This window comes from Streptomyces sp. DH24 (assembly GCF_029813775.1).
GTDB lineage: Bacteria > Actinomycetota > Actinomycetes > Streptomycetales > Streptomycetaceae > Streptomyces.
Genome location: NZ_JARVKW010000004.1, coordinates 1 through 57,671, shown reverse-complemented (window position 1 = coordinate 57,671; position 57,671 = coordinate 1). Strand labels below are relative to the sequence as shown.

Sequence of the window (57,671 nt, the reverse complement as noted above, 5' to 3'; positions counted from 1 at the left end):
CAACGACGCATGGGAGACGCTCTTCTTCGCCCTGTCTCCAGGGTCCAAAGCCCTCCTTGACGTCCCCGACGTCGACCTGCACATCCGCGAGGGCGCAACCCGAGAAGAAATCGACCGCGTCGCGCACCACCAGTACGCGACGTCGAAGCGCGTCTACCGGTCCTGGGCCTCGATGACCCGGCGCCTCGACCCGGCACCACACGACCGCCGCAAGCGACTGTCGCTCAGCGAGGCCAAGAAGATCCGACGGAAGTGGAATGCCCTCGCCAACCAGGAGACCGTGCGCAACCTGGAGGCCATCGCCCAGGATCTGATTCTCGCTCCGGTGATGGCTTCCTACCGGCGCGGCGACTTCGCTCGGTGGCCTGGCCACATCTCGGTCGACGACACTCCGGTTCCGGTCTGGGGCAAAGAGCCGGACTACCACCAGGACCGGGCCTCGCTTGAGATCACCGCCGGGATGTACGTGAAGGGAGGAACGCAGAAAAAGTCGGGGCCCAGCGGCAAAGCTGCGGCCTCCACGAACACTGGCACCCGGCGCGGCACGGCAAACAAGCCAGTGCCTCGCAAGACCAAGTCGGGACAGGAGAAGAAAGCCAAGGCGCCGGAGAAGAGAGAGTTCCGCTACGCCATGATGGCCGCGTTCCCGGGCCATGGCCATGGCGACCTCGCCGGCGCCTACCCCGCGGTCTGCCTCGGCATGATCCTTCACACCCCGGGCACCGAACCCGGCCCGGCCGCCCTGCGCGCCATCCAGCCGGCCTTCGAACGAGGCCTGGTCAAAGACCTGTTCTGCGCCGACCGGGGCATCACCCAGGCCAAGCCTCACAACCTGCATCTGCAGCTGCTCAAACTCGGCCTCAACGCGGTGAAGCACTACAACGACGACAAGGTCGACCGGCAGGGAGAGTTCCGCGGCATGCAGCTGGTCGGTGGCGAGTTCTACTGCCCGCTGATGCCCACCCCGCTCATCACTGCGGGCGCCACGTACATCGACAGCCGCACGGACGAGGACCGCGCCCACGCACTCAACCTGGTCCAGTCCCGGAAGGACTACCAGACCAAGATCAAGGAGTACGGGCCCGCAGGGGACCAGCGTCGGCAGTGCCCCGCCCTCGGGCCGCACGCCACGGTCACCTGCTATCGCCGGCCCCAGCCACGCCCGTCCACCGTCGTCGACCTCAACGCCCCCACCGTGCGTACCCCGGCAGCCCTGCCCACCATCCCCAAGCCCAAGCGGGACACCCCCGTCTACCCCGACATCTGCAGGGGGAAGAGCATTACCGTCCCGGGCACCGTGTTGGCCAAGTGGCGGCAGAAATACCCCCTGTTCACCCCTCTGTGGCAGGAAGCCTGGTCCGGACTGCGCAGTCAGAACGAGGGCGGCAACGGCAACCTGAAGAAGTCCGCCCTCGACAGCATCGACAATCCCCAGCTCCGCCTGCCGCACGGACGCGTCGCACAGACCCTGCTCAATGCCGTCATCATCTTCGTGGCGAACCTCAGAGCCATCCGACGGTTCCTCCGCAACCAGGGCATCCAGCCCCGCAAAGCCAGCACGCAGAGCGCCACAACCCAACCCAGTGAGCCTTCCGCCCCGCTCCAGGCGCGACCGCTTCCGGCCGAGCAGGTCGAGCCTCCGCCACGCGAGTGACACACCTCCGCCGCGCTCCGCCCCCTGAAAACCCCACATGCCTGCGTCACGGCTACCAGCCGTCACGCAGGCATGTCCTGTTTCCGCAGGTGAGAGGTGCAGTGCTTGGACCGCCACCGCCTCACCCCCTCATCGGGCCGATCACGAGGCTCGAGGCCCCAGAAACGACGAAATACCGGCGAGTAACATGACTCGACCGGTAATTCGTGAACGCTTCGGGACGATCTCGTGAACGTCCCAGTGAGTGTCCGAGGGGGGACTTGAACCCCCACGCCCGATAAAGGGCACTAGCACCTCAAGCTAGCGCGTCTGCCATTCCGCCACCCGGACAAGGTGTCTGCCGCTCGGCGGGGGCTTCTCCCCGCGGCGACGAGACAACAATACCAAGGTTTCGGAGTGCCTTTCACCTGCGTTTCCGCCCGCCGGGGCCCCTGCGGGCGCGCCGCCAGGCACCCTTCACCGATCGGCCCCGGTCAACCACTCTCCGTATATGCGTGCAAGGTCAGAGCGCCGCGGCCGGGCCTGGCACGGCATGAGGTGGCGGTCCGGGACGTTGCCCGGCAGCCGCTCCCCCGCCGGGCCCCGGGTGACGGCGCGGACGAGCAGCTCGCCACCGACGAACGCGCCGCGCCGGGACCCGCCGAAGCCGCCGATACATGAACCTCACCGACTTCCGCTGGGGCTGGTCTCGGTGGGGGTGTGCCTCGCCTCGGTGGTGGCGGTGGCGGGTTGGGTGAGAACAACTACGCCTCGGACTACGGTCTCGTCTACTCCTCGAAGCTCGTCTCCGGTCTGCTCGGGTCCGGCATGGGCGCCGTGGTCGTGGGCGCGTGGGACTACGCGGGGGCGTTCGTCCTGGCGGGTTCGATCTCGCTGTTCGCGGGCTTCATGGCACTGTTCCGGCATCCGCCGGGACGGCCCAGGCCCGGGCGCATGGCGCCCAATCCCCAGCCGCTCGGTGAGGAGGCGGTGTGAGGGCATGACGGTGGTGCCCGACGAGGAGGCCCTCCCCGGTTCGCGGGGAGGGCCTCCTCGGGTGTCCGCCTGGTGAGTGCCGGGGTGTCAGCAGTCCTCACGCAGGGAGTGCAGGTGCTCGCTTGAGCGGCGGGCGAAGGTGAGGGAGTCGGCCGGGTTGTCGTGTTCGGCCTGCCAGTGGTGGGCGAGGCGTTCGCCGCGCAGCCGGGTCACGCCGGAGATGAACCGCTGGTAGTCGATGTCGCCGTCACCGACGTCCGTCATGCGGTAGCCGTACGGGTTCGACGGGTCGCTCTCGCCGTCCTTGACGTGGAACAGCGGGAAGCGGTGCGGCTGCTTGAGGACGTAGTCGAGCGGCTCGAACGGCGCGGCCGTGCCGTCGGGGCGCTTGGAGAAGCGGAACTGGCCGACGTATGCCCAGTAGATGTCCATCTCCAGGTAGACGAGATCGGGGTCGGTCTCGGCGAGCAGGACGTCGTACAGCCGCACCTTGGGGTCGTCGGTGGCGAAGGAGAACTCCTCGGAGTGGTTGTGCTGGTAGAACTTCATGCCGCGTGCCTTCGCCGCCGCGCCGTAGGTGTTGAACTCCTCGGCGGCGCGCTTCCAGGCGTCCACGGTCGAGCCGTAGCGGAACGGGCCGGAGGCGGTGCCGATGTGCTTGAGTCCGAGGGCCTCGGCGTCGTCGAGGACCTTGGTGAGGTTCTGCGCGAAGGTGTACGCGTTCGGGTCGCTGGAGTAGTAGCCGACGTGGCTGCCGATCGGGTTCAGGCCGTGGTCCCTGGCCAGGCGCTTGAGCTGCGCGAGCGTGATGGGGCCCGCCGAGCCCTGGGTGTAGCCGGCGAACTCGACCTCGTCGTAGCCGTACCTGGCGAGTTCGGCGAAGACGGGTGCGAAGCCGAGGGTGGAGACCTTGTCGCGCAGGCTGTACAGCTGGATGCCGAGCCGTCCGGGCGGCAGGACGGGACGGCCGCGGCGGGCGGCGTCGGTGGCGGGGGCGGGGGCGGGGGCGGCGGTCGCGGGGGACGCGGCGCCGAGCAGGGCGGCGGCGGTGGCGCCCGCGGCCACGCCGAGCATGCCTCGTCTGCTGAGGCGGTGGGTGAGCTCGGGGTCGGTGTGGGACAAGCGGCTCATGCCTGGAACTCCTCGGACTCGATGGGCGTTGTCAGTGGCGAGTGCTTCACTTGTGACCAGTGGGGGACGGGTCGGTCGCCGGCCCGTCGGCGAGACCGGCGAAGTGAAGCAGCAGTGACTTCACGTCGGTGGCCGCGACGCGGTCGCCGACTGCATGGGGGGTGGAGCAGATGAGGAGCGGACCGTCGTCGTCGCTCTGCGGAAGGCGGCCGTGGCTGCCGCGAACAGGTGAGGGGTCCAGGGGCACGACCGCCATGCGGTAGCGCATGCCGAGCTTCTTGCGGAGCAGGGCGGTGGCCGCCTTGGCCTTCACATAGGGGTCGAGCGGGTCCATGAACAGCTCGACCGGGTCGTAGCCGGGTTTGCGGTGGATCTCCACGAGCTGCGCGAAGTCGGGCGCGCGGGCGTCGTCGAGCCAGTAGTAGTACGTGAACCAGGCGTCCGGCTCCGCCACGGCGACCAGTTCGCCGGAGCGCGGATGGTCGAGGTGGTGGGCCTCCTTGCCCTCGTCGTCGAGGAGCATGTCGATGCCGGGCAGGCCGTCGAGTGCGGCGCGGGTGGCCGCGAGGTCCTCGGGCCGGCGGACGTAGACGTGGGCGATCTGGTGGTCGGCGACGGCGAAGGCGCGGGACGCCATCGCGTCGAGATACTCCATGCCGTCCTGCGTGTGCACCTCCAGCAGTCCGGCGCGGCGCAGGGCCCGGTTGATGTCGACCGGGCGGCTGACGGGTGTGATGCCGTACTCGGACAGGGCGACGACGGTGCGGCCCTCGGCGCGGGCGTCGTCCAGGAGCGGGGCGAGCGCGGCGTCCAGGTCGGCGGCCGCCTTCAGGGAGCGCGGGTCGTCGGGGCCGAAGCGCTGCAGGTCGTAGTCGAGGTGCGGGAGGTAGCACAGAGTCAGGTCGGGGTGCCGGGTGGCCGTGATGTGGCGGGTGGCGTCGATGATCCACTGGCTGGAGACGAGGTCGGCGCCGGGGCCCCAGAAGTGGAACAGGGGGAACGTGCCGAATTTCTCGGTGAGTTCGTCGTGCAGGGCCGGGGGCCGGGTGTAGCAGTCGGGTTCCTTGCGGCCGTCGGCGTAGTAGACGGGACGGGGGGTGACGGTGATGTCGGTGTCGGCGCCCATGGCGTACCACCAGCAGATGTTGGCGACGGTGTAGCCGGGGTGGACGCGGCGGGCGGCGTCCCAGAGTTTGTCGCCGGCGACGAGTCCGTTGTGCTGGCGCCACAGCAGTACGTCGCCGAGTTCGCGGAAGTACCAGCCGTTGCCGACGATGCCGTGCTCGGCGGGGTGGGCTCCGGTGAGGAAGGTGGACTGGGCGGCGCAGGTGACGGCGGGCAGGACGGTGCCGAGCGGGGCGCGGGAGCCGGACTGGCCGAGCCGTTTGAGGTGGGGCATGTGGTCGAGGAGACGGGGGGTGAGGCCGACCACGTCGAGGACGAGAAGCGGGGTGGCGCCGGTGCTCATGGCAGCTCCTTGAGGCCGAGGTCGGTCAGCAGGTCGCGGGCCAGGGTGAGTTCGGCGGCGATGCCGTCGGCGAGCTGGGCCCGGCCGCGGGGCCGCAGCTCGGGCGGGAGGGCCTGCCAGGTGTAGGTCTCGACCTCCAGGTGGCGGGTGAGCGGGTGCGGGCCGCCGACGAGCCGGATCAGCGCGGCCTTCAGTACGGGGAGCGTGGAGGTGAGGGGCGCGGCGGGGGCCGCGTGCAGGGGGACGTGGAAGTGGGCGCGCCAGGGTCCCGCGTCGGGCAGGGCCTCGCCGGCGAGTGCCTCGTCGAGGTCGTCGGTGCCGCACAGGCCGGCGTTGCCCGTGGTGCGGGTCTGGTGCAGGAAGCGGGGTTCGGCGAAGGCGGCGAGCGCTTCGCGGACCTCCGGCAGGTGGGGCTGGTCGGCGTGCAGGGCGGCGGACAGCTGGGACTTGACGACGGGTACGCGGGCCGCGGAGAGGGCGTCGAGCGCGGTGTTCGGGTCTTCGAAGGAGGTGGCGAGGTGGCAGGTGTCGACGCAGATGCCGATGCGGTCGTGGCCGATCGCGGTGAGCGGGACGATGGCGTCGCCGGTGGTCTCGACGACGCAGCCCGGTTCGGGTTCCAGGCCGACGCGGACGGACCGGCCGGTGAGCTCCTGGAGTGCGTCGAGGCGTTCGGCGAGGGTGCGCAGGGCGGTGCGGGCGGCCTCGGTACGGTCGTCGCCGGCGGCGGTGCGCCAGGCGATCGGCAGGGTGGAGATGCTGCCCTCGGTGACGTCGTCGGGGAGCAGCCCGGCGAGGACCCGGGCGAGGGCGGTGGTGTGGTCGAGGCGTTCCGGGTCGGCCCAGTCGGGCTTGTACACGCGGTACTTGACCTCGTCGGCGCCGAACCCCTCATAGGGGAAGCCGTTGAGGGTGACGACCTCCAGGCCGCGCCGGTCGAGTTCGCAGCGCAGGCCGCGCAGCGCGGACGGGTCGGAGACGAGGGCGTGCGCGGCGTCGCGGGCCAGCCACAGGCCGATGCCGAGGCGGTCCCTGCCGAGGCGGCGGCGGACGGGCTCGCAGTGGTCGCGGAGCTGGGCGAGGACACCGTCGAGGGTTTCGGCGGGGTGCACGTTGGTGCAGTAGGCGAGCTGGACGGTGGAGCCGTCGGGGTGGCGGAAGCGCATGGCTCACTCCCCGCCGCGCAGGATGGAGTTGCCCTCGTGCAGCGCCTCCGGCTCCGGGACGTCGAGGCTCAGGCGCCCGCTGAGGCCGTAGAAGGCGACGGGGTTGCGCCACAGGACCCGGTCGACGTCGTCCTCGGTGAAGCCCTCGGCGAGCATCAGGTCGCCGACCTTGCGGGTCTTCAGCGGATCGCTTCGGCCCCAGTCGGCGGCGGAGTTCACCAGGACCTGGTCCAGGCCGTGGCTGCGGAGGATCCCGACCATGCGGGCCTCGTCCATCTTGGTGTCGGGATAGACGGAGAAGCCGAGCCAGGCGCCGCTGTCCTTGGCCTCCTTGACGGTGGTCTCGTTGAGGTGGTCGACCAGGACCCGGTCGGTGGGCAGCGCCGACTCGCGGACCACGTCGAGGGTGCGGCGCAGTCCGGCGAGCTTGTCGCGGTGCGGGGTGTGCACGAGAGCGGGCAGGCCGTGGTCGGCGGCGAGCTGGAGCTGCGCGGCCAGGGCGGTGTCCTCGGCGGGCGTCATCGAGTCGTAGCCGATCTCGCCGACGGCGACGACGCCGTCCTTCACGAGATACCGGGGCAGTTCGTCCAGGACGGGCCGGCAGCGCGGGTCGTTGGCCTCCTTCGGGTTGAGGGCGATCGTGCAGTGGTGGGCGATGCCGTACTGGGCCGCGCGGAAGGGTTCCCAGCCGAGGAGGGAGTCGAAGTAGTCGCGGAAGGAGGCGGGCGAGGTGCGGGGCTGGCCGAGCCAGAACGACGGTTCCACCACGGCGCGGACGCCCGCGGCGTACATGGCCTCGTAGTCGTCGGTGGTGCGGGACGTCATGTGGATGTGGGGGTCGAAGATGCGCATCAGGACTCCTTGCCGTGGGGGTCGTCCGTGCGGTGCGGCGGCTCGGTCGCGCACCCGGTCAGGGCCAGCACCCGGTACAGGTCCTCGGGGACGGTGCGGCCGGCGGCCTCGCGTTCGGCGGCGTAGTCGCCGAGCATCCGGGCGAGTTCGGCGTCCTGGTGGGCACGGCGCGGCAGGTCCGCGACGCCGGCCACGGGCACGCCGGTGAACAGGCACTTCAGTACGGCGTGCCGCCACTGGTGGGCGTCGAGGTGCCGGGCGGCGTACGGGCCGACGGCGGCGGCGAGGAGCCGGGTGTCGTTGGTGCGCAGGGCGTCCTCGACGAGCGGCAGGGCGTCGGGGCCGGGGACGAGGTGCGGCAGGGCGTGCAGCACGGCGCGGCGTTCGTCGGCGGTGCCCTGGGCGTACACGCGGCCGAGCGCCTCGGGGTCGGCGCGGGCCGCGAGGAGGATGAGGATGCGCGCGGCGTCGGCGTGCGCGGTGCCGCAGCGGCGGCCGGCCTCGGCGAGGCGGAGTTCCCACACGGAGATCGGCCCGCGGATGCCGGGATGGGTGGCGGCCTCGTCGAGGGCCTGGCCGAGCCAGGCGCGGGCGGACTCGTCGAGGTTCGCGTCGAGGAAGTGGTGCAGTTCGGCGACGGGGACGGGGGTGGCGGGTGTGGTGGTGCCGGGGGTGTCGCCGGGGCCTGTCGCCGGGATGCCCGGTGTGCCGGGGGTGGTGTGCGACCGGGTCATGGGGTGCTGCTCCCTTCGGGGGTGGCGGAGGGATCGCCGGGAGGCGGGCCCGCGGCTGGTGCGGGCGGCGTGGTGGCCGCGAGGTGTGCGGCGGCGCGGAGGAAGGGCAGGGAGCGGGTGGCGTGGTGCGGGCCGGCGTGGGAGTGCCGCGGGAGTTCGACGACCGTGAGGCCCTGGTAGCCGGCTGCGGAGAGGGCGGCGAGGACGGGCGGGAAGTCGATCTCGCCGTCGCCGAGCGGGAGATGGTCGTGGACGCCGCGCCGCATGTCCTCGATCTGGACGTGCCGCAGCCAGGGGGCGGCGGCGCGGACGCAGTCGGCGGGAGGGAGGGGTTCGAGGCACTGGCAGTGGCCGATGTCCAGGGTGAGTCCGAGGTTCTCGGGGTCGCCGAGGGCGCGGCGCAGGTGGTGGAAGTCGGCGAGTGTGGCGAGGAGGTGTCCGGGCTCCGGTTCGACGGCGAGGGGGACACCGGCGCTGTCGGCGGCGTTCAGCACGGGGGCGAGGGTTTCCGCGAGGCGTTTCCAGGCCGTGTCCTCGTCCGTGCCGTCGGGACGTGTGCCGCTGAAGCAGTGCACGGCGTGGGCACCGAGGTCGGCGGCGACCCGCACGGCGCGGACCAGCAGGTCGACTCGGCGGGCCCGGTCCTCGGGGTCGGGGTCCAGCAGGGACGGGCCGTGCTTGCGGCGCGGGTCCAGCACATAGCGGGCGCCCGTCTCCACGGTGACGCCGAGACCGAGCGCGTCGAGCCGGCGGGCGACCTGGCGGGTGCGGGCGGCGAGGTCCGGGGCGAGCGGGTCGAGGTGCATGTGGTCGAGGGTCAGGCCGACGCCGTCGTAGCCGAGGTCGGCGAGGAGGGCGAGGGCGTCGTCGAGGCGGAGGTCGGCCAGACCGTTGGTGCCGTAGCCGAAGCGGAGAGGGGCGGGGGCGGGTGGGGGGGCCCGCAGGGGTGTGGGAGCGGGGTCCGGCGCGGGCGCCGGGGCGCCGACCGCCGCGGGGGCCGGTGCGGGGGCCGGTGCGGGGTGGCCGTCGTCGGGTGTGGTGTGCGGGGATCGCCGTGGCTGCGGGCTCATGTGACGCTCACCTTCCTCGCGAACTTCCGTCCGGCCGGGGCCAGCGCGGCGACGAGCAGGGCGACGGCGCCCGCGCGGGAGCGGGCGGCGAGCGCGGCCTGGAGGGGGATCGTGGCGCGGATGCCCGCGCCGACGGCGCGCTGGGTGAGAGGGGGTGACGGGTTGAGGGCGGCGTGGAAGTAGGGACGCGCGGCCGTGACGGCGTAGGCGGCGCCGAGCGCGGTGGTGAGGCGGGGGAGGGCGGTGCCCGGCCCTGCGCCGGAGCCCGGCAGGCCGGGGGCGGCTGCTGCCCGTCGGCCTGCCGGGGGCTGGGGGGTGCGGCGGGTCACCAGATGGGCCAGGAGGCCGGTCGTGGCGAGGGCCACCAGCGGTGCCAGGGGCGAACCGTGCCGGGTCTCCTGGCGGGAGAGGGCCGTGACCGCGAGGGTGTGCGAGCCCAGGAGGGCGGCGGAGGGCAGCGCCGCGCCGGTGCGGCCGGTGGTGGCGGCCGCGCCGAGGAGCAGGTCGAGGCCGCGGGCCGCCGCCATGGCGAGGGGTCCGGCCGGGGTGCGCTTCAGGGCGAGGTCGTAGGACCAGACGGTGGCCGCGAGGGGTGCGGCGACCGCGAGGGCGGGGCGTCCGGCGCGGGCGGCGAGGGCCAGCCCGGCGCCGGTGAGGGCGCAGGCCGCGGTGAGGGCGGCGGCGGGCCGGACGCGGCCGGAGGGCAGCGGCCGGTGCGGGCGTTCGGCGGCGTCCTCGGCGCGGTCGGCCCAGTCGTTGAGGGCCATGCCGGCCTCGTACAGGCACAGGGAGGAACCGATGGCGAGCAGCAGGCGCGGGCCGGGGCGCGCACCGGCCGCGGCCGCACCGGCGAGGGCGTCGCCGGGGACGGTGAACAGGGCGGGCAGCCGCAGCAGTTCGGCCCAGGCCCGGCGGCGGTCGGCGGCGCTGGGCGGCTTGGTGGCGGCGGTGTCCGGGGCGCACGCCGCCGCCGGCCGGTGCGCCGTCGCCTCGTCCCGGCTCATCGGCTCTCCCCGGCGTCGTCCGCGCCGTGGGCGCCGCCCGCCGTGGGGCGCGGGCCCTCGGTGGCCGGGGCGCGCAGCCGTGCGGCCAGGCCCGTGAGCGCCGCGTACTGTTCCGACAGGCCCGCCGGGGACTCGCCCATCGGGTCCTTGAAGTAGAAGCCGAGTTCGCCGACGGGGCCGGACAGGCCGGCCTCGTGGGCGCGGGCCAGGATCCGGGCGAGGTCGAGGACCAGGGGGGCGGCCAGGGCGGAGTCGCAGCCCTGCCAGATGGTCTGGAGGATCATGCGCGCGCCGAGGAAGCCGTCGAAGGCGATGTGGTCCCAGGCGGTCTTCCAGTCGCCGAGCGCGGGGACGTCGTCGATGTGCACCTCGCCCTCGGGGACGGTGCCGAGGGTGTCGGCGAGGACGCGTTCCTTGCCGGCGTTCTTCGCGGCCGCGGCGGCCGGGTCGGCGAGGGCGGCGCCGTCGCCGCCGCCGAGCAGGTTCGTCCCGGACCAGGCGCGGACGGCCAGGGCCCGCTGGGTGAACATCGGTCCGAGGACCGCGCGCAGCAGCGTCTGCCCGGTCTTGCCGTCGCGGCCCGCGTACGGCAGCCCGGACGACTGCGCCGCCGGGGCGAGCGCCGGGTGGTGCAGGCCCGTGGAGGGGGTGAAGTTGACGTAGGGGCAGCCGGCGCGCAGGGCGGCGGCCGCGTAGAGGGAGCTGGCCGGGAGGCCGGGGCCGGTCGGGGCGGGTTCCGTCGAGGCGACGTTCACCACGACCGCGCGGGCGAGCCGGTTCCGTCGTACGAAGTCGTGGATGTCCGCGGCGAACGCGGAGACCAGTTCGTCGGTGTCGCGGGAGTCGCCGGGCAGGGGGCCGCCGGGGCGGATCTCCCCGTCGGCGGCGGCCAGTTCGGTCTCCACGGCCGCGGGCAGGCCGGGCGGGAGCACGCCCTGGGCGGCGAGTGTCTCGGCGCGTTTGGGCAGGGGGCAGTCGACGGTGTCGTGGCCGCCGAAGACGAGGGCGGACAGGGCGGGCAGGCCGCTGCCGGCGAACAAGGGCGTCTCGGTCACCAGCCCGGTCGGCGGGTGCAGCCCCGCGGTCAGTGCGGCACAGCCCGCCACGACGGTCGTGGCGACGGAGCCGCGGGCCCCGATCAGCCAGACGCCGACACGGGCTTCGGAACGGGACGCGGACATGGGCAGCCTCCTTGTCGTACGCGAACCCTGAAGGGGGCCCGGGGTGCGCTCGGACGCGCGCACCCCGGGCACGGGGTCGAGACGGCGGGCGGGAGTCCGGCGTCTTCCGCCCGCCGCCGCTCAGTCGCCCTGTGCGGGCAGTTCCTTGATCCGGACGTCCCGGAAGGACACCTGGTCGTCGGCTCCGTGGTTCTGGATGCCGATGTGGCCGTCGGTCAGGGAGCGGACCGGATCGGTGTTGGTGAAATCGTTGATCTTCACGCCGTTGAGCCAGATGCGGAGGCGTTCGCCCTCCACGCGGATCTCGTACGTGTTCCACTCCCCCGGCGGGTTCAGCGCGCGGTCGCGCTTCTTGAGGTCGGCGGAGCGGAAGCCGTAGACGGACCCGGTCGTCTTCTCGGGCACGTCGCTGGCGTCGATCTGGATCTCGTATCCGTTGTTCACGGCCGACCACGGGTCGTCGGAGGGCGGGAAGCCCACGAAGACACCGGAGTTGTCGTCGCCGGCCATCTTCCAGTCGAGCTTCAGCGAGTACGAGCCGAAGCTCTCGGCGGCGTACCAGAGCATGCCCATGCCGCCGGTGGTGGTGAGGGTGCCGTCGTCGGCCAGGTCGAAGGAGCCCGGCCCGGCCTGCCGCCAGCCGTCGAGGGAGGTGCCGTCGAACAGTGGACGGTATCCGTTCTCCGGTCGGCAGTCGGCCTGTACATCGCCGATCGCATACCGGATGCCGCCGAGCAGGTGCTGACGGAATTCCGGTTCGGCGTAGGACTCCTTGGTGTGGCCGCCGCCGGTGTAGAAGGCCCGGCCGCCCCGGTACTCCTGGCACCAGGCGATCGGATGGTCGCCGTGCATGGTGCCGCCGGTGTACGACGCCTCGTCGAGGGAGGCCAGGACGTGGGCCCTCTCGCGCGGGTTGGAGCGGTAGTTGTACCACTCGTCGGTGCGGTTCCAGGCCTTCTCCAGCCCGGACGTCGCCGGGTGGGCCCGGTCCTCGACGTCCACGGTTGCGGGCTGGATCGCCGGGTGCGACTGGAAGTAGGCGCCGGCGAGACCGCCGTAGAACTCCCAGTCGTACTCGGTGTCGGCGGCCGCGTGGACGCCGACGTAGCCGCCGCCCTGGCGGACGTAGCCCTCGAAGGCGCTCTGCTGGGCGGCGTCGAGGACGTCGCCCGTGGTCGACAGGAAGACGACCGCGTCGTAGCGCCGCAGGTTGGCCGCGGTGAAGGCGCCGGCGTCCTCGGTGGCGTCGACCGTGAAGCCGCCCGTCGCGCCGAGCTGTTTCACCGTCGCGACGCCCTCGGGGATGGAGTCGTGCCGGAAACCGGCCGTCTTGGAGAAGACCAGCACCCGCTTGTCCGCCTTGGCCTCGCCGGCGGTGCCGGCGGCGGCGCGGTCCGGCTGTGAGGCGGCCGGTCCGGAGACACAGCCCAGCAGGAGGGCGGCGCCCAGGACGGCGGTCGTCGTTCGTACGCGTACACGCATGGTGTGTGTCCTCCCCTCAGCCGGTCGTGAACGTGAAGTCGTCCACGTCGTACAGGGTTCCGGTGCCGCTCCCCTTGAACACCAGGTAGAGCGTGGTCGTGCCGCGCGGGGCGCGGGACAGGTCGGCCTGGACGTCCTGGAAGGTCTCCCAGCCGCCGGTGACGGGCACGGTCGCGGTGCCGAGCAGGGTGCCCGTGGCGGAGCCCGCGCGGATTTCGAGGGTGCCGCCGCTGCCGCCGGACGAGACGCGGGCGGTGATCTTCGTGGCGTCGCTCAGCGCGTACGGCTTGAAGGAGATCCAGTCGCCGTCGTGGATCTCGCCGACGGTCCGGCCGCCGTGCGCGGTGTCCCTGCTGAGGACGGAGATGCCGGACGCGTCGCCGTGGTGCTCGGCCTGCCGGTGCCTGGGCTGGGTGACGTTCTGGTCGTGGGTGGTCAGCGGGGCCTGGCCGCCGCCTCCGCCGTCGGTGTACTCGGCGTCGAAGACCCCGAAGATGTTGGCGTCGTCGTCGTGTCCGCCGTCGGCGCTGGTCTGGATGGTGCCGGAGCAGCCGTTGGCGGAGGTCAGCGGGTGGCCGTGGGTGTCGTGGCCGAGGATGAAGCTGACCTTGACCTTGGAGCAGTCGACCGCCGTGCCGTCCTCGGGGTCGGTGACCTTCACCTTGAACGGGACCGCGTCGCCGAAGCTGAACAGCTGCCCGTCCTGCGGCAGTTCGAGCGTCACCTTGGGCGCGGTGTTGCCGACGACCACCTGGACACTGGCGCTTCCGGTGCGCCCGGAGGCGTCCTTGACGGTCAGCGTCGCGGTGTAGGTGCCGTTCTTCCGGTACTTGTGCGTCGGGTTCGCCTCGGTCGAGGTGCCGCCGTCGCCGAAGTCCCAGCTGTGGGTGAGCGCGTCGCCGTCCTGGTCACTGCTGCCGGCGGAGGAGAACCGCACCTTCAGCGGGGCCTGTCCGGAGGTGCGGTCGGCCGCGGCCTGGGCGACCGGCGAGTGGCCGTCGGTGGCGTTCTCGATGCGGTACAGGGCGGAGTGCTCGTCGCCGCCGAACCAGGCGGTGCCGTAGTCGAGGACGTACAGCGCGCCGTCCGGGCCGAAGGCCATGTCCATGACCTGCGTGCCGGTCCACGGCACGTCGTTGATCGACTGCACGGTGCCGTCGGCGTCGCTCGTGATCCGCTTGATCCAGCGGCGGCCGAACTCCCCGGCGAAGAAGTCGCCGTCGTAGGCCTCCGGGAACTTCACGGGCGAGTCGAGATCGGCGTCGTAGTGGTAGACCGGGCCGCCCATCGGGGACTCGGAGCCGCTGCCGAACTCCGGTACGGAGCCGCCGTCGTAGGGGATCCAGGCGGGCTGCGCCGGGGGCAGGTCGGTCAGGCCGGTGTTGTTCGGCGAGGTGTTCTTCGGGGCGGAGCAGTCGAAGGACCCGCCGGAGGCGCCGGTCGCGAAGTCGTAGTCGACGTAGGCGTCGTTGTCGCCGGTGCAGTACGGCCAGCCGAAGTTGCCGGGGCCGGTGACACGGGCGAACTCGACCTGGCCGGCCGGGCCGCGCTTCGGGTCGGCGGCGCCTGCATCCGGTCCGTAGTCGCCCACATACAGAATCCCGGTCTTCTTGTCGACGCTGAACCGGAACGGGTTGCGGAAGCCCATCGCGTAGATCTCGGGCCGCGTCTTGTCGGTGCCGGGCGCGAAGAGGTTGCCCTCGGGGACCGAGTAGGAGCCGTCGGCGTTGACCTTGATGCGCAGGATCTTGCCGCGCAGGTCGTTGGTGTTGCCGGAGGAACGCTGGGCGTCGAAGGCCGGGTTGCGGTTCGCGCGCTCGTCGATCGGGGTGAAGCCGTCCGACTGGAAGGGGTTCGAGTCGTCGCCCGTCGACAGGTACAGGTTGCCCGCCGCGTCGAAGTCGATGTCGCCGCCGACGTGGCAGCAGATGCCGCGGGAGGCCGGCACGTCGAGGATCTTCTTCTCGCTGGCGACGTCGAGGGTGCCGTCGGTCCTCAGGACGAACCGGGAGAGCCGGTTGACGCCGTCGTACGGCGCGAAGTCGGCCGCGGTGCCGGTCTCGGGGGCGTCGCCCGCCGGGGTGTTCATCGGGGGTGCGTAGTACAGGTAGATGAAACGGTTCTCTTCGAAGCCGGGGTCGACGCCGATGCCCTGCAGGCCCTCCTCGTCGTGGGAGTACACGTCGAGCTTGCCGGCCAGTCTCGTGTTGCCGGCGGCGTCGGTGACGCGGAGTTCGCCGTCGCGGGAGGTGTGCAGGACCGAGCGGTCCGGCAGCACGGCGAGCGACATCGGTTCACCGACCTCCGGCTCACCCTTGGCGAGGGTGACCTGCTGGAAGTCCTCGGCGGCGGCCGGCGCCGCGGCCGGACCGGTGACGGCCGCGCCGGCCTGCGGCGCGGTGAGGGTGAGAGAGGCTCCCGCGAGCAGTGCGCCGCTGAGCAGCGCCACCGCCTTGCGGAAGTGCGGGCGTCGTAGGGGGACGGTGGTTCTGGTGGTGCGGTCGTTCCCGTGCACGGGTGCCTCCAGAAAGGGGCGGGTTGTACGGGTCGGTGGTGTGCGCCGGGATGCGCCGTCATCCCGGGGACGGTGGGGACGTGGGGGGGTGGTCAGTTGCCGAACGCCGCGTCGAAGGAGGCCGTCGGCGGTTCGAAGTCGTAGGCCTTGAGGCGGGTGAGGGCCTCGGGGGCGCCCTGGAGCCGGTCCATGCCGGCGTCCTCCCACTCGACGGACACCGGGCCCTGGTAGCCGATGGAGCGGAGCATCCGGAAGACGTCCTCCCAGGGCACGTCGCCGTGGCCGGCGGACACGAAGTCCCAGCCGCGGCGCGGGTCGCCCCAGGGCAGGTGGGAGCCGAGGCGGCCGTTGCGGCCGTCGAGGCGCTTGCGGGCCTCCTTGCAGTCCACGTGGTAGATGCGGTCGCGGAAGTCCCACAGGAAGCCGACCGGGTCGAGGTCCTGCCACACGAAGTGGGAGGGGTCGAAGTTGAGGCCGAAAGCCGGTCGACGGTCGACCGCATCCAGTGTGCGTACGGTCGTCCAGTAGTCGTATGCGATCTCGCTGGGGTGGACCTCGTGCGCGAACCGGACGCCCTCCGCGTCGAAGACGTCGAGGATCGGGTTCCACCGCTCGGCGAAGTCCTCGTAGCCGCGGTCGATCATCGACGCGGGCGCGGGCGGGAACATGGCGACCAGGTGCCAGATGGCGGAGCCGGTGAACCCGATGACGGTGTCGACGCCGAGGCGGGCCGCGGCGCGCGCGGTGTCCTGCATCTCGGCGGCGGCCCGCTGCCGTACGCCCTCGGCGTCGCCGTCGCCCCAGATGCGGGCGGGCAGGATCGCCTGGTGGCGCTCGTCGATGATGGCGTCGCACACCGCCTGGCCGACCAGGTGGTTGGAGACGGCCCAGCACTTCAGGCCGTACTTGTCGAGGAGCTGGTGGCGGGAGGCGACGTAGGAGGGGTCGGCGAGTGCCTTGTCGACCTCGAAGTGGTCGCCCCAGCAGGCGAGTTCGAGGCCGTCGTAGCCGAAGTCGCGGGCCAGGCGGCAGACCTCCTCCAGGGGCAGGTCCGCCCACTGGCCGGTGAACAGCGTGAAGTTGCGCGGCATCCGTGGGGCCTCCTCAGAGTGCGACGGGCGTGTAGACGGAGTTCTTCTCGGCGCTCTCCTCGACCGCGGCCAGCACGCGCTGCACCTGCAGCCCGTCGGCGAAGGAGGGCTCGGCCCGGCCGCCCTCGGCGACGGCGTGCACCAGGTCGCGGGCCTGGTGGACGAAGGTGTGCTCGTAGCCGAGGCCGTGGCCGGGCGGCCACCAGGCCGCCAGGTAGGGGTGGTCGGGTTCGGTGACCAGGATGCGGCGGAAGCCGGCGTGCGTGCCGGGCTCCCTGCCGTCGTGGTACGACAGCTCGTTGAGGCGTTCCAGGTCGAAGGCGAGCGAGCCGTGGGAGCCGTTGAGTTCGATGCGCAGGGCGTTCTTGCGGCCGGTGGCGTAGCGGGTGGCCTCGAAGGAGGCGAGGGCGCCGGAGGTGAAGCGGCCGGTGAACACGGCGGCGTCGTCGACGGTGACCCGTCCGGTGCCGCCGGCCGACTCGGCGGTCAGGCCCTGCGGGGCGCCGCCGGGCAGCGGGCGTTCGCGGACGAACGTCTCGGTGAGGGCGGAGACGCCGGCGAGGTGCTCGCCCGCCAGGTACTGCGCGAGGTCCACGATGTGCGCGCCGAGGTCGCCGAGCGATCCGGAGCCTGCCTGGTCCTTGCGCAGCCGCCAGGTCAGCGGGAACTGCGGGTCGACCAGCCAGTCCTGCAGGTAGGCCACCCGTACGTGGCGCAGTGCGCCGAGCCTGCCCTCGGCGACCATCTTCCGGGCCAGGGCCATGGCGGGCACCCGGCGGTAGTTGAAGCCGACCATGGCCACCTGGCCGTGCCGTGCGGCCTCGTCGGCGGCCCGGGTCATGGCCGCCGCCTCCTCGACCGTGTTGGCGAGGGGCTTCTCGCACAGAACGTGCTTCCCGGCGGCCAGGGCGGCCAGCGCGATCTCGGCGTGGCTGTCGCCGGGGGTGCAGATGTCGACGAGGTCGACGTCGTCCCGTTCGACCAGGGCGCGCCAGTCGGTCTCGGTCGCCTCCCAGCCGTGCCGGTCGGCCGCCGCGCGCACGGCGGCGGCGTCGCGGCCGCAGATCGCGGCGAGCACCGGGCGGCGCGGCAGGTCGAAGACGCGGCCCGCTGTGCGCCAGCCCTGGGAGTGGGCGGCGCCCATGAAGGCGTAGCCGACCATGCCGACCCTGAGCGGCGGCTTGCCGGTCTCCGTCCCTTCTTGCTGCTGCGGCTGTCCCATGCGGAAGGTCCTCCTCGTCGTCACGGCGCGGTGGGGGGTGGGCCCGGCCCTCCTCGCGCGGGTCGGGCCCGGTGTGCGGGCGCCTCTACTTGAAGCCGGTGGGCATGTACTGGTCGACGTTGGTCTTGTCGACGACGGCCGAGTAGAGGGTGAGGGACGCCGGGATCTCGAACTCGGCGAGGCCGCCGACGCCCTTGCCCTGGCCGAGGGCGCGGGCCAGGTCGATGGCGGACGCGGCCATGGTCGGCGGGTACAGGACGGTCGCCTTGAGGACCCCGTTGTCCTGCTTGATGGCCTGGAACGCGGAGAGCGCGCCGGCGCCGCCGACCATCAGGAAGTCGTCGCGGCCCGCCTGCTCGATGGCGCGCAGGGCGCCCACGCCCTGGTCGTCGTCGTGGTTCCACAACGCGTCGAACTTCGACTGGGCCTGCAGGAGCTGGGCCATCTTGGCCTGGCCTGACTCGACGGTGAAGTCGGCTGCCTGGCGGGCGACCTTCTTGATGTTCGGGTAGTTCTTCAGGGCGTCGTCGAAGCCCTGGGTGCGCTGCTTGGTCAGTTCCAGGTTGTCGAGGCCGGCGAGTTCGATGACGCGGGCGTTCGGCTTGTCCTTGAGCTTCTCGCCGATGTAGTGGCCGGCGTTGAGGCCCATGCCGTAGTTGTCGCCGCCGATCCAGCAGCGGTACGCCTGCGGGGAGTTGAAGATCCGGTCGAGGTTGACGACGGGGATGCCCGCGCGCATCGCCTTCAGTCCGACCTGGGTGAGTGCCTTGCCGTCGGCGGGCAGCACCACCAGCACGTCGACCTTCTTGTTGATGAGGGTCTCGATCTGGCCGATCTGCTGGGCGGTGTCGTTGGAGCCCTCGGTGATCTCCAGGGTGACGTCCTGGTACTTCTCGGCGCGGCTCTTGGCGTTCTCGTTGATGGCGTTGAGCCAGCCGTGGTCGGCCTGCGGGCCGGCGAAGCCGATGGTGACCTGCTTGCCGGGCTGGTCGTCGGCGGCGGGCTGGTTGCTCGCGGCCTTGTCGTCGTCCTTGTCCGACGGTTCGTTACTCGTGCAACCCGCGAGGAGGGCACCGGCCGACACGGCGGCGGTCCCGAAGAGCAGTCCTCTGCGACTGGTGAGTTGAGACATGGCGGTGAACCCTTTCCTCAGGTCGTGCTCGCGGTACGGCGCTGGACCAGCACGGCGGCGACGATGATCGCGCCCTTGGCGATCTGCTGGACGTCGCTCTGCAGGTTGTTCAGGGCGAAGATGTTGGTGATCGTGGTGAAGATCAGGACGCCGAGCACGGAGCCGGTGATGGTGCCCCGGCCGCCGCTGAGCAGCGTGCCGCCGATGATCGCGGCGGCGATGGCGTCGAGTTCGTAGAGGTTGCCGTTGGTGTTCTGGCCGGAACCGGACAGGACGATCAGCAGGAAGGCGGCGATGCCGCAGCACAGCCCGGACAGCAGGTAGAGGTACAGGCGCTGGCGGCGGACGTCGATGCCGGCGAGCCGGGCGGCCTCGCTGTTGCCGCCGACGGCGACGGTGCGGCGGCCGAAGGTGGTGCGGTTGAGCACCAGCCAGCCGATGACCGTGACCACGGCGAAGACGAGGACCAGCGGCGGTATACCGAGTACATACGCATCGCGTTCGCCGAGATCCAGTACACCGTCGACGGTGACGATCTGTGTCCTGCCGTCGGTGATCTGCAGGGCGAGGCCGCGGGCCGAGGCGAGCATGGCGAGGGTGGCGATGAACGGGACCATCGCCCCGTAGGCGATGAGCACGCCGTTGACGAGACCGCAGCCCACGCCGACCACGATCGCGGTGAACAGGATGCCGAGGAATCCGTATTCCTGGGTGGCGACGGTGGTCGCCCACACGGAGGCGAGGGCGACGATCGCGCCGACGGACAGGTCGATGCCGCCGGAGATGATGACGAAGGTCATGCCGACGGTGACGACACCGATCACGGAGGCCTGCGTGAGGACGAGTTGCAGGTTGCGGGTGTCGAGGAACTCGTCGGGCTTGGTGATGCCGCCGATGAGGACCAGCGCGGCGAGCACGCCGAGCAGGGACAGGGTGCGGACGTCGGCGCGGGCGAGCCTGCCGCGCCAGGCGGGCGGCCCTTCCACCGGGGCCGTCTTGCCGGTGCCGCCCCGGGGCGGGGACACGTGCTGCGTCATGACGCCGGACTTCCTTCCATGACGAGATCGAGTACGCGGTGTTCGTCGAGTTCGCGGGCCGGCGCCGTGTGGACGACGCTGCCCTCGCGCAGGACCAGGACGCGGTCGGCGAGGCCGAGGACCTCGGGCACTTCACTGGAGACCAGCAGCACGGCGAGGCCTTCGTCCGCCAGTCGACGGATGACTGCATACAGTTCGGCGCGGGCGCCGACGTCGACGCCGCGGGTGGGTTCGTCCAGCAGCAGCACGCGGCAGCCGCGCAGCAGCCAGCGGGCGAGGACGGCCTTCTGCTGGTTGCCGCCGGACAGGGTGCGCACCGGGACGGACGGGTTGTCGGGCCGCAGCGACAGTTCGCGGGTGGCGGCCCGGGCGGCGCCCAGTTCGGCGCCGCGGTCGATCCAGCCGGCGCGTGAGAAGCGGGACATGGAGGAAACCGACACGTTGCGGGTGACGGACTCCAGCATGAGCAGGGCCTGCGCCTTGCGTTCCTCGGGGGCGAGTCCGAGTCCGGCGCGGACGGCGGCGCGGACGCTGCCGGGCCTGAGCGGTCGGCCGTCGACGACCACCTGACCGGCCGTCGGCTTCCGCGCACCGTATACGGTCTCCAGTATTTCGGATCGTCCGGAGCCGACGAGCCCGGCGAGGCCGACGATCTCCCCGGCGTGCACGGTCAGGTCCAGGGGCGCGAACTCGCCCTCCCGGGCCAGTCCCCGTACCTCCAGGACCGGTGTGCCCGCGGTCGTGTCCCGCGCGGGCCGCTCCGGGAAGACGTACTCCACGTTGCGTCCCGTCATCAGCGCGACCACCTCCCGGGTGGGCGTCGACTTCGCGGGCAGTCCGACGGCGACGGCGCGGCCGTCCTTCAGGACGGTGACCCGGTCGCCGATGCGCCGGATCTCCTCCAGGCGGTGGGAGATGTAGACGACGGCGACGCCGTCGGCCGTGAGGTCGCCGACGATGCGGAAGAGGTTGTCGACCTCGTCCGGGTCGAGGGCGGCGGACGGCTCGTCCATGACGATGAGCCGTACGTCGTGGGACAGGGCCCGCGCCATGGACACGATCTGCTGCTGCGCCGCCGACAGGTCCCCGACCAGGCGGCCGGGTTCGATCTCGGGGTGGCCGAGGCGCCGCAGCAGCGCGGCGGTCGAGGCGCGGGCGGCCTTGCCGCGCACGACGAAACCGGCGGTGGTGGGCTCGTGGCCGAGGTGGACGTTCTCGGCGACGGACAGGTGCTCCACCAGGTCGAGTTCCTGGTAGATGGTGGCGATGCCGAGGCGCATGGCGGCGATGGGCGAGCGCAGGGTGACCTGCTCGCCGCGCCACCGGATGGTGCCGGTGTCGGGCTGGTGGGCGCCGGCGAGCACCTTGATGAGGGTGGATTTCCCGGCGCCGTTCTGGCCGAGCAGGCAGTGCACCTCGCCGGCCTGGACTTCCAGGTCGACGCCGTCGAGGGCCCGGACTCCGGGGAAGGACTTGGTGATGCCGGTCATGCTGAGCAGCGGTGGTTCTGGTGCCATGCGAATTCCCCTCGGCGGGCGTGCGGGCCGGTTCCAGGGCGCTTGTCGAGCGGGCCTTCTCGGGGGCGAGCGGGCCGTGCGGGCCTGCGCGGGGCAGGCCGTTTCCGGGCAGGGCGGAGCAGGGGCGTGGTGCGGGTCGGCGGTGGTGCGGGCGGGTCGTGCCGGCGGTGCAGGTGAGCTGTGGCTCGGGGTGCGGGTGAGCCGTACTCCTGGTGCGAGCGAGCTGTACTGCGGTGCGGGTGAGCCGTGTTGGGGTGCCGGTGAGCCGTGTTGCGGGTGCAGTGAGCCGTGTTGCGGTGCGGGTCTACGCGGGTGAGAACAGGTGGTCGCTGATGAGCCGGGCCGCGCCGGTGACTCCGGCGGTGGGTCCCAACTCGCCCAGGACGATGGGCAGGTTGCCGGTCGCCAGGGGCAGCGACTGGCGGTAGACCTGGGTGCGGATCGCGGCGAGCAGGGTGTGGCCGAGGCCGGTCACTCCGCCGCAGATCACCACCAGGCCGGGGTTGAAGAAGCTGACCAGGCCGGCGATGACCTGGCCGGTGCGGTTGCCGCCCTCGCGGATCAGGTCGAGGGCGGTGGCGTCACCGGCGGCGGCCGCGGCGGCGACGTCGATCGCGCTCAGGGTGCCGCCCCCCTCAAGCCGGCCGGCGAGTTCCACCGACAGGCCCTGCTGGGCCGCCTCGGTGGCGTCCCGGGCGAGGGCCGCCCCGCTGAAGTGGGCTTCCAGACAGCCCCGGTTGCCGCAGGCGCAGGGGCGGCCGTCGGGCACCGCCTGGATGTGCCCGATGTCGCCGGCGCTGCCCGTCGTACCGCGGTAGACCTCACCGCCGACGACGATGCCGCAGCCTATGCCGGTACCGATCTTGACGCAGAGGAAGTCGGCCACGCTGCGGGCGACGCCGGCGTGCTGCTCCCCCATCGCCATGAGGTTCACGTCGTTGTCGACCATGACCGGGCAGCCGAGTTCCTGGCTGAGCGCCTCCCGTACGGGGAAGCCGTCCCAGCCGGGCATGATCGGCGGCGCGACCGGCACGCCCTCGGGGAAGCGGACGGGGCCGGGGACGCCGATGCCGGCGCCGTCGAACCCTTCCGCGAGTCCGGAGGCCTTCAGCTTCGCGGCCATGGCGAGGACCTGCTCGAAGACCGCGACGGGGCCCTCGCGCACGTCCATCGGATGGTTGATGTGGCCGAGGACCTCCAGTTCGGCGTTGGTGACGGCGACGTCGACCGAGGTCGCGCCGATGTCGACGCCGAGGAACCTCAGTCCGGGCGCGAGGCGGATGTTGTGGGAACGGCGTCCGCCGCGGGAGGCGGCGAGTCCGTCGGCCACGACCAGCCCCGTCTCCAGCAGGCGGTCCACCTCCACGGCCAGCTTGGACCGGGACAGGTCGACCTGGTCGCCGAGCTGGGCGCGGGAGTTGGGGCCGCCGTCGCGCAACAGCTTGAGCAGTCGGGCCTGGTGAGCGTTCGCGGGTCGCGCGGTCATGCGTCTCACTAGCCCCTCCCCGCCTCAATAGGCCTGTGCGCGCCGGTTTCCGGCCACATCGTCGGCTCGCTTCGTAGGGGAAAGTAGCAGTGGCTGCCGGGACTGGGAAGAAGTCGCGCACGAATTACTGCCGACTTTCTCCACTCTCAGGACAAAGCCCGGTCGGAGGCGGGGATTTGGGGCCACTTGGTACGGATACGACCGACCCTCCGCCGGGGACGCGGCCCGGCCCGGAGACGCGCATGCCCGCCCCTGTCCAGGAAGGTCACGGGGCGGGCGGGCGTCGTGCGCGTGCGCCGGCGCGCGGGCGCACGCGAGGGTGCGCAGGCGCGAGGGCCTACGAGCGGTCGCGGGCGTGGTACGAGCGGCGAGTGTGCTCGGTGTGCTCACGCATGAGCCGCACGGCCTCCTGCTCGTCGCGGTTCAGGATGGCGGTGACCAGCTCCTGGTGCTCGATCCAGGACTGCCGCCCGCGCTGCCGGGCGACGGGGGTGTGGTACCAGCGCACCCGCCGGTCCACCTGCGCGGCGAGTTCGGCGAGGACGGCGTTGCCCGCGAGTTCCATGATCTTGGCGTGGAAGCGGGCATTGAGGGCGAAGGCGGCGTCCACGTCGTCGGACTCGACGGCCAGCAGTCCCTGCTCCACGATCTGGTCCAGGGCGTGGATGCCCTCCTCGTCGGCGTTCCGGGCGGCGAGGCGGGCGGCCTCGGCCTCCAGAAGCGTACGGACCGTCAGGAGCTGGTCGGCCTCTTCGTCGGTCGGTTCGCGCACGAACGCGCCCTGGGCCGGGCGGAGATCGACCCAGCCCTCGGTGTTGAGCCGCTGGAGCGCCTCGCGCACGGGCTGCCGCGACACACCCAGGTGACCGGCGAGTTCGCTCTCCACGAGGTGCTGGCCCGGCCGGAGGGCGCGTGTCGTGATGAGTTCGAGCAGGGCCTCGTAGACGCGGTCGCGCAGCGGCCCGGGCCGTTCGAGTTTGGGCACCGCTCCCTGTGGCAGTCCTGTCGACAACATCGCGATTCCCCCTCCTCGGCACGGCCGGTCCGTCCGCGCCGAAATCCGCCATCGATTGTCTTTCGTCTACAGTCTACGGCGCACAAAGGTCAGGGCGGCAGGGAGTTCGGCTCGTCATACCCGATCGTGTGAGCAGGTCACGGGCACCTGACGACCTGTCCCGCGTAGGAGAGGTTGCCCCCGAACCCGAACAGCAGAACGGCGTCGCCGGTGCTGATCGCGCCCTGCTCGACCAGCTTGGAGAACGCGAGCGGGATGCTCGCGGCCGAGGTGTTGCCGGACTCGGTGACGTCGCGGGCGACGACGGCGTTCACGGCGCCGATCTTCTCGGCGAGCGGCTCGATGATGCGCAGGTTGGCCTGGTGCGTGATGACCGCCGCGAGGTCCGCCGGGGCGAGGCCGGCCCGCTCGCAGGCGGCGCGGGCGACGGGCGGCAGTTGCGTGGTCGCCCAGCGGTAGACGCTCTGGCCCTCCTGGGCGAAACGCGGCGGGCTGCCCTCGATGCGCACCGCCCGCCCCATCCCGGGCACCGAACCCCACAGCACGGGCCCTATGCCGGGTTCCTCGGCGGCCTCGACGACCGCGGCGCCCGCGCCGTCGCCGACGAGCACGCAGGTGCTGCGGTCGGTCCAGTCGGCGACGTCGGACATCTTGTCGGCGCCGACGACCAGCGCCCGGGTCGCGGCGCCCGCCCGCACCGTGTGGTCGGCGGTGGCCAGGGCGTGAGTGAAGCCGGCGCACACCACGTTGATGTCCATCGCGGCCGGCGACGGCACACCGAGGCGGTCGGCGACGCGTGCGGCCATGTTCGGGGAGCGGTCGATGGCGGTCGAGGTGGCGACCAGGATCAGGTCGATGTCGCCGGGCAGCAGGCCGGCGGCGGCGAGCGCCTTGGCGGCGGCATGGGCGGCGAGCTCGTCGACGGGTTCGTCGGGACCGGCGATGTGGCGGGTACGGATGCCCACCCGGCTCGTGATCCACTCGTCACTGGTGTCCACCATGCCCGCCAGATCCCGGTTCGTCAGGATACGGGCGGGCTGGTAATGGCCGACGGCAGCGATCCGCGAGCCGTGCATGGCGTCCCCCTTGGTGCGTGTGTAACGGGATTCACCAGTCTGATCAGTGACTCGCGGGTAGCGCGGCGGGCGAAGCGACAGGAAAGCGGAGCGCGGCTTGTCGGCTTCTGTCAGACCCTCGGACGCCCGGGCATCGCCCGATGCATCACCCGCGGGGCCCGGGGGCGGGGCGCCCGGGAACTCCCCGGGACGGCTCTCTACCCGGTGAACAATTGGGTGGCTTTGCGGACGAGTTCGTACAGGCCGTAGGCAAGCGGTGCGCCCACCCACAGCCAGGCGAAGGCGATCAGGCCCCGCCGGCTAGGCGGACTCTGGCTGCTGTCGCCGGTCATCGGCGGCCTCCTGGGGTGCGGGGACGTGGTGGCGGGGGTGCACGGGCCGGACGAGTTCGTTGGCGGCGAACCCGACGACGAGCAGCCCGATCATGATCACGAAGGACATCCCGTACAGGGCCGGACCGCTCCGGCCGGCCTCCTCCTGACGGTCGGCGATCCAGTTGACGATCAGCGGTCCGAGGACACCGGCCGTGGACCATGCGGTGAGCAGCCGGCCGTGGATGGCGCCGACCTGGTAGGTGCCGAAGAGGTCCTTCAGGTAGGCGGGGATCGTCGCGAAGCCGCCGCCGTAGAAGGAGAGGATCACCAGCGCGCCCAGCACGAACAGCGGCTTGGACGAGTCGCCGAACAGCGCGATCAGCCCGTACGTCAGGGCGCCGACGCCGAGGTAGACGCGGTAGATGTTCTTGCGTCCGATGAGGTCGGAGGCCGACGACCAGCCGATGCGGCCGGCCATGTTGGCCGCCGACAGCAGCGCGACGAAGCACGCGGCGGCCGTCGCCGAGACCGGCGCCGAGGTGTCCGCGAAGAAGTCGGTGATCATCGGGGCGGCCTTCTCCAGGATGCCGATGCCGGCGGTGACGTTCGTGCAGAGCACGATCCACAGGCACCAGAACTGCGGGGTGCGCATCGCGCCGCGGGCGGAGACCTGCGGCCCGTCGAGCGCACTCGGACCGCTGTCGACGGGCCGTGCGCTGCGCGGCACCCGCACCAGCAGCACGCCGAGCGCCATGAAGACCGCATACGAAAGCCCGTGTACGACAAACGCGAGGGCGATGCCGGAACTGTCGGTGCCGAACGACTCCAGCATCTGCGCCGACCACGGCGAGGCGATGAGCGCGCCGCCGCCGAAGCCCATGATTGCGATGCCGGTGGCCATGCCGGGCCGGTCGGGGAACCACTTGATCAGGGTCGAGACGGGCGAGATGTAGCCGATGCCGAGGCCGATCCCGCCGACGAAGCCGTAGCCGAGGACGATCAGCCAGTACTGCTCGGTGGCCGCGCCGAGTGCGGAGAGCAGGAACCCGGAGGAGAAGCAGACCAGGGCGACGGTCATCGCCCAGCGGGGCCCGTTGCGTTCGACGAGGGTGCCGCCGAACGCGGCGGACAGGCCGAGCATGACGATGCCGAGCTGGAAGGGCAGCGCGCTCTGGGTGCCGCTGAGACCGAGCGCGGACTCGAGAGGCGGCTTGAACACGCTCCAGGCGTAGGCCTGTCCGATGGAGAGGTGGACGGAGAGGGCGGCGGGCGGAACGAGCCAGCGGCTCCAGCCCGCGGGTGCGACCGGTGGACTCATGATCCGGAACGGTAGGAACCGGTCGGTGAGTTGAGAAGACGGCAGGTCGACCGTATGCGATGAGCGGTATGCAGCATGCGACGAACGGTCGCCCACCGATCACATACAGGCTTCGGTCGCCAACAGACCCGTACTCAGACCCTTGCCGCCCCAACTTCCATACTGTGGAAAATGTTTCGTCGACACCATCGAGGCTGGCCCCACAAGCCGGTCGGTCGGCCGACACGATGCCCCCACGCAGTCTCCGCCACCCGGCTCACCCCACGGCCCCTCCCGGCCACCTCCGGCCATCCTCGCGGCCACCCCCGGCCACCTCCGCGGTATCCCTCGAACCGAACGGAGCGTTCCCGTGAAAGTCGCAGTTCTCGGCGCCGGTGCGATCGGCGCCTATGTCGGAGTTCGACCGAGTCGGAGTTCGACATGCGGGCGGCCGGGACGTGGGACGAGTCGCGGCAGACCGGGACGACGACGGTGTGCGCGTACTGCGGCGTGGGCTGCAACCTGACGCTGCACGTGCAGGACAATGAGATCGTGAAGGTCACCTCGCCGCACGACAACCCGGTGACCCACGGCAACCTCTGCATCAAGGGCCGTTTCGGCTACCAGCACGTACAGAACCGGGGCTGATCAGGACATGGGACGAGTCACGGAACGACGCAAGGTGCTCCGCATCCGGGACGGTGCCGTCTCGTCCCGCCCGGACACCCTGGTCGCCGAGGAGCCGCTGGAGATCCGGCTGAACGGCAGGCCGCTCGCGATCACCATGCGCACGCCGGGCGACGACTTCGCGCTCGCCGCCGGTTTCCTGGTCAGCGAGGGTGTACTGGCTGCCGTATCCGATCTGCAGAACATCGTCTACTGCGCGGGGGCGACGGTCGACGGCTCCAACACGTACAACGTCGTCGACGTGAAGACGTCCCCCGGCGTGGCGATGCCCGACATCACCCTCGAGCGCAACGTGTACACGACCTCGTCCTGCGGTCTGTGCGGCAAGGCGAGCCTGGACGCGGTCCGTACGACGGCACGCTGGCCCATCGCCGACACTCCCCCGGTCCGTGTCACGCCCGAGCTGCTCGCCGGACTCCCCGACCGGCTGCGGGCGGCTCAGCGGGTGTTCGACCGGACCGGGGGTCTGCACGCGGCGGCGCTGTTCTCCGAGGACGGCGAGCTGCTGGACGTGCGGGAGGACGTGGGCCGGCACAACGCGGTCGACAAGCTGGTCGGCCGCGCCCTGCGCAGCGGCGGCCTGCCGCTGTCCCGGGCGATCCTGCTGGTGTCGGGCCGGGCGTCGTTCGAGCTGGCGCAGAAGGCGGTCATGGCGGGCATCCCGGTGCTGGCGGCGGTGTCCGCGCCGTCGTCCCTGGCGGTGGACCTGGCCGCGGAGACGGGCCTGACCCTGGTGGGCTTTCTGCGGGGCAGTTCCATGAACGTGTACGCGGGTGAGGACCGGGTCGCCCTGCGAGCCGCGGCCCCCCAGGGCTGACAGCCCGGTTCCCGCGGCACGGCGGCGGAGCCCCGACCGGCGGGGAACGCCCCCTGCGCCGCTGGCGCCCCGGCTCGGCCAACGGCCGGTGGCCACCATGCGGGTGACGGGGCTTCAGGTCGCGGCATGGTTCGCGCGGCGACACGTGCACGGTTCTTGCGGGGCGGGCGGCGGCCCAACTAACGTCGGCCGCCCGCCCTCTGGACATGGGATGTCCTGATGTTCAGATGTCTGGGCCAATGACCGGACCGCACGACCAGACCTATGAAGGGCAGGTCGCACCATGCCGGCACGTCTTCGTACCCGTCTGAGATACCCGCTCGTCGCCCTGATCGCCCTCGCGGCGACAGCCGCACTGCCCGCGCCCGCCCAGGCCGAATCCGCCTCCGCCGCCCCGCACTTCGAACAGCAGACCCTCTTCAAGGCGTCCCAGGACCCCGGTTACGCCTGCTTCCGCATCCCGGCGATCGTGCGGACCACGAACGGCACGCTGCTCGCCTTCGCCGAGGGCCGTGTCCTCAACTGCGGGGACGCGGCCGACATCGACATCGTCCTCAAACGGTCCACCGACGGCGGCCGCACCTGGGGCCCGCTCCAGGTCGTCAACGAGGGCGCCGGCGACACGCACGGCAACCCGGCGCCGCTGGTCGACCGCGACACGGGCCGGATCCTGCTCGCCGAGACGTACAACACGGGCCGCACCGACAGCGGCAACTGCGCGGTGCCCTGCGACCGCACCCCTCATCTGCAGTACAGCGACGACGACGGCCGCACCTGGTCGAAGCCGCGCGACCTGAGCGACCAGATCCTGCCGGCGCACTGGAACTCCTGGTACGCGACCGGCCCCGTGCACGGCATCCAGCTCACCCGCGGCCGGCACGCCGGGCGGCTGGTGTTCGGCGTCAACACCGAGACGTGGAGCGGCGGCCGGGTGACCGCCAACCACGCGGCGCTCGTCGTCAGCGACGACGGCGGCGACTCCTGGCGGATCGGCGCCACCGACAGCTGGCCGGTCGCCGCGGACGGCACCTTCCGGCAGAAGCCCTCCGAGGTGACCCTCACCGAACGCGCCGACGGCACGATCCTGGTCAGCGGCAGGGAACAGGAGGGCACCGACCTCGGCCACCGCTCCCAGACCGTCAGCCGGGACGGCGGCGACAGCTTCGCCGGGCCCTTCCGGGCCGTCCCCGACCTGTACACACCGCAGGTGCAGGGTGCCGTACTGCGGCGCGGCGACCGTATCCTGCTGTCCGCGCCGGCCGACCCCGACCGCCGTCGCACGATGATGATCCGCTCCTCCTACGACGGTGGCCGCACCTGGGACAGCGTGGACCGCGGCACGGTCGTCACGCGGGACTGGTCCGGCTACTCCGATCTGGTCGACGTCGACCGGGACACGGTGGGGCTGATGTACGAGGGCGGCGCCGTCGACGCCCGGGACGAGATCCGCTTCGCCCGTTTCACGGACAACTGGCTGGCACCGCGCCGCGGCCCCGACCCGACGACCGCGGACGTCGCCGCGCACGGCAGGCCCGCGGCCGTTCTCGGCGGCGCCCGGGCGACGGACGGGGTGCGGGGCGGCGCGCTCGGCTTCGACGGCGCCGACGACGCCGTGCGTCTCCCCTACCGTGAACAACTCCGTCTCGGCGAAGGGGACTTCACGGCGTCGTTGTGGTTCCGGTACACGGCCGCCTCGGGTGAGCAGCCGCTGCTGTGGATGGGCGGCATCGGCACCGGTCAGCCCCAGGTCTGGCTGCGCGGCGAGCCCGCGAACAACCGCGTCCAGGGCCTGATGACCGTCCGCGACGGAGCCGCCGCCCCTCGCTCGGCGTCCGTGCGCACCACGGGCGCGTACAACGACGGCCAGTGGCACCAGCTGGCGCTGCGCCGTGCCGGCGGCGAACTCACGATGTTCCTGGACGGTGCGCCGGTCGGCTCCGTGGCCGCGCCGGCCGGATCGGTCAGCCGGAACTCGCCGTTCGGTGTGCACGTCGGCCAGCGCATGGACAGCCGGGCGTTCTTCACCGGCGCGATCGACGACGTCCGGGTGTGGAACCGGGCGCTCACCGACGAGGAACTCACCACCGGGCGGACGGCTCCGGCCACCCGGGGCACGGTCGCGTGGCTGCCCATGGACCGGGTGGGCGGCAGCAGCTAGCGCCCCGGTGGGTGCGGCGAGGACGCGGCACGCGCCCGCCGGCGCGCGGGAATCGGGGTCGGCCTGGTTGCCGGCCCCGGTTCTCGCGGCGGTGCTGCTCGCCGCCCGCCGACCACCGACGGACAACGGGCGACCGCCGACCGCCGACGGACGACGGACGACGGACGACTGCAGGGCGGCGACTGTATACCGCGTACGGTCGCGTCCTGGTCGACCGACGACACCCCTCACCACCGGGTCCGCCCGCCGCTCGTCCCGAGCGACCCGCCGCTCGTCCCGAGCCACGACGCCGACCGGCTGGACACGCGGGCGCGGCCGACCGGCTCAGCCGGGACGTGTCCCGGTACCGACCGCGGTTCGTGACGCCGCGGTTCCTGCCGGTGAGGTGGCGTCCTCGCGGGGGTCGCGCGAGCGGCGCTTGGCGATCACGGCGCACACCATCAGCTGCATCTGGTGGAACAGCATCAGCGGGAGCACGGCCAGGGAGGCGTGGGCGCCGAACAGGACGCTCGCCATGGGCAGTCCGGCGGCGAGGGACTTCTTGGAGCCGGCGAACTGGATGGCGATCCGGTCCGCGCGTCCGAAGCCGAGTGCCCTGGCGCCGTACCAGGTCAGGGCCAGCATCAGGGCGAGCAGCACGACCTCGACGGCGAGCAGTCCGGCCAGCCGGGCGGGGCTCACCCGGTGCCAGATGCCCTGCACCATGCCGGCGCTGAACGCGGTGTAGACGACGAGGAGGATCGATCCGCGGTCGACGAGGCCGAGGGCCTTGCGGTGCCGGGCGACGAAGGCGCCGATCCAGCGGCGCAGCAGTTGTCCGGCGACGAACGGCACGAGCAGTTGCAGCACGATCTTCACGACGGAGTCGGCGGAGAAGCCGCCGACGGCGCCGCCGAGCAGGGCGGCGGCGAGCAGTGGGGTGAGGACGATGCCGACGAGGGAGGAGAAGGAGCCGGCGCAGATCGCGGCGGGCACGTTGCCGCGGGCGATGGAGGTGAAGGCGATCGACGACTGGATGGTCGACGGGACGAGGGTGAGGAAGAGCAGGCCCTGGTAGAGGGGGTCGGTCAGGAGGACCGGGACGAGTCCGCGGGCGGCGAGGCCGAGCAGCGGGAACACCACGAAGGTGCAGGCGAGGACGGTGATGTGGAGGCGCCAGTGCTTGAGGCCGTCGAGGGCCTCGCGGGTGGACAGGCGGGCGCCGTAGAGGAAGAAGAGGAAGGCGATCGCGGCGGTGGAGGCGCCGGAGGCGACGTCGGCCGTCGTCCCGCGGGCCGGTAGGAGCGCCGCGAGGCCCACCGTCCCGAGGAGCAGCAGGATGTAGGGGTCGACCGGCATCCAGCTCGGCCAGCGCAGGTGTTTCACGGTGCTCCACTTGCTCGGTGACGTGCTCGGGGTCACGGGTTCCCCGTTCCATCGTGATCCCCTCTTCGGCGATCGGGAATCCCGTACACCGTTCTCACTGTCATCGCGTCGCGTGATGGGCGGCCGTAGGCTGTGCGGTGTGTACGAGCCTTCCCAGCTGCGGACCTTTCTGGCGGTGGCGCAGACGCTGAGCTTCACGCAGGCCGCGCGGCGGCTCGGGCTGCGTCAGTCGACCGTGAGCCAGCACGTGCGGCGGCTGGAGGACGCGACCGGCCGGCAGTTGTTCACGCGGGACACGCACTCGGTGGAGCTGACCGAGGACGGCGAGGCGATGCTGGGTTTCGCGCGCCGGATTCTGGCGGTGCACGAGCAGGCGGCGGCGTTCTTCACGGGGACGCGGCTGCGGGGGCGGCTGCGGTTCGGCGCGTCGGAGGACTTCGTGCTGACCCGGCTGCCGGAGATCCTGGAGGGTTTCCGGCACGAGCATCCCGAGGTCGATCTGGAGCTGACGGTGGAGCTGTCGGGCACGCTGCACGAGCAGCTGGCGGCCGGGAAGCTGGATCTGGTGCTGGCGAAGCGGCGGCCGGAGGACCCGCGCGGTGAGCCGGTGTGGCAGGACCGGCTGGTGTGGATCGGCGCGGAGCGGCTGCGGCTGGACCCGGAGCGTCCGGTGCCGCTGATCGTGTATCCGCCGCCCGGCATCACCCGGGCGCTGGCTCTGGAGGCGCTGCAGCGGCAGGGGCGCGAGTGGCGGATCGCGTGCACGAGCGGCAGCCTGAACGGTCTGATCGCGGCAGCGCGGGCCGGGCTGGGGGTGATGGCGCACTCGCGGGGTCTGATCCCGCCGGGTCTGGTGCGGGTGCCGGAGCGTTCGGGGCTGCCGGAGCTGGGGCGGGTGGACTTCGTGCTGGTGCACGGGCGGCGCCGCACCACGGCGCAGGACGCGGCGGACGCGCTGGCGGCGAAGATCCTGGCGGGCGGTGACCGGCTGCAGCAGCGTCGCCGCGAGGGCCCGTGACGGCTGCCGCGGAGAGGTTCGCCGGAGCGGCGGTGACGAATTCGGCGGCTTCGGCGCTGGTCTGATCAGAAGGGCGGTGCGCCGTGGGCGGCGGCCGCCGGCGAGGAGGACCTCGACGCGGGCCGGTGGGGCCGCCGGTCGGGGCCCGGGCATCGGTCGCGCTCCGGAGCGGAGGGCGGCGGTCGGATCGTACAGATTCGGTGGAGATTGCGGCACCGAAACTTACTCAACCGTCAGGAATGTGTCCGGCACTTCCCCATGTGAGCGCATTTTCCCCGTTGACCAGGGCAGACGGGAGTGACCGCGGGCGCCGGATCCCCTCCCGGCCGGTTGGTGGGTGGGGTAGCTTTCACCGCGCTGTGCGGGGCGTCACCAGCCGTGTCGCGCACGGTGTCACCCAACGGGTGCCACGAGCCGTGTCACAGGCAGACCGAGGGCCGAGAAGCGGGGAGCGGGTTTGCGCGAGTTCACCAACCCTCCGTTGGCGCTGGCACCGCCGGTGGGCGGTCTGGCCGACGTCGTCTTCGAGCATGCCCGCCGAGACCCGCTGCGCATCGCGCTGGGCCGCAAGGACGACGCGGGCCAGTGGCGTGACGTGACGTCCGCCGAGTTCCGCGACGAGGTGATGGCGCTCGCCAAGGGGCTGCTGGCGCGCGGGGTCCGGTTCGGGGACCGGGTCGCGATCATGTCCCGTACCCGCTACGAGTGGACGCTGTTCGACTTCGCGCTGTGGACGATCGGCGCGCAGGTGGTGCCGGTGTACCCGACGTCGTCGGCGGAGCAGTGCTTCTGGATGCTGTACGACGCGGAGGTGTCGGCGGCGGTCGTGGAGCACGAGGACCACGCGATGACGATCGCCACGGTCATCGACCGGTTGCCGCGGCTGCGGCAGCTGTGGCAGCTGGACGCGGGCGCGGTGCGGGAGTTGTACGACGCGGGCGCGCACCTCGACGACGAGGTGGTGCACCGGCACCGGCAGGCGGTCACGCCGGACTCGGTCGCGACGATCATCTACACGTCCGGCACGACGGGCCGCCCGAAGGGCTGTGTGATCTCGCACGGCAACTTCATGTACGAGTCGGACACCATGGTCGAGCGGTGGGAGCCGGTGTTCCACTCCAAGCGCGGCGACGAGGCGGCGACGCTGCTGTTCCTGCCGCTCGCGCACGTCTTCGGGCGGATGGTGGAGGTCGCGGCGATCCGGGGCCGGGTGAAGTTCGGGCACCAGCCGCAGCTGAACGCGGCGGCGCTGCTGCCGGACCTGCAGGCGTTCCGGCCGACGTTCATCCTGGCGGTGCCGTACATCTTCGAGAAGGTGTTCAACTCCGCGCGCCGCAAGGCGGAGAAGGAGGGGCGGGCGGGGCCGTTCGAGAGGGCCGTCGACGTCGCGGTGCGGTACGCGGACGCCGTGGAGGCGAAGGCGTGGGGCGTCGGGCCGGGGCCGTCGGCGGGGCTGCGCATGCAGCACCAGCTGTTCGACAAGCTGGTGTACGCCAAGGTGCGGGCGGCGATGGGCGGGCGGATCCGGCACGCGATGTCGGGCGGTTCGGCCATGGACCGGCGGCTGGGGCTGTTCTTCGCGGGCGCGGGCGTGCACATCTACGAGGGCTACGGCCTGACCGAGTCGACGGCGGCGGCGACCGCGAACCCGCCCGGACGGACCCGGTACGGCACGGTCGGGCAGCCCATTCCGGGTGTCACCGTGCACATCGCGGACGACAACGAGGTGTGGCTGCACGGCGCCAACATCTTCCAGGGCTATCTGAACAACCCGAAGGCCACCGACCAGGCCCTGCAGGACGGCTGGCTCGCGACGGGCGACCTCGGTTCCCTCGACGAGGACGGCTACCTCACGATCACCGGCCGCAAGAAGGAGATCCTGGTCACCTCGGGCGGCAAGAGTGTCTCGCCGGGGGTGCTGGAGGAGCGGGTGCGGGACCATCCGCTGGTCAACCAGTGCATCCTGGTCGGCAACGACCGCCCGTACATCGCGGCGCTGGTCACGCTGGACACCGAGGCGGTCGAGCACTGGCTGGCGATGCGCGGCAAGCCGCGGCTGGCGCCGGCGGAGCTGGTGCGCGACCCGGACCTGGAGACGGAGGTGCGGCGCGCGGTGGTGGCGGCGAACACGCTGGTCTCGCAGGCCGAGTCGATCCGGACGTTCCGCATCCTGGCGCAGCCGTTCACCGAGGAGCACGGGCTGCTGACGCCGTCGCTGAAGCTGAAGCGCAAGGCGATCGAGAAGGCGTACGCCGGTGAGGTCGACGCGTTGTACCGGGCGTGAACGTTGTACCGGGCGTGAACGCTGCGGCGGGTGCGCGCGCGGTGGCCGGTGCGACCGGAAATCCGCGGTCAGGAATGCGTTGCCGCCCGTGATCGTTGACGATGGAAGCACCATCTGACCACAACCGAAGGATCAAGAGCTCGTGAGCAAGGTCCCCCCGATCACCCTGAACAACGGCGTCGAGATGCCCCAGCTGGGCTTCGGCGTGTGGCAGGTGCCGGACGACGAGGCCGAGACGGCCGTGTCGACGGCGCTGGAGGCCGGGTACCGCAGCATCGACACAGCGGCGATCTACGGCAACGAGGAGGGCACCGGCAAGGCCATCGCCGCCTCGGGCATCGCGCGCGAGGAGCTCTTCGTCACCACCAAGCTCTGGAACAGCGACCAGGGGTACGACTCGACGCTGCGCGCGTTCGACACGTCGCTGGACAAGCTCGGCCTGGACTACGTGGACCTGTACCTGATCCACTGGCCGCTGCCGTCGCGGGGCCGGTACGTCGACACGTACAAGGCGTTCGAGAAGCTGCACGCCGACGGCCGGGTCCGGTCGATCGGCGTGTCCAACTTCCTGCCGGAGCACCTGGAGCGGCTGATCGGCGAGACGTCGGTCGTCCCCGCGGTGAACCAGATCGAGCTGCACCCGCACCTGCAGCAGCGCGCCGCCCGTGAGTACCACGCGGAGCACGGCATCGCCACGGAGGCCTGGTCGCCGCTCGGCCAGGGCAAGGGCCTGCTGGAGGTTCCGGCGATCGTGGCGATCGCGCGGAAGCACGACCGCACCCCGGCCCAGGTCGTGCTGCGCTGGCACCTGCAGCTCGGCAACGTCGTGATCCCGAAGTCGGTGACGCCGTCCCGGATCCGGGAGAACATCGCGGTGTTCGACTTCAGCCTGGACGACGAGGACCTGGCGGCGATCAGCGCGCTGAACGAGGACCGCCGGCTGGGCCCGGACCCGGCCGAGTTCGACATGGCCTGAGCCGCTTCCCGGCTCACTTGACGTGCCGTCCCGTACGGACGGTGACGCGGCTCGTGTGGCCCCGGACCCGTGTGGTCCGGGGCCACACGCCGGTCGGGGGCCTTCCTTGACCGGCCCCGGCCGACGGTTCAGTGTGGACCGCACCGTTGCCCCGGCCCGATCCCGGCCGGTAAGGAAGCTTTCCTGACAGGAAGGGTCCCGCAGTGCGCGTCCGCTCCCTCCCCCTCGCAGCGGCCGCCGGGGCCGCCCTCCTCACCGCGGGACTGCTCCCCGCGACCGCCGCCGGCACCCCCGGGCCCGCACTGGTGCGCAGGAGCGCGGTCGGCGCGGCGGACCTGCTCGCCGAGGTGCGCGACTGCGTCCGCGTCTCCCGGGGCGAGTACCGCACCGACGCGCACACCCGGCCGTCCGTGCCCGTGTGCGGCACGGACGACATCGTGTTCTGGAAGGCCGACATGGACATCGACTGCGACGGCCGCCGCACCTCCAGATGCAACCCGACGACGGACCCCTGGTTCCTGCCCGACACCGCGTTCCGCCAGTCGGACGGCAGGGCCCTGCGCTCCGACCGGCTCCCCCACGTCGTCGTCCCCGCCCCCAGCCGCCTGTGGGACCACGCCCGGTCGGGCATCGGGGGCGGCACGGTGGCCGCGGTGATCCACGACGGCAGGGTGCGGTACGGGGTCGTCGGCGACGCCGGCCCGGCCGGCGTCATCGGCGAGGCGTCGTACGCCATGGCGAAGTCGCTCGGCATCGATCCCGACCCGCGCACCGGCGGCGCCGCCTCCGGGGTGACGTACATCCTGTTCCGGGACGCGCGCGTGAAGCCGATCGAGGACCGCAGCGCGGCGGTGTCGCTGGGCGAGCGGCTGGCCCGGGAGCTGGTCGCGGACGACTAGGCCGTGTCCGCGAAGCGGCGTCGCCGCCCGGAGGGCGGCCGCGCGGCGTCCGGTGCGTGCTCCGGGGGTCCCCCGGCCGGAGACCGGGGGGAGTTCCGCCCGGAAGGCCTCGTACTGGGCGTACTCGGGCTTCGGGCGGTGGGGCAGGCGTGACTTAGCGGACCCGGCCCAGTTCCCGCGCGCGTCAGTTGGGCTGCCCCACGGGCCGTACGACGACGGTGTTGACGTCGACGCCGTCCGGCTGCCGGACCGCCCAGGCGACCGAGTCGGCGAGCTGTTCGGCGGTGAGCAGGTGGCCGGGCGGCAGGCTGCCGTAGGAGTCCCAGAACGGGGTCTCCACCCGGCCGGGCGCGACGAGGGTCACGCCGACGCCCCACTCGGTGACCTGGCGCCGGGTGTTCTCGGCGAGGCCGGTCACCGCCCACTTGGTCGCCCCGTAGATGTTGCCCGGCGTCGGCACGAACCCGGCGACGCTGCCGACCAGCACGATCCGCCCGCGCGTCGCCCTGAGCGCGTCGACGGACGCCCGGATCAGCAGCGCGGGCCCGAGGACGTTGGTCAGCACCATCTCCGTCCAGCCGGCCGGATCGCCCTCGGCGACGGTGTCGTGCGTGGCGAACCCGGCGTTGGCGACGGCCACGTCCAGCCGCCCGAACGCGGCCACGGTGGCGTCGACGGCGGCCCGTACCCGCGCGTAGTCGGCGGCGTGCCCGGTGATCGTCAGCAGCCTGTCCGGCTCGGCCACCTCCTTCGCGAACGCCCGCAGCCGTTCCTCCCCGCGCCCGGTGACGGCGACCCGGTGGCCGTCCGCCAGCAGTCGCCGTGCCACGGCGGCGCCGATGCCGCTGCCGCCGCCCGTGACGAGCGCGACCGGAGAGTCGGTCATGATTGCCCCCTGTGTTTCGGTGAATGCCGGGGAGTCCATCAGCTGGAGCGCTCTCCAAGTCAAGCCCGCCGCGGGTCGATGGGCGCCTACACCGGCCGTACCGCCGTGTGGACCGTGTGGGCGGCGAGGAGGAAGACGTCGCGGCGGCGGTGGACGCTCGCCGGGTCGTCGGGGTCGAGCAGCCGGTCCAGGGTGGCGCGGTCGGTGTCGTCGAGGCCGTCGGCGACGAGGTCGCGGATGCGGGAGAGGGTGGCGACGACGTAGTCGCGGACGCGGTCGGTGGCCGGGGCGGGCAGGTCGAGGAGGAAGCTGCGCGTCCTGGTGTGCTTCAGGCCCGCGGCCGTGAGCAGCGCCGGCCAGTCCTCGGTCTCCGCGACGGAGCCCGGGAGCTCGGCCCGCATCCGGGCGAACCGCTCCTCCTCCAGCACGTCGATGCGGGCCTGCAGGCCGGGGCGGCCGAAGCCGATGTCGCGCGGCAGGTAGCGCGGGGGCAGGCCGCCCTCCAGGACGGCCAGGGTGCCGCCGGGTGCGAGGCGCTCGGCGAACGCGGTGAGCGCGGCGCGCTGGTCGCCGAGGTGGTGGATGCTGCGGCTCGCCCACAGCAGATCGGCCGGGTAGTCCAACTCCTGGAGGACGTCGGGCAGTTCGCCGAGCAGGGTGCCGAAGCGGTCGGCGCTGCCCTCGCGGTCGGCGCGGGCCCTGGCCCGGTCCAGCAGGGGCTGCGAACCGTCGACGGCGACGATTCGGGCGCCCGGGAACGTCTCGGCGAACAGGCAGGACAGGACGCCGGGGCCGCTGCCCGCGTCGACGATCAGGCCCGGCTCGGTCACTTCCTTCGCCAGCCAGGCGAGGGCCTTCTCGTACAGGGGCGTGAAGAGTTCGGCCTGCGACTCCAGCAGGGGGGCCATCTCGGCCCAGTCGTGGTCGGTGTGCGTGTGCTGGTGGGAGGAGGAGGGGGCGTGCGTGTGGTCGTGGTCGTGCGCCATGGGATCAGCCTCTCGTCCGGTGTGACGTCAGAGTGCGACGGCACACCGGACGGAGGCCACTGCTGTTGCCGTTACCGCAAAACGCTCACCCCGTGCCGGGGCCCGGACGACCGGGCCCCGGCGGGGGCGCCGTCAGGACAGCGGCGGGTAGGCGTTCTTGATGAGCTCCTGGAACTGGGCCGAGAACCACTGCCCGGCGATCGGGGCCTTCGCGAGCGCACCGGTCGGGTTGTTGCCGTTGCGGGGGTTGCCCCCGTACGTGGGGTCGCACATGCGGTCGAAGCGCTTGCCCTCGTCGTTCGGGATCTCCTCGCTGGCGCCGTCGGACTCACCCGGGGGCTTCACCCACACGTAGGCGTCGATCCCGGCGGCAGGCGCGGCCTTGGGTCGTTCACCGATGCCGGCACCGCTCTGGTTGCACCAGTTGCCGGCGTGGATGCGCCGGTCGGTGCGGCCGCCGTCCACGTAGGCGTCGACGGAGGTCTGCGGGCCGGGGCCGGCGGGCCGGGCCGTGCCGCCCCAGCCGTTGCGCGAGGTGTCGATCAGCATGCCGAGGCTCGACTGGAAGCCGGCCGCGACGAGCTTGGTGCGCAGCGCCTGGGCGAAGGACTGCTCGTCCGCGTAGTTGTTCCAGTCGATCCACTTCGACTGGCGCACCGTCTGCCCGTTCACCGAGTCGGTGATCTTGAAGTTGGGCTCCACCGTGGCGCTGTAGTTGGCCGTGTTGGTGACGAAGCCGTGGACGTCGCTCACGCTCGCGCCGTTGGTGGTGGCCACCTTCTTGAACAGCTGGACGGCGGGGTCGAGGTTGGTGTCCCAGCCGAGCCAGCCGTGGTGGGCGGCGTCGATGTAGTTGTAGACGTTCCCGATGGCGCCGAGCTTGTCGAGGGCGTAGCTGACGCCCTTCTCGTAGTTGCCGTTGGCCTTCATGGTCACGCAGGCTTCGGTGGTGGTGTTGGTGCCGCCGGCGTTGGTGACCAGGTTGGGCAGGGAGTCGGGCTCGATGACGGTGGCGATGCGCAGACCCGCGTACTTCGGGTCGGACATGATCGCCGCGATCGGGTCGATGTACTGGGTCTTGTACTTGTCGATCTCCGTCGGGCCGAGCTCGCCGTTGGAGGCCAGTGCCGCGCAGTCACGGCCGGGCAGGTCGTAGATGACGACCTTGACGACCAGTTGGCCGGTGCCCTTCTGCTTCAGGGCCTCGTCGAGGTGCTCGCGCAGGCCCATGGCCTCGCCGACGCCCTCGATGGCGGCGATGCGGTCCATCCACACGGCGGTGGGCTGGTTGGCGATGCGGCTGCCGCCCGGTTCGGCCGCGGCCTTCGCCGACCAGTCCGGGTTGACGTACATCTTGGCGCCGGTGAACGGGTTGTCGACCTTGTCGGTCGGGCCGGGCGGGTCGGTCGGCGGGTCGGTGGGCGGGTCGGTCGGCGGGTTGGTGGGGCCGCCGCCGGAGTCGACGTTGCAGGTGACGCCGTCGAGGGTGAAGGTGGCCGGGATCGCGTTGGTGCCGCTGTAGCTGCCCTGGAACCCGAAGCTGACCGAACCGCCGCTCGACAGCGTCGCGTTGTACGACTCGTTGGACGCGGTGACGGCCGCGCCGCTCTGGCTGACCTTGGCGTTCCAGCCGCTGGTGATCTTCTGGTTGCCGGCGTAGGTCCACTTCAGCGACCAGGAGCTCTTGGCGGTGCTGTTGTTGGTGAGGGTGACGGCGGCGGTGAAACCGGTGGCCCACTGGTTCTGCACCTTGTAGTCCACGGTGCAGGGGACGGCGGCGGTGCCGACGCCCCCGGACGTCGCGGCGAGCGCGGTCCCGGATGCCCCGGCGACCAGCGCCAGCGCGGCGATCATCGCTGTTCTGCTACGGCTCATGAGTGCGGGTTCCCTTGTCCGTTGAGCGGGTGTTGGCGGTGCGGCGTCGGTCGGTGCCGGGGCGGACGGCTGGTCGTGCCGTCGGTGCCCGCGGGTCCGTTGCCGGTCACGCATGGCGCGGGAGCGCTCCCATCGGCCGGCGGCTCGGGAGATCCGTCGGCCGGAACGGGGGCTCGGCGCCGACCTTGCCGGTCGTGCCGTGGAACTCGACGCGGGCGGGGCGGACGTGCTCCCCGTCCGGGTGGTGGCGACGGTCCCCGCGCCGGGACGCCGGACGCACGGGGCGGCCGGGTCGCCGGAATCCCTCGGGGCATGCCGGACGCCGGCGGTGAGACAGCGGCGCACCGGGCAGGCGAGTGCGGCCCGTGAGGAACGGAGGAGCTGAACGCGGGGGGTGTCGCATGAGCGACTCCTTGCAGCTCGGGCGCGCCGTGACAGGCGTGCCGACTGATGGAATCGCTCCCACTGGTGCATCGAAGCTAGCGCCAAGTGACGGCAAAAGACAGGGGAGTTGCAGAAATTCCTGGCTGCGGGCAGTCGAATCTTTTCGACTCTTCAAGCGTCTTGACCCCTCCGGCCCCCGTCCCCACTATGGGAGCGCTCCCACTGGTTCAAGGCTTGTTGCTCCTCCCCCACTTCTCCGAGCCGCAAGGAGGAACCAGCACATGCATCCCAGACGCAGACGCCGCGTCACGCGGCGGCTGTGGACCGCCGTCGTGGCGGCCCTCGCACTTCCGCTGACCATGCTGGCGACCGGCTCGACGACCGCTCAGGCGGCGGCCGTCCAGTGCAGCGTCGACTACAAGACCAACGACTGGGGCTCCGGCTTCACCGCGGACCTGACCATCACCAACCGCGGCACGGACGCCCTCGACGGCTGGACCCTGACCTACGCCTACGCCGGCAACCAGAAGCTGACCAACGGCTGGAACGGCACCTGGTCGCAGTCGGGGCAGTCGGTCACCGTGAAGAGCGCCTCGTACAACGCGCGGATCGCGGCGGGCGCCGCCGTCTCCACGGGCGCGCAGTTCACCTACAGCGGCACCAACACCGCGCCGACGTCGTTCACGGTCAACGGCACCGCCTGCAACGGCGCGCACCAGCCGCCCATCGCGGTGCTCACCAGCCCCAAGGCCGGCGCCGTGTACACGCAGGGGGAGGCGGTCGGGCTCGCGGCGACCGCGGCCGCCGCGGACAACGCGACGATCAGCAAGGTCGAGTTCTACGACGACACCACGCTGCTCGGCACGGACACCAGCTCGCCGTACGCGCTGTCCGTCTCGACGCTGTCGGCGGGCAGCCACTCGCTGGTGGTCAAGGCGTACGACAGCCTCGGCGCGTCCGCGAGCTCCACCCCGGTGGGCATCACCGTCACCTCGGGCCCGACCGTGGTCGCCACGCCCGGCCAACTGGCCGTGCAGCAGGGCAAGACGGGCACCTTCGAGGTGAAGCTGTCCAAGCAGCCCACCGCGAACGTCACCGTCACCACGGCCCGTGCGAGCGGCAACTCGGGGCTGTCGGTCACCGGCGGCGCGTCGCTGACCTTCACGCCGTCGAACTGGAACACCGCGCAGAAGGTGACCGTCACCGCCGACTCCTCCGGGACCGGTGCGGCCGTCTTCGAGTCGACGGCGCCGGGCCACGGCAAGGCGTCGGTCACCGTGACGCAGATCGGGGCGACGAAGGCCTACGAGGCCCGCTTCCTCGACCTGTACGGGAAGATCACCAACCCGGCGAACGGCTACTTCTCCCCCGAGGGCATTCCGTACCACTCGGTCGAGACGCTGATCGTCGAGGCACCGGACCACGGCCACGAGACCACCTCGGAGGCGTACAGCTATCTGCTGTGGCTGCAGGCCATGTACGGCAAGGTGACCGGCGACTGGACCAAGTTCAACGGGGCCTGGGAGATCATGGAGAAGTACATGATCCCGACCCACGCGGACCAGCCGACCAACTCCTTCTACAACGCGTCGAAGCCGGCGACGTACGCGCCGGAGTACGACAACGTGAACCAGTACCCGTCCGCGCTCGACACGGGTGTGTCGGTGGGGCCGGATCCGATCGCCGGTGAACTGAAGACCACATACGGTACGGACGACGTCTACGGTATGCACTGGATCCAGGACGTCGACAACATCTACGGCTTCGGCAACGAGCCCGGCAAGTGCGAGGCCGGCCCGTCCGCGACCGGACCGTCGTACATCAACACCTTCCAGCGCGGCCCGCAGGAGTCGGTGTGGGAGACGATCCCGCAGCCGACCTGCGACGCGTTCAAGTACGGCGGCAGGAACGGCTATCTGGACCTGTTCACCAAGGACGCGTCCTACGCCAAGCAGTGGAAGTTCACCAACGCCCCGGACGCCGACGCGCGGGCCGTGCAGGCCGCGTACTGGGCGGACATCTGGGCGAAGGAGCAGGGCAAGGGCTCCCAGGTCTCGGCGACCGTCGCCAAGGCCGCGAAGATGGGTGACTACCTGCGCTACGCCATGTTCGACAAGTACTTCAAGAAGATCGGCAACTGCACCAGCCCGTCCTGCCCGGCGGGCACCGGCAAGGACTCCTCGCACTACCTGCTGTCCTGGTACTACGCCTGGGGCGGCGCCACCGACACCTCGGCGGGCTGGGCCTGGCGCATCGGCTCCAGCCACGCGCACGGCGGCTACCAGAACCCGCTCGCGGCGTACGCGCTGAGCAACTACCCCGACCTGAAGCCGAAGTCGGCGACGGGCGCGGCGGACTGGGCCAAGTCGCTGCAGCGGCAGGTGGAGTTCTACCGCTGGCTGCAGGCCGACGAGGGCGCGATCGCGGGCGGCGCGACCAACAGCTGGGCGGGCCGGTACGCTTCGCCGCCGGCCGGTGTGTCGACGTTCTACGGCATGTACTACGACGAGAAGCCCGTCTACCACGACCCGCCGTCCAACCAGTGGTTCGGCTTCCAGGCGTGGTCGATGGAGCGGGTCGCCGAGTACTACCAGCAGTCGGGCAACGCGCTGGCGAAGTCGGTCCTCGACAAGTGGGTCGACTGGGCGCTGTCGGAGACCACGGTCAACCCGGACGGCACCTTCCGGATCCCGTCGACGCTCAAGTGGTCGGGCCAGCCCGACACCTGGAACGCCGCGAACCCGGGCGCCAACAGCAACCTGCACGTCACGGTCGCCGACTACACCAACGACGTCGGTGTGGCGGCGGCGTACGCCAAGACCCTGACGTACTACGCCGACCGCTCCGGTGACACCGAGGCCGCCGCCACGGCGAAGGCCCTGCTCGACGGCATGTGGGCGAACCACCAGGACGACCTCGGCATCGCCGTCGAGGAGACCCGCGCCGACTACAACCGCTTCGACGACGGCCTGTACGTCCCGAGCGGCTGGACCGGCACCATGCCGAACGGCGACGTGATCAACTCGTCGTCGACCTTCGAGTCGATCCGCTCGTTCTACGAGGACGACCCGTCCTGGTCGAAGATCGAGGGCTATCTCGCGGGCGGTGCCGCGCCGACGTTCACCTACCACCGGTTCTGGGCCCAGGCGGACATCGCACTCGCCATGGGCTCGTACGCGGAGCTTCTCGAATAGTCCCCGCTCTCCGCGTACCGCGCGCCGGGCGGCCCCACCCGCACAGGGGCCGCCCGGTCGTCGCGTCGCTCCCGCGGGGAGCAGAGGCAGGCCCCCTCCTCCTCACTGGAAGGATCCCCACACGCATGCGGAGAAAGCGCATTCTGTCGGCCGTGTCGGTGCTCGCCGCCGGCCTGCTGTTCGCGGGCTCCCCGCCCGCCCCTGCCGCCGACGGTCCCAAGACGGCTGTGGCGGCCGACAGTTACACCTGGAAGAACGCCCGGATCGACGGTGGCGGCTTCGTGCCGGGCATCGTCTTCAACCGCACGGAGAAGAACCTCGCCTACGCCCGCACCGACATCGGCGGCGCCTACCGCTGGCAGGAGGCGACGAAGACGTGGACGCCACTGCTGGACTCGGTCGGCTGGGACGACTGGAGTCACACCGGTGTCGTCTCCCTGGCCTCCGACCCGGTCGACCCGGACCGGGTGTACGCGGCGGTCGGCACGTACACCAACGACTGGGACCCCACGAACGGTGCCGTGCTGCGGTCCTCGGACCGGGGCGCGAGCTGGCAGAAGGCGGACCTGCCGTTCAAGCTGGGCGGCAACATGCCCGGCCGGGGCATGGGTGAACGCCTCGCGGTCGACCCGAACCGCAACAGCGTGCTGTATCTCGGCGCGCCCAGCGGCAAGGGCCTGTGGCGGTCGACGGACTCGGGGGCCACCTGGTCGCAGGTGGGGAACTTCCCCAACGCCGGGAACTACGTGCAGGACCCGAGCGACACGAGCGGCTACGCGAGCGACAACCAGGGCATCGTCTGGGTCACGTTCGACGAGTCCACGGGCACGGCGGGAAGCGCCACGAAGACGATCTACGTCGGGGTGGCCGACAAGGACAACGCGGTGTACCGGTCGACGGACGCGGGCGCGACGTGGCAGCGGCTGGCCGGTCAGCCGACGGGATACCTCGCGCACAAGGGCGTACTGGATACGGAAAACGGCCACCTGTACATCGCATACAGCGATTCGGGGGGTCCCTACGACGGCGGGAAGGGCCGCCTGTACCGGTACGCGACGGGTCCGGGCACCTGGACGGACATCAGCCCGGTCGCGGAGGCCGACACCTACTTCGGGTTCAGCGGACTGACCGTCGACCGGCAGGATCCGGGCACGGTGATGGCGACGGCGTACAGCTCCTGGTGGCCGGACACGCAGATGTTCCGGTCCACGGACAGCGGCGCGACCTGGACGAAGGCGTGGGACTACACGTCGTATCCGACGCGCGAGAACCGCTACACGATGGACGTGTCGTCGGCGCCGTGGCTGACGTGGGGCGCGAACCCGTCGCCTCCCGAGCAGAGTCCCAAGCTGGGCTGGATGACGGAGTCGCTGGAGATCGACCCGTTCGACTCCGACCGCATGATGTACGGGACGGGCGCGACGGTCTACGGCACCGAGAACCTCACGAACTGGGACTCCGGCTCGAAGTTCACCATCACGCCGATGGTGCGGGGCCTGGAGGAGACCGCGGTCAACGACATCGCCTCTCCCCCGTCCGGCGCCCCGCTGCTCAGCGCGCTCGGGGACATCGGCGGCTTCCGGCACACGGACCTGACCCGGGTGCCGGCGATGATGTACACCCAGCCGAACTTCACCTCCACGACCAGCCTGGACTACGCCGAGAGCAACCCGGACACGGTCGTGCGGGTCGGCAACCTGGACTCGGGGCCGCACATCGCGTTCTCCACGGACAACGGCGCCAACTGGTTCGGCGGGACCGACCCGTCGGGCGTGAGCGGCGGCGGCACGGTCGCGGCGGCGGCCGACGGCAGCCGGTTCGTGTGGAGCCCGCAGGGCGCGGGTGTGCACCACACCACCGGCTTCGGCACGTCCTGGTCGGCGTCCACCGGCATCCCGGCGGGCGCGGTCGTGGAGTCCGACCGGGTCGACCCGAAGGTGTTCTACGGCTTCAAGTCCGGGAAGTTCTACGTGAGTACGGACGGCGGCGCCACGTTCTCGGCGTCCGCGGCGACGGGGCTGCCCTCCGGTGACAGCGTGCGCTTCAAGGCGCTGCCGGGCACGAAGGGCGACGTGTGGCTGGCGGGCGGTGCGAGCGACGGCGCGTACGGTCTGTGGCACTCCACGGACGGCGGCGCGAGCTTCACGAAGCTGCCGAACGTCGAGCAGGCCGACACGGTCGGGTTCGGCAAGGCGGCACCGGGCGCCTCGTACCAGACGCTGTTCACCAGTGCCAAGATCGGCGGGGTGCGCGGCATCTTCCGCTCCACGGACCGGGGCGCGACCTGGACCCGCGCCAACGACGACGCGCACCAGTGGGGTTGGACGGGCGCGGCGATCACGGGCGATCCCCGGGTGTACGGCCGGGTGTACGTGGCGACGAACGGGCGTGGTGTCGTCTACGGCGACCCGGCGGACGTCGGGACCGACCCGGGCCCCGGTCCCGGCCCGGACCCGGAGCCGGCCGGGGACTGCGCGGTGACGTACAAGGTCACGAACCAGTGGTCGGGCGGCTTCCAGGCGGACGTGCGGCTCAGCAACACGGGCCCGAGCGCCTGGAACGGCTGGTCGCTGACCTGGTCGTTCGCGGACGGGCAGAAGGTCACGCAGATGTGGAACGCGCGGCACACGCAGTCGGGTTCGGCGGTGACGGCGAAGGACGCCGGCTGGAACGGGAAGGTGGCGGCGGGTTCGTCGGTGAGCTTCGGCTTCACGGGCGACTGGTCGGGCACGAACGCGAAACCGACAGCCTTCAGGCTGGGTGACAGGAGCTGCGCGGTCGGCTGACCGCGCGGTCGCGGGGGGGGAGCGGGCGTCCGAGGTGTTCGGACGACCGCTCCGACGGGGGTTCGGCGGCTCCGGTTCACCTGGTCACGGCGTGTACACCGTGGGCCGCGGCGCCGTCGGCATCCTGTCGCCGATGAAGAAGCTGGGGTGCGGGGGCTGGTTGTAGCCCGTGTTCTGCCAGGCCAGGGCGGTGCGGTACTGGGTGTCGTGCAGCAGGGTGGTGATGCGGGTGGTGGTCTGGTGGGGGGTGGCGTAGATCCGCAGGGCGGTGTTGGTGCTGGTGCGCCAGACGACCTCCTCGCGCCAGTCGCCCAGGATGTCCCCGGACAGCACCGGTGTGGACTTGGTGCCGTTGTTCGCGGACACGCCGGAGCCGGTCAGCAGGCGGGTGTCGGACGACGTGCCGTACTTGTCGACGCGGGTGCCGTCGAGGAGTTCGCGTACGGGGTCGCCGTCCCACCAGGACAGGAAGTTGCTGCTGGAGGGCTTCCGGCCGAGGGAGGCGCCGGTGGCCGAGCGCAGGGTGGTGTCGGAGGCGGACCAGGCCTCGGCGCCCGCGCTGCCGGCGTAGACGTCGGCGGCGACACCGCGCCCGTTGTCGGCGCCCGAGGCGGTCTGCCACAGGACGGAGCCGGTGCGGGCGTCGGCCATCCAGGAGCCGGGCTTGGAGGAGTCCTCGGAGACCTTGAAGTACTCCAGTCCGGCGCGGGACGGGTCGAGGTCGCCGACGTGGCCGGCGTCGCCGTGGCCGAGCCGGGTGGTCCACAGGCCGGAGCCGTTGTCGTCGACGGTCATCGCGCCGTACACGATCTCGTCTCGCCCGTCGGCGTCGACGTCGGCGACGGACAGGCTGTGGTTGCCCTGCCCGTCGTAGCCCTTGCCCGCGTTGGTGGAGGAGTTGGTGTCGAAGGTCCAGCGGCGGGTGAAGGCGCCGCCCCGCCAGTCCCAGGCGGCGATGACGCTGCGCGTGTAGTAGCCGCGGGCCATGATCAGTGAGGGGCGGCTGCCGTCGAGGTAGGCGGTGCCGGCGAGGAAGCGGTCGACGCGGTTGCCGTAGGAGTCGCCCCAGGAGGAGACGGTGCCGCGGGCCGGGACGTAGTCGACGGTGCCCATCGCCTTGCCGGTCCGGCCGTTGAACATGGTCAGGTACTCGGGGCCGGACAGCACGTAGCCGCTGGAGTTGCGGTGGTCGGCGGAGGCGCTGCCGATGACCGCGCCGGTGCCGTCCTTCGTGCCGTCGGCGGTCTTCATGGCGACCTCGGCCTGGCCGTCGCCGTCGTAGTCGTACGCCTGGAACTGCGTGTAGTGGGCGCCGGAGCGGATGTTGCGGCCGAGATCGATGCGCCACAGCCGGGTGCCGTCGAGGGTGATGCCGTCGACGATCGTGTTGCCGGTGTAGCCGGACTGGGAGTTGTCCTTGGCGTTGGTGGGCTGCCACTTGAGGACGAAGTCGAGGGCGCCGTCGCCGTCGAGGTCGGCGACGGACGCGTCGTTGGCCTCGTAGGTGTAGGAGACGCCGTCGGGGGTGGTGCCGCCGGCGGGCGGGGTGAGGGGGACGTCCTTGTAGCCGGTGCGGAGCTGGACGGCGTGCACCGAGTCGCCCTGTTCCGTGCCGCCGACGACGGCGCGGACCGTGTAGTCGGCGTGGGAGGGCGCGCCCTCGTGGAAGTAGTTGGTGGAGCCGGTGATGGGCGTGGCGTTGACCTTGGTGCCGGCGCGGTAGACGTTGAAGGCGACGCCGTCGGGGTCGGTGGCGAGCCAGCGCCAGCTGATCAGGTTGCCGCTGCCGGTGTGGACGCTGGCGACGCCCCGGTCGAGCGCTTCGACCTGGCGGGCGGTGGCGGCCTCGGCGTTGTCCGCGGCGAGGGTGGTGAGACCGGCGCCGGCCAGCGCCACCGCGGCGGTCACGGCGGAGAGCAGGGCGCGGCGTCTGCGGTGCCTGTGCGGGTGCTTCATGCGGACGGACCTCCTGGGAGACGGGGTGTTCCGCCTCTCGGTCGCCGCCGGGGGCCGGAGGGTTGCCGCCGGTGCGGCTTTTATCGCCCGGGGTTCTTGGTGAACGCGCGGAGGGTGAAGACGGGGTCCGGGCGGGGGCGGTCCTGGTCCGGGAGGGCGGCCAGGCGAGCGGCGAACCGGTCGCTGAGCGGGTCGCCCGGGGGCAGCGTGACGAACCAGCCGCGCCGCAGGTCGGCGATGGTGCGGCGAGGGCTGCGGCCCTGTCCGTGGCCCCGGAAGCGGGCCTGTCCGGCCGGGACGAGGCCGTGTCCGGCGGCGCATGCCTCGACGGTGGCGGCGGCGTCGCGGGCCCGGCGGGGCGGGCGGGAGGACAGGACGGCGTCGATGTCGCTGCCGACGTTGTGGGCGGCTGCCTTGTCGACGGTGGTGACGTACACGCCGCCGGCCCGCAGGACGCGGGCGCATTCGCCGACGATGCGCCCGACGTCCTCGGCGTGTTCGGCGAGGTGCAGCAGCCATACGCTGCTGACGGCGTCGAACTCGCCGTCCCTGAAGGGCAGTCGGCGGCTGTCGGCGAGGACGACGGCGCCGGGCAGCCGGGCGGCGGCCCGCCGCGCCATGGCCGGGGTGAGGTCGACGCCGGTCACGCGCAGCGCGGGCCTGGCGGCGGCGAGCCGGCGGGTGACGATGCCGGTGCCGCAGGCCACGTCGAGGAGGCTGCGGGCGCCCGGCGGCAGGAGGCCGAGGACGGCTCCGGCCGCGGCGGCGGCCCGGGGTTCCCCGCCGCGTGAGGCGTCGTAGCGTTCGGCTTCGCTCTCGTAGTCGAGCACACCCCTCAGTGTGCCCGGTGGCCCGGGGCGAGGTCTTCCACCCTGCGGGCGAGCTCGAAGTCCTTCTCGGTGACGGCCCCGCCGGCGCTGTGGGTGTGCACGGCGAGGGTCACGGTGTTGTAGCCGAGGGTGAGGTCGCTGTGGTGGTCGAGTTCTTCCTGCACCTGCGCGATGTGGACGACCATGGCCGTGGCCGCGAAGTGGGTGCCGAGCCGGTAGGAGCGGGTGAGGCGGCCGTCCTCGTGGGACCAGCCCGGCAGCTCGCCGAGGCGTTCCTCGATCTCGTCCTGCGACAGCGGTTCGACGGGCATGGGCCGTGTTCCTTCCGTGGTGGCGGGCTGTGTTTTCAGCCTCCCACAGGCCGTCCGCCGGGGCCCCGCGTGCGCGCCGTACGCGGTGCGCGCTCGCGTACGGCGCCGAGGGCGCCCGTGCGCCCCCGGGAGCGGGGCCGGTCGACTACCGTCGTGCCATGACCACGACGCCCGTGTCCAGCGCCGCCGCGTCCGCCGCCCCCGCCGCCGACCGGGGTGTGGGACCGCTGCTGCGGGCCTGGCGGGAGCAGCGCAGGATCAGCCAGCTGGAGCTGGCGCTGCGTGCCGACTCCTCCGCCCGGCACATCAGCTTCGTCGAGACGGGCCGGTCGCGGCCCAGCGAGGAGATGGTGCTGCGGCTGGCCGAGCACCTGGACGTTCCGGTGCGGGAGCGCAACGCGCTGCTGCTCGCGGCCGGCTACGCCCCGCGCTTCCCGGAGACCCCGCTGGACGATCCGGCCCTGGGCGCGGTGCGCGAGGGCATCGAGCGGCTCATCCAGGGCTACGAGCCCTATCCGGCGCTGGTGGTCGACGCGACGTACCAGGTGGTGGCGGCCAATCAGGGGATCCTGATGCTCCTGGAGGGTGTTCCGGACCATCTGCTCCGGCCGCCGCTGAACGCGATGCGGCTGACCCTGCACCCGGAGGGCATGGCGCCCCGCATCCGCAATCTGCGCGAGTGGCGCGGACACCTGCTCGGGCAGATGGAGCGGCAGATCGCGCTGCGCCGCTCGGACGCGCTGCGTGCGCTGTACGAGGAGGTCGCCGCGTATCCGCTGCCGGACACGGCGGGGCCGGAGGGGGCGACGGACGCGGCGGAGGTGCCGTATCCGTACTTCGCGCTGCCGATGCTGATCGAGCACGAGGGGCGGACGCTGTCGTTCGTGTCGTCGATCTCCACGTTCAACACGCCGATGGACGTGACGGTCGCCGAGCTGGCCATCGAGACGTTCCTCCCGGCCGACCCGGCGACGGTCAAGTACCTTCAGGGGCTGATGGACTGACGGGCCTTCAGCGCCGCGTGCTGCAGTCCGGCGAAGCCCGCCACGGTCACCGCCTGGAGCAGCGTCCACACCGCGCCCGCCGTGGACGGCGTGAGCCACAGCCCGAGGGCGAGGCAACTGAGCACCGCCCAGGCGAGGTTGGCCTCGACGACGGCCCGTACGCCGGGGGTGGGCGGATGCGGCCGGGAGGCGGTCAGGCCCACGGCTGCCGCGTACACGGCGAGGAACGCGCCGAGGGCCAGCAGCAGCCCGGGGCGGACGCCGAGGACATCGCCGAGCGGGCCGGGGGCGGCCAGGTAGGCGACGGCGTTGGCGCCGGTCACCGCCGCGTCGAGCGCCAGGAAGCGGCGCAGCATCCGCTGCGGCTCCGGGGTGCGGGCGAGCGCGGCAAGCTGGGTCGCGGTCATGGCGAATCACCCTCCGTCGGGTTCGAGTCGTCGCTGGTGCCCGGGTCCCGGGCCGGAGTGCGCCGGCCCGGAACCCGGTGCGTCCACGATCGCCGCCGCGGCGCGTGGGGTCGATTACCCCGGAGGTCATGCGCCCGGTGCGGGTGCGCCGCCCGGCTCAACGCGCCTTCGGCTGCGGCAGGTTGATGCCGGTCGCTGTGAGGTGCTGGGAGAGCCGGGGCGGGGCGTGTCACACTGCACGCGTGTTTCCGGCGCGCAGGGGAGGCGTGGCGTGAGTGAGCGGCGGCCCGCGCCCACTGTGGGACAGGTGGTGCTCGGCAGGCGTCTGCAGGAGCTGCGGGAGGCGGCCGGGCTCAGGCGTGAGGAGGCGGCCCGTGTGCTGCGGGTGGCGCCCGCGACCGTGCGGCGGATGGAGACGGCCGAGGTCACGCTGAAAATCCCGTACGTGCAGGTGCTGTTGACGACGTACGGGGTGCCCGACCAGGAGGTCGCGGCGTTCGTCGCGCTGGCCGAGGAGGCCAACCGGCCCGGCTGGTGGCAGCGCTACCACGACGTGCTGCCGGACTGGTTCAGCATGTACGTGAGCCTGGAGGGGGCCGCGCGCGTCATCCGCTGCTACGAGCCCCACTTCGTGCCCGGGTTGCTGCAGACCGAGGACTACGCGCGTGACGTCATGCGGACCGGGACGATAGGGCAGGGCCCGTCCAGCCCGGCCGTGGTCGAACGGCACGTGGCGCTGCGCATGGAGCGGCAGCGGCTGCTGGAGCGGCCGGACCCGCCGCATCTGTGGGTGGTCATGGACGAGACGGTGCTCAGGCGTCCGGTGGGCGAGGACGGCACGGTCATGCGGGACCAGTTGGACCGGCTGCTGGAGTTCGCCGAGCGGGACCGGGTGACGCTGCAGGTCGCCGAGTTCACGAGCGGTCCGCATCCGGGGACGTACGCGCCGTTCACGCTGTTCCGGTTCGGGGAGCCGGAGCTGCCCGACATGGTCTTCACGGAGTATCTGACCGGCGCCCTGTACCTGGACTCCCGTACGGAGGTGTCCGCGCACCTGGAGGTCCTGGACCACATGACGGCGCGTGCCGCGTCGACGCGGCGCACCCGGAAGATCCTGCGGGAGTACCGCGAGGCCTGCTGAGCGACCGCGACGGCCCTCTCCGCCCGATGAGTCGAGCACCGCGAGCACCTGTACCGAACCTCCGGGAGCACACCGCATGACCGGATCGGACGCCGCGCCCACGCACCTCGACACCGGCCGCCCGCACCCGGCCCGCGTGTACGACGGGGCCGGCCGGCGCGGACGGCGGGGCGGTCGGCGGGGCGGTCGGCGGGGCGGTCGGCGGGGCGGTCGGCGGGGCGGTCGGCGGGGCGGTCGGCGGCGGTTTCCGTGCCGCCGCGACGGGGCGTGCGCGAAATCAGGCCAATGGTGCGGCGGCACCCCTTCTGCCCTTGCCAGCACTTGCGGCTGCGGATATTCATGAGCCCCCGAAGCCACAGGACCGTCGGGCGCACCGGGCTCGGGGGACCGTGAGGACGGGGGAACCAGTTGGAGCACGAGCGTCTTCTTGCCCGCATCATCTCGGGACTGGTGATGGAGCCGCGGAACCGGCCGAGCGCGGGAAGCAGGCTGCGGCGCAAGGGCGGACCTCCGGTCATCGAGGTGGTGGGACTCGGCCGGTCACAGCAGAACGCCCTCCTGGAGGGTCTGCGTCACAAGTACGCGGAGCGGCTGCCGGTGAACGTGCCCGAGGTCCCGCTGGCGCGCGGAGTGGTGGATTCCTTCTGGTATCTGTCGACCCGGATGACCGGTCTCAACGGTCCCGCCGGCCGCCGCGCCCCGGCGTTCGCGCGATTCCATCTCGGGCTGCTCGCCCACGCGTGGGCCGCCGACCACGCGGATCTCAGTCTGGACCGGCTGCAGTACGCGCACCGGGCCCTGGTGCGCGATCTGGGCCGCAGACGGCAGGGGACGCCACCCCCTCACGCGGAACTGCTGCGCGACCTGGAGCAGCCGATGGCAGGGGCCGGCACGGTGGGCGCCCTGCTGGCGTCGCTGTCCACCGTGGCGCGGTTCGTGACCGGGCGTCCGCGGCCCGACCGCGTGGCCCTGCGCTGGTGGGGCCGGGCCCTGAAGGTGCCGAGGGGTGGTGCGTTCTCCAGCCGCGAGGCGATCGCCATCAGGATGTTCCACTTCTTCCGGCCGCGCCTCCCGCAGCCGGGCGACCCGGAGGAGGTGCGCGAGAAGGCGGCCCGGCAGGAGGAGGCCCGGGTCGCCAACCGGAACGCGTTCCTCGTCGCCGCGTTCCTCGCGGACATCGACGCGCACTACGGGCTGCTGCGCCGGCTGAACAGGAACCAGCCACCGCTGATGCTGCTCCAGGTGCAGGACGCCGCGGGACGGGCCGTCCTCGACGCGTACCTGGACGCCCACCGCGTGATGCGCAACGTGGTGCGGCAGCGAACGATCACCCACCCGGTGGTCCTGGTGGTCAGTGACCACGCAGCGGGCGCGGGGCTCACGGCGGAGCCCTTCGAGCAGTTGGAAGCCCTCCTCGACGCCTGGACCCTGCGTCTGGAGGACGGCAAGCGCGAGCGCAGGCTCCTGCGGGTGACGGTGGGCGGGACGGCACCGCCGGAGGCACCGGCGACCTCAGAGGAAACGGCACGTGCAGAGGCATCGGCCGCCTCGGGGGAAACGGCACGGGCAGACGCACCGGCCGCCTCGGGGGAAGCGGCACCGGCACGGACATCGGCCACTTCGGGGGAGGCACAGTGACGGACGCTCCGGACCACCCCGGGCACGGCCCGGTCTTCATGGCGGCGGTCGCCCTGGGCGTGGTCATGGCGCTGCTGGCCGCGTGGTTCGCGTGGGAGGAGTTCGGGCCCGAGAACCCCGATCCGTGCGGCCCGGGTCTGCGGACCACCAACGGCGAGTGCATCGGCGTCAGCGACGGCGGCGGCAAGCCCTTCATGGCCGAACTCACCGACGTCATGAAGCGCATCAAGGAGGAGAACGACCGCATCGACGACCAGCCGCACGTCACCATCGCCCTGATGATCCCGATGACGTCGGACCACGGAGAGGTCAGGAAGCAGATCCTGCACGAGGTCCAGGGCGCCTACATCGCGCAGTACTTCGCCAACGGCACCACCAAAGCCGAGAAGCAGAACGGCGGTGAGCACCCCAAGATCCGTATGGTGCTCGCCAACGTGGGCAAGAACCGCGATCAGTGGCGGCCGGTGGCCGACCGGCTCGCCCGCCTCGCCAAGGACGAGAAGCACAACCTCCGTACCGTCTTCGGCTTCGACCTCAGCGTGCGGCCGACCGCCCAGGCCATCGCGTATCTGACGAAGAAGAAGCAGATCCCCGTCGTCGGCGGCCCCATCACCGGCGACGAGTTCACCGGCTATCCCATGTTCGCCCGGATCGCGCCCACCAACAGCGACCAGGCCGACGCGCTGGTGCACTTCGACAAGACGCTGGATCTCCAGCACGCCATCCTGGTCAAGGACACCAGGCCGGACCCGTACAACGAGTCGCTCCTGCACGCGTACGACCGCAAGCTGAAGAGGTCGCCGCACGAGCCGATGCCCTTCGACTCCGAGGGGCCGGACACCGAGGGCGGTCTGTCCGGCGAGTTCAAGCGCATGGCCACGGACATCTGCGTACTGCGGCCGAAGGTCAACACCGTCTACTTCGCCGGCCGTCCCACCCATCTGCGGCAGTTCCTCAACGAACTGGCCAGGAACCGCCCGTGCAAGGAGGAGTCCTTCACGGTGGTCAGCGGGTCCGGCGCGTCCACGCTGTACGCCGACGGCAAGCTCGACTGGAACGCGCTGCGCGGTCTGCGCGGCGACGGCGGCAGGTGGAAGGGCAAGGTGACCGTCCTGTACACCTCCATCTCGCACCCCGACGGGTGGCTCAGCAAGCGGCCCCGGCCGCCCGAGACCGGTGGCTCACCGGCTGCCGTACGCGAGTTGATGCAGCGGCTGGCGGCGCCGTCCCCCGTCGGGCCGATCGGCCCCGCCGACATCTACGACTCGCGCACCGTCTCCGTGCACGACTCCGCCAAGACCGCCATCGCGGGAATCCGGCTGCACGCCGAGAGCCGCAGGAGCGGCTACATCCCGACGCTTCGGGAGATCGGCACCGACTGGAACGCCCTGCGGGGAGTGCACAAGGTCGACGGGGCCAGCGGATGGATCTGCATCGACAACAAGGGCAACGCCTACAACAAGGCCGTCGCCGTGGTCCGGCTCGACCCGGAAGTCAGAGGCGAACGGCCGACCTTCGTGGGCCTCGCCTGGCCGGAGAGGTTCCCGCCGCCCAAGGGCCAGGAAGGCAGCGGTTCCTGCCAGATCCCCCGCACCTAGGGATGCCGCGCGTCCTGCCGGGCAGCCGTCCGTCACGCTCGCATCGCCGCTGATGTGAGCGTGACGGACGCCGGCTGCTCCTAGGCCGCGCCGTCCTTCTCTCCCGCCGTGCCGGTGTCCTTGTCGTCGTCGACGATCTCCGCGTCGACCACGCCCTCCTCGTCGGGCGCGCGGTCCTCACCGGTCGCATCGGCTTCGGCTTCGGCGGGCCGGGCCTGTTCGTACATGGCGCGGCCCATGCGCTGGCTGACGGTGGCGAGTTTCTCGACGCCGGTGCGCAACTCCTCGGTGCTCGCCTGCCGTTCGAGCAGGCCCTTGAGGCCGGTGACGGCCGACTCGACGTCCGTCCTCGTCTCCGCGTCGACGCGGTCGCCGTTCTCGCGGAGGAAGTTCTCGGTCTGGTACACGAGTTGTTCGGCCTGGTTGCGGGTCTCGGCGGCCTCGCGGCGGGCGCGGTCCTCCTCGGCGTACTGCTCGGCCTCCCGCATCATGCGGTCGATGTCGTCCTTCGGCAGCGCCGAGCCGCCGGTGACGGTCATCTTCTGCTCGCGGCCGGTCGCCAGGTCCTTGGCGGAGACGTGCATGATGCCGTTGGCGTCGATGTCGAAGGCGACCTCGATCTGCGGGACGCCGCGCGGCGCGGGCGGCAGGCCGGTGAGGTCGAAGACGCCCAGCTTCTTGTTGTAGGCGGCGATCTCCCGCTCGCCCTGGTAGACCTGGATGCCGACCGAGGGCTGGTTGTCGGCGGCGGTCGTGAAGATCTCCGAACGGCGGGTGGGGATCGTGGTGTTGCGTTCGATGAGCTTCGTCATGATGCCGCCCTTGGTCTCGATGCCGAGGGACAGCGGGGTGACGTCGAGGAGCAGGACGTCCTTGACGTCGCCGCGGATCACGCCCGCCTGGAGGGCGGCGCCGAGGGCCACGACCTCGTCGGGGTTGACGCCCTTGTGCGGGTCCTTGCCGGTGAGTTCCCTGACCAGTTCGGTGACGGCGGGCATCCGGGTGGAGCCGCCGACGAGGATCACGTGGTCGACGGCGGCGAGTTTGATGCCGGCGTCCTTGACCGCCTGGTGGAAGGGGGCCCGGCAGCGGTCGAGGAGATCGGCGGTGAGCTCCTGGAAGCGGGTGCGGGTGAGTTTCTCGTCCAGGTGCAGCGGGCCTTCGGCGGAGGCCGTGACGTAGGGCAGGTTGATGGTGGTCTCGGTGGAGCTGGACAGTTCCGTCTTGGCCTTCTCGGCGCCCTCGCGCAGCCGTTGCAGGGCCATCTTGTCCTTCCCCAGGTCGATGCCGTACCGGCCCTTGAACTGCTTGACGAGGTACTCGACGACCCGCTGGTCCCAGTCGTCGCCGCCCAGGTGCGTGTCGCCGTTGGTGGCCTTGACCTCGATGACGCCGTCGCCGATCTCCAGCAGTGACACGTCGAAGGTGCCGCCGCCGAGGTCGAAGACGAGCACGGTCTGCTCCTCGCCCCGGTCGAGTCCGTAGGCGAGGGCGGCGGCGGTCGGCTCGTTGATGATGCGCAGGACCTTAAGGCCCGCGATCTCCCCGGCCTCCTTGGTGGCCTGCCGCTGCGCGTCGTCGAAGTAGGCGGGCACGGTGATCACGGCGTCGGTGACGTCCTCGCCGAGGTAGGACTCGGCGTCCCGCTTGAGTTTCTGCAGCACACGAGCGGACAGCTCCTGTGCCCGGTAGCGGTTGCCGTCGATGTCGCCCTGGTCGGGAAACCGCCAGCCGGCGTCGCCCATGTGGCGTTTCACGGAGCGCGCGGTGCGCTCGACGTTGGTCACGGCCTGCCGCTTGGCGACCTCGCCGACCAGTACCTCGCCGTGCTTGGCGAACGCCACCACGGACGGCGTGGTCCTCGCGCCCTCCGCGTTGCCGATGACGGTGGGCTCGCCGCCCTCCAGGACGGCCACCACGGAGTTCGTGGTCCCGAGATCGATCCCGACCGCGCGTCCCATCGCTGTCCCCTTCCGCCGCTCCTGAACCCACTCGTCCACAATCCAGCACAAATCTTGAGTGGGCCGTTGTCAATGCCACGGGGTGCGGACA

General features: G+C 71.8%; 41 protein-coding genes, 1 tRNA gene and 2 pseudogenes (1 of these 44 running past the window's edge). 15 read left to right on the top strand and 29 right to left on the bottom strand.

Annotated features, from left to right (window positions below; all coding sequences use genetic code 11):
- Positions 1-1,654: the 3' portion of a hypothetical protein gene (locus tag QC282_RS04270; protein WP_279547821.1), read on the top strand. 50 nt of this gene lie to the left of the window's left edge; 1,654 of the gene's 1,704 nt are visible here — the last part of the coding sequence; the start codon falls outside the window, past its left edge; its stop codon occupies positions 1,652-1,654.
- A gap of 245 nt (positions 1,655-1,899) precedes the next feature.
- Here QC282_RS04270 and QC282_RS04265 read toward each other — a convergent pair.
- A tRNA-Leu gene (locus QC282_RS04265) sits at positions 1,900-1,984 on the bottom strand.
- 402 nt (positions 1,985-2,386) lie between these two features.
- Between QC282_RS04265 and QC282_RS04260 the strand changes: the two are divergent.
- Positions 2,387-2,629, top strand: a pseudogene (locus QC282_RS04260) (MFS transporter); the annotation flags it as partial.
- Positions 2,630-2,716: 87 nt separating this feature from the next.
- On the opposite strand, the gene QC282_RS04255 reads toward QC282_RS04260, so the two are convergent.
- From QC282_RS04255 to QC282_RS04165, 19 genes are all read right to left on the bottom strand, one after another.
- The gene (locus QC282_RS04255; protein ID WP_279547820.1) at positions 2,717-3,760 is read right to left on the bottom strand and encodes a sugar phosphate isomerase/epimerase; all 1,044 of its coding nucleotides are present in this window, start codon (positions 3,758-3,760) and stop codon (positions 2,717-2,719) included.
- 46 nt (positions 3,761-3,806) lie between these two features.
- On the bottom strand, positions 3,807-5,228 hold the full coding sequence (locus QC282_RS04250; RefSeq protein WP_279547819.1) for an alkaline phosphatase family protein: 1,422 nt from the start codon (positions 5,226-5,228) through the stop codon (positions 3,807-3,809).
- Positions 5,225-6,394 carry a metabolite traffic protein EboE gene (gene eboE, locus QC282_RS04245; RefSeq protein ID WP_279547818.1) on the bottom strand — a complete coding sequence of 390 codons (1,170 nt, stop codon included), beginning with the start codon at positions 6,392-6,394 and terminating at the stop codon, positions 5,225-5,227. The genes QC282_RS04250 and eboE overlap by 4 nt, the downstream gene beginning before the upstream one ends.
- 3 nt (positions 6,395-6,397) lie before the next feature.
- Entirely contained in the window at positions 6,398-7,246 is an 849-nt protein-coding gene (locus QC282_RS04240; RefSeq protein WP_279547817.1) for a TatD family hydrolase, read from the bottom strand.
- Positions 7,246-7,980, bottom strand: coding sequence for an EboA domain-containing protein (locus QC282_RS04235; protein ID WP_279547816.1), 735 nt, complete (start codon positions 7,978-7,980; stop codon positions 7,246-7,248). Before QC282_RS04235 ends, QC282_RS04240 begins: the two co-directional genes overlap by 1 nt.
- Entirely contained in the window at positions 7,977-9,050 is a 1,074-nt protein-coding gene (locus tag QC282_RS04230) for a sugar phosphate isomerase/epimerase (protein ID WP_279547815.1), read from the bottom strand. Before QC282_RS04230 ends, QC282_RS04235 begins: the two co-directional genes overlap by 4 nt.
- On the bottom strand, positions 9,047-10,054 hold the full coding sequence (locus tag QC282_RS04225) for an SCO3242 family prenyltransferase (protein WP_279547814.1): 1,008 nt from the start codon (positions 10,052-10,054) through the stop codon (positions 9,047-9,049). Before QC282_RS04225 ends, QC282_RS04230 begins: the two co-directional genes overlap by 4 nt.
- Complete coding sequence (locus QC282_RS04220; protein ID WP_279547813.1) at positions 10,051-11,235, bottom strand: inositol-3-phosphate synthase; 1,185 nt, start codon at positions 11,233-11,235, stop codon at positions 10,051-10,053. Before QC282_RS04220 ends, QC282_RS04225 begins: the two co-directional genes overlap by 4 nt.
- A gap of 120 nt (positions 11,236-11,355) precedes the next feature.
- Positions 11,356-12,717: a ThuA domain-containing protein gene (locus tag QC282_RS04215; protein WP_279547812.1), complete on the bottom strand. Its 1,362-nt coding sequence runs from the start codon at positions 12,715-12,717 to the stop codon at positions 11,356-11,358.
- A 16-nt stretch (positions 12,718-12,733) separates the two neighbouring features.
- Entirely contained in the window at positions 12,734-15,232 is a 2,499-nt protein-coding gene (locus tag QC282_RS04210) for a PQQ-dependent sugar dehydrogenase (RefSeq protein WP_279547811.1), read from the bottom strand.
- Between the two features lie 92 nt (positions 15,233-15,324).
- Positions 15,325-16,323, bottom strand: coding sequence for a sugar phosphate isomerase/epimerase (locus QC282_RS04205; RefSeq protein ID WP_279547810.1), 999 nt, complete (start codon positions 16,321-16,323; stop codon positions 15,325-15,327).
- Between the two features lie 13 nt (positions 16,324-16,336).
- Positions 16,337-17,545 (bottom strand): Gfo/Idh/MocA family oxidoreductase, encoded by a 1,209-nt coding sequence (locus tag QC282_RS04200; protein ID WP_279547809.1) that lies wholly within the window; start codon positions 17,543-17,545, stop codon positions 16,337-16,339.
- Positions 17,546-17,630: 85 nt separating this feature from the next.
- The gene (locus QC282_RS04195) at positions 17,631-18,677 is read right to left on the bottom strand and encodes a substrate-binding domain-containing protein (RefSeq protein WP_279547808.1); all 1,047 of its coding nucleotides are present in this window, start codon (positions 18,675-18,677) and stop codon (positions 17,631-17,633) included.
- 17 nt (positions 18,678-18,694) lie between these two features.
- Positions 18,695-19,714: an ABC transporter permease gene (locus QC282_RS04190; protein ID WP_279547807.1), complete on the bottom strand. Its 1,020-nt coding sequence runs from the start codon at positions 19,712-19,714 to the stop codon at positions 18,695-18,697.
- Positions 19,711-21,231 (bottom strand): sugar ABC transporter ATP-binding protein, encoded by a 1,521-nt coding sequence (locus QC282_RS04185; RefSeq protein ID WP_279547806.1) that lies wholly within the window; start codon positions 21,229-21,231, stop codon positions 19,711-19,713. The genes QC282_RS04190 and QC282_RS04185 overlap by 4 nt, the downstream gene beginning before the upstream one ends.
- A gap of 304 nt (positions 21,232-21,535) precedes the next feature.
- On the bottom strand, positions 21,536-22,717 hold the full coding sequence (locus QC282_RS04180; RefSeq protein ID WP_279547805.1) for an ROK family transcriptional regulator: 1,182 nt from the start codon (positions 22,715-22,717) through the stop codon (positions 21,536-21,538).
- 337 nt (positions 22,718-23,054) lie between these two features.
- Positions 23,055-23,732, bottom strand: coding sequence for a GntR family transcriptional regulator (locus QC282_RS04175; RefSeq protein ID WP_279547804.1), 678 nt, complete (start codon positions 23,730-23,732; stop codon positions 23,055-23,057).
- Between the two features lie 137 nt (positions 23,733-23,869).
- Positions 23,870-24,808: a ketoacyl-ACP synthase III gene (locus tag QC282_RS04170; protein WP_279547803.1), complete on the bottom strand. Its 939-nt coding sequence runs from the start codon at positions 24,806-24,808 to the stop codon at positions 23,870-23,872.
- Between the two features lie 300 nt (positions 24,809-25,108).
- The gene (locus QC282_RS04165; protein WP_279547802.1) at positions 25,109-26,440 is read right to left on the bottom strand and encodes an OFA family MFS transporter; all 1,332 of its coding nucleotides are present in this window, start codon (positions 26,438-26,440) and stop codon (positions 25,109-25,111) included.
- Between the two features lie 405 nt (positions 26,441-26,845).
- On the opposite strand from QC282_RS04165, the pseudogene QC282_RS04160 reads away from it, so the two are divergent.
- From QC282_RS04160 to QC282_RS04150, 3 genes and pseudogenes are all read left to right on the top strand, one after another.
- Positions 26,846-27,067 (top strand): annotated as a pseudogene (locus QC282_RS04160) (Fe-S-binding domain-containing protein); the annotation flags it as partial.
- A 7-nt stretch (positions 27,068-27,074) separates the two neighbouring features.
- Positions 27,075-27,923: a formate dehydrogenase accessory sulfurtransferase FdhD gene (fdhD, locus tag QC282_RS04155; protein WP_279547801.1), complete on the top strand. Its 849-nt coding sequence runs from the start codon at positions 27,075-27,077 to the stop codon at positions 27,921-27,923.
- 283 nt (positions 27,924-28,206) lie between these two features.
- Positions 28,207-30,081 (top strand): sialidase family protein, encoded by a 1,875-nt coding sequence (locus QC282_RS04150; protein ID WP_279547800.1) that lies wholly within the window; start codon positions 28,207-28,209, stop codon positions 30,079-30,081.
- A 324-nt stretch (positions 30,082-30,405) separates the two neighbouring features.
- On the opposite strand, the gene QC282_RS04145 is transcribed toward QC282_RS04150, so the two are convergent.
- Positions 30,406-31,419, bottom strand: coding sequence for a bile acid:sodium symporter (locus QC282_RS04145; protein ID WP_279547987.1), 1,014 nt, complete (start codon positions 31,417-31,419; stop codon positions 30,406-30,408).
- Between the two features lie 166 nt (positions 31,420-31,585).
- Between QC282_RS04145 and QC282_RS04140 the strand changes: the two genes are divergently transcribed.
- The 4 genes from QC282_RS04140 (at position 31,586) to QC282_RS04125 (ending at position 36,623) form a co-directional block, all read left to right on the top strand.
- Positions 31,586-32,464 (top strand): LysR substrate-binding domain-containing protein, encoded by an 879-nt coding sequence (locus QC282_RS04140; protein WP_279547799.1) that lies wholly within the window; start codon positions 31,586-31,588, stop codon positions 32,462-32,464.
- A gap of 457 nt (positions 32,465-32,921) precedes the next feature.
- The gene (locus tag QC282_RS04135; RefSeq protein WP_279547798.1) at positions 32,922-34,748 is read left to right on the top strand and encodes a long-chain fatty acid--CoA ligase; all 1,827 of its coding nucleotides are present in this window, start codon (positions 32,922-32,924) and stop codon (positions 34,746-34,748) included.
- Between the two features lie 184 nt (positions 34,749-34,932).
- The gene (locus QC282_RS04130) at positions 34,933-35,724 is read left to right on the top strand and encodes an aldo/keto reductase (protein WP_279547986.1); all 792 of its coding nucleotides are present in this window, start codon (positions 34,933-34,935) and stop codon (positions 35,722-35,724) included.
- A 203-nt stretch (positions 35,725-35,927) separates the two neighbouring features.
- Positions 35,928-36,623, top strand: coding sequence for a glycoside hydrolase family 75 protein (locus tag QC282_RS04125; protein ID WP_279547797.1), 696 nt, complete (start codon positions 35,928-35,930; stop codon positions 36,621-36,623).
- A 184-nt stretch (positions 36,624-36,807) separates the two neighbouring features.
- Here QC282_RS04125 and QC282_RS04120 read toward each other — a convergent pair whose 3' ends face one another.
- The 3 genes from QC282_RS04120 to QC282_RS04110 all read right to left on the bottom strand — a co-directional run bounded on the left by QC282_RS04120 (position 36,808) and on the right by QC282_RS04110 (position 40,370).
- The gene (locus tag QC282_RS04120) at positions 36,808-37,509 is read right to left on the bottom strand and encodes an SDR family oxidoreductase (RefSeq protein ID WP_279547796.1); all 702 of its coding nucleotides are present in this window, start codon (positions 37,507-37,509) and stop codon (positions 36,808-36,810) included.
- Positions 37,510-37,595: 86 nt separating this feature from the next.
- Positions 37,596-38,495: a class I SAM-dependent methyltransferase gene (locus QC282_RS04115; RefSeq protein ID WP_279547795.1), complete on the bottom strand. Its 900-nt coding sequence runs from the start codon at positions 38,493-38,495 to the stop codon at positions 37,596-37,598.
- 132 nt (positions 38,496-38,627) lie between these two features.
- The gene (locus QC282_RS04110; RefSeq protein WP_279547794.1) at positions 38,628-40,370 is read right to left on the bottom strand and encodes a glycoside hydrolase family 6 protein; all 1,743 of its coding nucleotides are present in this window, start codon (positions 40,368-40,370) and stop codon (positions 38,628-38,630) included.
- Between the two features lie 665 nt (positions 40,371-41,035).
- Between QC282_RS04110 and QC282_RS04105 the strand changes: the two genes are divergently transcribed.
- Entirely contained in the window at positions 41,036-43,948 is a 2,913-nt protein-coding gene (locus QC282_RS04105) for a glycoside hydrolase family 48 protein (protein ID WP_279547793.1), read from the top strand.
- A gap of 125 nt (positions 43,949-44,073) precedes the next feature.
- Positions 44,074-46,734, top strand: coding sequence for a cellulose binding domain-containing protein (locus QC282_RS04100; RefSeq protein WP_279547792.1), 2,661 nt, complete (start codon positions 44,074-44,076; stop codon positions 46,732-46,734).
- 84 nt (positions 46,735-46,818) lie between these two features.
- Here QC282_RS04100 and QC282_RS04095 read toward each other — a convergent pair whose 3' ends face one another.
- From QC282_RS04095 to QC282_RS04085, 3 genes are all read right to left on the bottom strand, one after another.
- The gene (locus tag QC282_RS04095) at positions 46,819-48,690 is read right to left on the bottom strand and encodes a rhamnogalacturonan lyase (RefSeq protein WP_279547791.1); all 1,872 of its coding nucleotides are present in this window, start codon (positions 48,688-48,690) and stop codon (positions 46,819-46,821) included.
- 80 nt (positions 48,691-48,770) lie between these two features.
- Positions 48,771-49,520, bottom strand: a complete 750-nt coding sequence (locus QC282_RS04090; RefSeq protein WP_279547790.1) for a class I SAM-dependent methyltransferase — start codon at positions 49,518-49,520, stop codon at positions 48,771-48,773.
- A gap of 5 nt (positions 49,521-49,525) precedes the next feature.
- A complete protein-coding gene (locus QC282_RS04085; RefSeq protein ID WP_279547789.1) occupies positions 49,526-49,831 on the bottom strand; it encodes a 4a-hydroxytetrahydrobiopterin dehydratase in 306 nt (101 codons plus the stop codon).
- A 158-nt stretch (positions 49,832-49,989) separates the two neighbouring features.
- Here QC282_RS04085 and QC282_RS04080 point away from each other — a divergent pair, with 158 nt between their 5' ends.
- Positions 49,990-50,835, top strand: coding sequence for a helix-turn-helix transcriptional regulator (locus QC282_RS04080; RefSeq protein ID WP_279547788.1), 846 nt, complete (start codon positions 49,990-49,992; stop codon positions 50,833-50,835).
- On the opposite strand, the gene QC282_RS04075 is transcribed toward QC282_RS04080, so the two are convergent.
- Positions 50,817-51,242: a hypothetical protein gene (locus QC282_RS04075; RefSeq protein WP_279547787.1), complete on the bottom strand. Its 426-nt coding sequence runs from the start codon at positions 51,240-51,242 to the stop codon at positions 50,817-50,819. The two genes, QC282_RS04080 and QC282_RS04075, sit on opposite strands and share 19 nt — an antisense overlap.
- 271 nt (positions 51,243-51,513) lie before the next feature.
- Between QC282_RS04075 and QC282_RS04070 the strand changes: the two genes are divergently transcribed.
- The 3 genes from QC282_RS04070 to QC282_RS04060 all read left to right on the top strand — a co-directional run bounded on the left by QC282_RS04070 (position 51,514) and on the right by QC282_RS04060 (position 55,619).
- Positions 51,514-52,383, top strand: coding sequence for a helix-turn-helix transcriptional regulator (locus QC282_RS04070; protein WP_279547786.1), 870 nt, complete (start codon positions 51,514-51,516; stop codon positions 52,381-52,383).
- 408 nt (positions 52,384-52,791) lie between these two features.
- The gene (locus QC282_RS04065; RefSeq protein ID WP_279547785.1) at positions 52,792-54,021 is read left to right on the top strand and encodes a hypothetical protein; all 1,230 of its coding nucleotides are present in this window, start codon (positions 52,792-52,794) and stop codon (positions 54,019-54,021) included.
- Positions 54,018-55,619, top strand: a complete 1,602-nt coding sequence (locus QC282_RS04060; RefSeq protein WP_279547784.1) for a hypothetical protein — start codon at positions 54,018-54,020, stop codon at positions 55,617-55,619. Before QC282_RS04065 ends, QC282_RS04060 begins: the two co-directional genes overlap by 4 nt.
- An 80-nt stretch (positions 55,620-55,699) precedes the next feature.
- Here QC282_RS04060 and dnaK read toward each other — a convergent pair whose 3' ends face one another.
- Positions 55,700-57,580 (bottom strand): molecular chaperone DnaK, encoded by a 1,881-nt coding sequence (gene dnaK / locus QC282_RS04055; RefSeq protein ID WP_279547783.1) that lies wholly within the window; start codon positions 57,578-57,580, stop codon positions 55,700-55,702.
- Positions 57,581-57,671: the final 91 nt, after the last annotated feature.

What these genes read in the sequence shown, in the direction of transcription:
- QC282_RS04145 (WP_279547987.1), bottom strand. Translation starts at nt 31,419, where the DNA reads ATGCCGGTCGACCCCTACATCCTGCTGCTCCTCGGGACGGTGGGCCTC.
- dnaK (WP_279547783.1), bottom strand. Translation starts at nt 57,580, where the DNA reads ATGGGACGCGCGGTCGGGATCGATCTCGGGACCACGAACTCCGTGGTG.
- QC282_RS04120 (WP_279547796.1), bottom strand. Translation starts at nt 37,509, where the DNA reads ATGACCGACTCTCCGGTCGCGCTCGTCACGGGCGGCGGCAGCGGCATC.
- QC282_RS04130 (WP_279547986.1), top strand. Translation starts at nt 34,933, where the DNA reads ATGCCCCAGCTGGGCTTCGGCGTGTGGCAGGTGCCGGACGACGAGGCC.
- QC282_RS04170 (WP_279547803.1), bottom strand. Translation starts at nt 24,808, where the DNA reads ATGCACGGCTCGCGGATCGCTGCCGTCGGCCATTACCAGCCCGCCCGT.
- QC282_RS04205 (WP_279547810.1), bottom strand. Translation starts at nt 16,323, where the DNA reads ATGCCGCGCAACTTCACGCTGTTCACCGGCCAGTGGGCGGACCTGCCC.
- QC282_RS04095 (WP_279547791.1), bottom strand. Translation starts at nt 48,690, where the DNA reads ATGAAGCACCCGCACAGGCACCGCAGACGCCGCGCCCTGCTCTCCGCC.
- QC282_RS04215 (WP_279547812.1), bottom strand. Translation starts at nt 12,717, where the DNA reads ATGCGTGTACGCGTACGAACGACGACCGCCGTCCTGGGCGCCGCCCTC.
- QC282_RS04200 (WP_279547809.1), bottom strand. Translation starts at nt 17,545, where the DNA reads ATGGGACAGCCGCAGCAGCAAGAAGGGACGGAGACCGGCAAGCCGCCG.
- QC282_RS04230 (WP_279547815.1), bottom strand. Translation starts at nt 9,050, where the DNA reads ATGAGCCCGCAGCCACGGCGATCCCCGCACACCACACCCGACGACGGC.
- QC282_RS04115 (WP_279547795.1), bottom strand. Translation starts at nt 38,495, where the DNA reads ATGGCGCACGACCACGACCACACGCACGCCCCCTCCTCCTCCCACCAG.
- QC282_RS04235 (WP_279547816.1), bottom strand. Translation starts at nt 7,980, where the DNA reads ATGACCCGGTCGCACACCACCCCCGGCACACCGGGCATCCCGGCGACA.
- QC282_RS04180 (WP_279547805.1), bottom strand. Translation starts at nt 22,717, where the DNA reads ATGACCGCGCGACCCGCGAACGCTCACCAGGCCCGACTGCTCAAGCTG.
- QC282_RS04225 (WP_279547814.1), bottom strand. Translation starts at nt 10,054, where the DNA reads ATGAGCCGGGACGAGGCGACGGCGCACCGGCCGGCGGCGGCGTGCGCC.
- QC282_RS04080 (WP_279547788.1), top strand. Translation starts at nt 49,990, where the DNA reads ATGACCACGACGCCCGTGTCCAGCGCCGCCGCGTCCGCCGCCCCCGCC.
- QC282_RS04250 (WP_279547819.1), bottom strand. Translation starts at nt 5,228, where the DNA reads ATGAGCACCGGCGCCACCCCGCTTCTCGTCCTCGACGTGGTCGGCCTC.
- QC282_RS04085 (WP_279547789.1), bottom strand. Translation starts at nt 49,831, where the DNA reads ATGCCCGTCGAACCGCTGTCGCAGGACGAGATCGAGGAACGCCTCGGC.
- QC282_RS04075 (WP_279547787.1), bottom strand. Translation starts at nt 51,242, where the DNA reads ATGACCGCGACCCAGCTTGCCGCGCTCGCCCGCACCCCGGAGCCGCAG.
- QC282_RS04255 (WP_279547820.1), bottom strand. Translation starts at nt 3,760, where the DNA reads ATGAGCCGCTTGTCCCACACCGACCCCGAGCTCACCCACCGCCTCAGC.
- QC282_RS04185 (WP_279547806.1), bottom strand. Translation starts at nt 21,231, where the DNA reads ATGGCACCAGAACCACCGCTGCTCAGCATGACCGGCATCACCAAGTCC.
- eboE (WP_279547818.1), bottom strand. Translation starts at nt 6,394, where the DNA reads ATGCGCTTCCGCCACCCCGACGGCTCCACCGTCCAGCTCGCCTACTGC.
- QC282_RS04100 (WP_279547792.1), top strand. Translation starts at nt 44,074, where the DNA reads ATGCGGAGAAAGCGCATTCTGTCGGCCGTGTCGGTGCTCGCCGCCGGC.
- QC282_RS04195 (WP_279547808.1), bottom strand. Translation starts at nt 18,677, where the DNA reads ATGTCTCAACTCACCAGTCGCAGAGGACTGCTCTTCGGGACCGCCGCC.
- QC282_RS04150 (WP_279547800.1), top strand. Translation starts at nt 28,207, where the DNA reads ATGCCGGCACGTCTTCGTACCCGTCTGAGATACCCGCTCGTCGCCCTG.
- QC282_RS04105 (WP_279547793.1), top strand. Translation starts at nt 41,036, where the DNA reads ATGCATCCCAGACGCAGACGCCGCGTCACGCGGCGGCTGTGGACCGCC.
- QC282_RS04220 (WP_279547813.1), bottom strand. Translation starts at nt 11,235, where the DNA reads ATGTCCGCGTCCCGTTCCGAAGCCCGTGTCGGCGTCTGGCTGATCGGG.
- QC282_RS04175 (WP_279547804.1), bottom strand. Translation starts at nt 23,732, where the DNA reads ATGTTGTCGACAGGACTGCCACAGGGAGCGGTGCCCAAACTCGAACGG.
- QC282_RS04240 (WP_279547817.1), bottom strand. Translation starts at nt 7,246, where the DNA reads ATGCGCATCTTCGACCCCCACATCCACATGACGTCCCGCACCACCGAC.
- QC282_RS04165 (WP_279547802.1), bottom strand. Translation starts at nt 26,440, where the DNA reads ATGAGTCCACCGGTCGCACCCGCGGGCTGGAGCCGCTGGCTCGTTCCG.
- QC282_RS04190 (WP_279547807.1), bottom strand. Translation starts at nt 19,714, where the DNA reads ATGACGCAGCACGTGTCCCCGCCCCGGGGCGGCACCGGCAAGACGGCC.
- QC282_RS04110 (WP_279547794.1), bottom strand. Translation starts at nt 40,370, where the DNA reads ATGAGCCGTAGCAGAACAGCGATGATCGCCGCGCTGGCGCTGGTCGCC.
- fdhD (WP_279547801.1), top strand. Translation starts at nt 27,075, where the DNA reads ATGGGACGAGTCACGGAACGACGCAAGGTGCTCCGCATCCGGGACGGT.